This window comes from Burkholderia sp. M6-3 (assembly GCF_050858985.1).
Taxonomy (GTDB): domain Bacteria; phylum Pseudomonadota; class Gammaproteobacteria; order Burkholderiales; family Burkholderiaceae; genus Paraburkholderia; species Paraburkholderia caledonica.
The window spans coordinates 2,466,978-2,523,262 of sequence record NZ_CP110091.1; the positions used below are offsets into that span (position 1 = coordinate 2,466,978).

At 61.3% G+C, this 56,285-nt stretch carries 56 protein-coding genes and 5 pseudogenes (2 of these 61 cut by a window edge); 27 read left to right on the plus strand and 34 right to left on the minus strand.

Annotated elements, in window-relative coordinates; genetic code table 11:
• From OH764_RS28575 to OH764_RS28590, 4 genes are all read right to left on the minus strand, one after another.
• Window positions 1-216 carry the beginning of a hypothetical protein gene (locus tag OH764_RS28575; protein WP_498849447.1) on the minus strand. The gene continues 219 nt to the left of window position 1, outside the view, so the window shows 216 of its 435 coding nt (coding positions 1-216); its start codon is at window positions 214-216; its stop codon lies beyond the left edge, outside the window.
• Window positions 209-1,186, minus strand: coding sequence for a M23 family metallopeptidase (locus OH764_RS28580; protein WP_498849448.1), 978 nt, complete (start codon window positions 1,184-1,186; stop codon window positions 209-211). Before OH764_RS28580 ends, OH764_RS28575 begins: the two co-directional genes overlap by 8 nt.
• Window positions 1,187-1,407: 221 nt before the next feature.
• A complete protein-coding gene (dapA, locus tag OH764_RS28585) occupies window positions 1,408-2,307 on the minus strand; it encodes a 4-hydroxy-tetrahydrodipicolinate synthase family protein (RefSeq protein ID WP_498849449.1) in 900 nt (299 codons plus the stop codon).
• Window positions 2,308-2,803: 496 nt separating this feature from the next.
• Complete coding sequence (locus tag OH764_RS28590; RefSeq protein WP_498849450.1) at window positions 2,804-3,571, minus strand: bestrophin-like domain; 768 nt, start codon at window positions 3,569-3,571, stop codon at window positions 2,804-2,806.
• 478 nt (window positions 3,572-4,049) lie between these two features.
• On the opposite strand from OH764_RS28590, the gene OH764_RS28595 reads away from it, so the two are divergent.
• Together OH764_RS28595 and OH764_RS28600 are read left to right on the plus strand one after the other, a co-directional pair.
• On the plus strand, window positions 4,050-4,466 hold the full coding sequence (locus OH764_RS28595) for a universal stress protein (RefSeq protein WP_498849451.1): 417 nt from the start codon (window positions 4,050-4,052) through the stop codon (window positions 4,464-4,466).
• 26 nt (window positions 4,467-4,492) lie between these two features.
• Window positions 4,493-4,582, plus strand: a pseudogene (locus tag OH764_RS28600) (integrase); the annotation flags it as partial.
• Between the two features lies 1 nt (window position 4,583).
• Here OH764_RS28600 and OH764_RS28605 read toward each other — a convergent pair.
• Together OH764_RS28605 and OH764_RS28610 are read right to left on the minus strand one after the other, a co-directional pair.
• On the minus strand, window positions 4,584-5,348 hold the full coding sequence (locus OH764_RS28605) for a peptidoglycan-binding domain-containing protein (RefSeq protein WP_498849452.1): 765 nt from the start codon (window positions 5,346-5,348) through the stop codon (window positions 4,584-4,586).
• Window positions 5,349-5,432: 84 nt separating this feature from the next.
• Window positions 5,433-5,747, minus strand: coding sequence for a hypothetical protein (locus tag OH764_RS28610; RefSeq protein ID WP_498849453.1), 315 nt, complete (start codon window positions 5,745-5,747; stop codon window positions 5,433-5,435).
• 418 nt (window positions 5,748-6,165) lie between these two features.
• Between OH764_RS28610 and OH764_RS28615 the strand changes: the two genes are divergently transcribed.
• The 3 genes and pseudogenes from OH764_RS28615 to OH764_RS28625 form a co-directional block, all read left to right on the plus strand.
• Window positions 6,166-6,366, plus strand: a complete 201-nt coding sequence (locus tag OH764_RS28615) for a hypothetical protein (protein WP_498849225.1) — start codon at window positions 6,166-6,168, stop codon at window positions 6,364-6,366.
• 119 nt (window positions 6,367-6,485) lie between these two features.
• A complete protein-coding gene (locus OH764_RS28620) occupies window positions 6,486-7,304 on the plus strand; it encodes a dienelactone hydrolase family protein (RefSeq protein WP_498849454.1) in 819 nt (272 codons plus the stop codon).
• A gap of 8 nt (window positions 7,305-7,312) precedes the next feature.
• Window positions 7,313-7,513: pseudogene (locus OH764_RS28625) on the plus strand (3-oxoacyl-ACP reductase); the annotation flags it as partial.
• Window positions 7,514-7,696: 183 nt separating this feature from the next.
• On the opposite strand, the pseudogene OH764_RS28630 reads toward OH764_RS28625, so the two are convergent.
• The 3 genes and pseudogenes from OH764_RS28630 to OH764_RS28640 form a co-directional block, all read right to left on the minus strand.
• Window positions 7,697-7,816: pseudogene (locus OH764_RS28630) on the minus strand (IS5/IS1182 family transposase); the annotation flags it as partial.
• Entirely contained in the window at window positions 7,807-8,439 is a 633-nt protein-coding gene (locus tag OH764_RS28635) for a TetR/AcrR family transcriptional regulator (RefSeq protein WP_498849455.1), read from the minus strand. The pseudogene OH764_RS28630 and the gene OH764_RS28635, both read right to left, overlap by 10 nt.
• A gap of 100 nt (window positions 8,440-8,539) precedes the next feature.
• On the minus strand, window positions 8,540-8,725 hold the full coding sequence (locus tag OH764_RS28640) for a hypothetical protein (RefSeq protein WP_498849456.1): 186 nt from the start codon (window positions 8,723-8,725) through the stop codon (window positions 8,540-8,542).
• On the opposite strand from OH764_RS28640, the gene OH764_RS28645 reads away from it, so the two are divergent.
• The 4 genes and pseudogenes from OH764_RS28645 to OH764_RS28660 all read left to right on the plus strand — a co-directional run bounded on the left by OH764_RS28645 (window position 8,724) and on the right by OH764_RS28660 (window position 12,420).
• A complete protein-coding gene (locus OH764_RS28645) occupies window positions 8,724-9,617 on the plus strand; it encodes an NAD(P)/FAD-dependent oxidoreductase (protein WP_498849457.1) in 894 nt (297 codons plus the stop codon). The genes OH764_RS28640 and OH764_RS28645 overlap by 2 nt on opposite strands.
• Before the next feature lie 96 nt (window positions 9,618-9,713).
• Window positions 9,714-10,577 (plus strand): class I SAM-dependent methyltransferase, encoded by an 864-nt coding sequence (locus tag OH764_RS28650; protein ID WP_498849458.1) that lies wholly within the window; start codon window positions 9,714-9,716, stop codon window positions 10,575-10,577.
• A gap of 27 nt (window positions 10,578-10,604) precedes the next feature.
• A pseudogene (locus tag OH764_RS28655) lies at window positions 10,605-10,811 on the plus strand (bestrophin-like domain); the annotation flags it as partial.
• Between the two features lie 316 nt (window positions 10,812-11,127).
• Window positions 11,128-12,420, plus strand: a complete 1,293-nt coding sequence (locus OH764_RS28660; RefSeq protein WP_498849459.1) for an aspartate carbamoyltransferase — start codon at window positions 11,128-11,130, stop codon at window positions 12,418-12,420.
• A 73-nt stretch (window positions 12,421-12,493) separates the two neighbouring features.
• Here OH764_RS28660 and OH764_RS28665 read toward each other — a convergent pair whose 3' ends face one another.
• The gene (locus OH764_RS28665; RefSeq protein ID WP_498849460.1) at window positions 12,494-13,336 is read right to left on the minus strand and encodes an alpha/beta hydrolase; all 843 of its coding nucleotides are present in this window, start codon (window positions 13,334-13,336) and stop codon (window positions 12,494-12,496) included.
• A 185-nt stretch (window positions 13,337-13,521) separates the two neighbouring features.
• Window positions 13,522-14,298: an NAD(P)H-dependent oxidoreductase gene (locus tag OH764_RS28670; RefSeq protein ID WP_498849461.1), complete on the minus strand. Its 777-nt coding sequence runs from the start codon at window positions 14,296-14,298 to the stop codon at window positions 13,522-13,524.
• 75 nt (window positions 14,299-14,373) lie between these two features.
• Here OH764_RS28670 and OH764_RS28675 point away from each other — a divergent pair, with 75 nt between their 5' ends.
• Window positions 14,374-15,282, plus strand: a complete 909-nt coding sequence (locus OH764_RS28675) for a LysR family transcriptional regulator (RefSeq protein WP_498849462.1) — start codon at window positions 14,374-14,376, stop codon at window positions 15,280-15,282.
• A 40-nt stretch (window positions 15,283-15,322) separates the two neighbouring features.
• On the opposite strand, the gene OH764_RS28680 is transcribed toward OH764_RS28675, so the two are convergent.
• Window positions 15,323-16,198, minus strand: a complete 876-nt coding sequence (locus tag OH764_RS28680) for an aldo/keto reductase family oxidoreductase (protein ID WP_498849463.1) — start codon at window positions 16,196-16,198, stop codon at window positions 15,323-15,325.
• A 102-nt stretch (window positions 16,199-16,300) separates the two neighbouring features.
• Here OH764_RS28680 and OH764_RS28685 point away from each other — a divergent pair, with 102 nt between their 5' ends.
• Together OH764_RS28685 and OH764_RS28690 are read left to right on the plus strand one after the other, a co-directional pair.
• A complete protein-coding gene (locus OH764_RS28685) occupies window positions 16,301-17,197 on the plus strand; it encodes a LysR family transcriptional regulator (protein WP_498849464.1) in 897 nt (298 codons plus the stop codon).
• 104 nt (window positions 17,198-17,301) lie between these two features.
• The gene (locus tag OH764_RS28690; RefSeq protein ID WP_498849465.1) at window positions 17,302-18,531 is read left to right on the plus strand and encodes a sensor histidine kinase; all 1,230 of its coding nucleotides are present in this window, start codon (window positions 17,302-17,304) and stop codon (window positions 18,529-18,531) included.
• Window positions 18,532-18,554: 23 nt separating this feature from the next.
• On the opposite strand, the gene OH764_RS28695 is transcribed toward OH764_RS28690, so the two are convergent.
• The gene (locus tag OH764_RS28695) at window positions 18,555-18,794 is read right to left on the minus strand and encodes a hypothetical protein (RefSeq protein WP_227471194.1); all 240 of its coding nucleotides are present in this window, start codon (window positions 18,792-18,794) and stop codon (window positions 18,555-18,557) included.
• Between the two features lie 201 nt (window positions 18,795-18,995).
• On the minus strand, window positions 18,996-20,063 hold the full coding sequence (locus tag OH764_RS28700) for a hypothetical protein (RefSeq protein WP_498849466.1): 1,068 nt from the start codon (window positions 20,061-20,063) through the stop codon (window positions 18,996-18,998).
• A 515-nt stretch (window positions 20,064-20,578) separates the two neighbouring features.
• On the opposite strand from OH764_RS28700, the gene OH764_RS28705 reads away from it, so the two are divergent.
• A complete protein-coding gene (locus tag OH764_RS28705) occupies window positions 20,579-20,956 on the plus strand; it encodes a DUF2917 domain-containing protein (RefSeq protein WP_498849467.1) in 378 nt (125 codons plus the stop codon).
• 116 nt (window positions 20,957-21,072) lie between these two features.
• Here OH764_RS28705 and OH764_RS28710 read toward each other — a convergent pair whose 3' ends face one another.
• The 9 genes from OH764_RS28710 to OH764_RS28750 all read right to left on the minus strand — a co-directional run bounded on the left by OH764_RS28710 (window position 21,073) and on the right by OH764_RS28750 (window position 30,428).
• Window positions 21,073-21,669: a hypothetical protein gene (locus OH764_RS28710; RefSeq protein WP_498849468.1), complete on the minus strand. Its 597-nt coding sequence runs from the start codon at window positions 21,667-21,669 to the stop codon at window positions 21,073-21,075.
• Between the two features lie 246 nt (window positions 21,670-21,915).
• Entirely contained in the window at window positions 21,916-23,118 is a 1,203-nt protein-coding gene (gene pcaF / locus OH764_RS28715) for a thiolase family protein (RefSeq protein WP_498849469.1), read from the minus strand.
• A 372-nt stretch (window positions 23,119-23,490) separates the two neighbouring features.
• Window positions 23,491-24,471, minus strand: coding sequence for an SDR family oxidoreductase (gene denD / locus OH764_RS28720; protein ID WP_498849470.1), 981 nt, complete (start codon window positions 24,469-24,471; stop codon window positions 23,491-23,493).
• Window positions 24,472-24,500: 29 nt separating this feature from the next.
• A complete protein-coding gene (otnI, locus tag OH764_RS28725) occupies window positions 24,501-25,286 on the minus strand; it encodes a 2-oxo-tetronate isomerase (protein WP_131318216.1) in 786 nt (261 codons plus the stop codon).
• Between the two features lie 77 nt (window positions 25,287-25,363).
• Window positions 25,364-26,698, minus strand: coding sequence for an MFS transporter (locus OH764_RS28730; RefSeq protein WP_498849471.1), 1,335 nt, complete (start codon window positions 26,696-26,698; stop codon window positions 25,364-25,366).
• A 65-nt stretch (window positions 26,699-26,763) separates the two neighbouring features.
• Entirely contained in the window at window positions 26,764-27,426 is a 663-nt protein-coding gene (gene otnC / locus OH764_RS28735; protein ID WP_498849472.1) for a class II aldolase/adducin family protein, read from the minus strand.
• Entirely contained in the window at window positions 27,423-28,733 is a 1,311-nt protein-coding gene (gene otnK, locus OH764_RS28740; protein ID WP_498849473.1) for a four-carbon acid sugar kinase family protein, read from the minus strand. Before otnK ends, otnC begins: the two co-directional genes overlap by 4 nt.
• Window positions 28,734-28,746: 13 nt before the next feature.
• On the minus strand, window positions 28,747-29,637 hold the full coding sequence (gene ltnD / locus OH764_RS28745; RefSeq protein ID WP_114199315.1) for an L-threonate dehydrogenase: 891 nt from the start codon (window positions 29,635-29,637) through the stop codon (window positions 28,747-28,749).
• 86 nt (window positions 29,638-29,723) lie between these two features.
• Entirely contained in the window at window positions 29,724-30,428 is a 705-nt protein-coding gene (locus OH764_RS28750; RefSeq protein WP_498849474.1) for a FadR/GntR family transcriptional regulator, read from the minus strand.
• Window positions 30,429-30,645: 217 nt separating this feature from the next.
• Here OH764_RS28750 and OH764_RS28755 point away from each other — a divergent pair, with 217 nt between their 5' ends.
• Window positions 30,646-31,470, plus strand: a complete 825-nt coding sequence (locus OH764_RS28755) for an IclR family transcriptional regulator (protein WP_498849475.1) — start codon at window positions 30,646-30,648, stop codon at window positions 31,468-31,470.
• Between the two features lie 59 nt (window positions 31,471-31,529).
• Here the strand turns inward: OH764_RS28755 and OH764_RS28760 are convergent, their stop codons facing one another.
• The 6 genes from OH764_RS28760 to manD all read right to left on the minus strand — a co-directional run bounded on the left by OH764_RS28760 (window position 31,530) and on the right by manD (window position 38,153).
• On the minus strand, window positions 31,530-32,720 hold the full coding sequence (locus OH764_RS28760; protein WP_498849476.1) for a M20 aminoacylase family protein: 1,191 nt from the start codon (window positions 32,718-32,720) through the stop codon (window positions 31,530-31,532).
• A gap of 97 nt (window positions 32,721-32,817) precedes the next feature.
• Window positions 32,818-33,369: a ribose 1,5-bisphosphate phosphokinase PhnN gene (gene phnN, locus OH764_RS28765; RefSeq protein WP_498849477.1), complete on the minus strand. Its 552-nt coding sequence runs from the start codon at window positions 33,367-33,369 to the stop codon at window positions 32,818-32,820.
• 80 nt (window positions 33,370-33,449) lie between these two features.
• Window positions 33,450-34,292, minus strand: coding sequence for a GntR family transcriptional regulator (locus OH764_RS28770; protein WP_498849478.1), 843 nt, complete (start codon window positions 34,290-34,292; stop codon window positions 33,450-33,452).
• Window positions 34,293-34,396: 104 nt separating this feature from the next.
• On the minus strand, window positions 34,397-35,689 hold the full coding sequence (locus OH764_RS28775) for an MFS transporter (protein WP_020066545.1): 1,293 nt from the start codon (window positions 35,687-35,689) through the stop codon (window positions 34,397-34,399).
• 104 nt (window positions 35,690-35,793) lie between these two features.
• Window positions 35,794-36,840 (minus strand): L-idonate 5-dehydrogenase, encoded by a 1,047-nt coding sequence (locus tag OH764_RS28780; protein ID WP_498849479.1) that lies wholly within the window; start codon window positions 36,838-36,840, stop codon window positions 35,794-35,796.
• 104 nt (window positions 36,841-36,944) lie between these two features.
• Entirely contained in the window at window positions 36,945-38,153 is a 1,209-nt protein-coding gene (gene manD, locus OH764_RS28785; RefSeq protein WP_498849480.1) for a D-galactonate dehydratase family protein, read from the minus strand.
• A gap of 237 nt (window positions 38,154-38,390) precedes the next feature.
• Here manD and OH764_RS28790 point away from each other — a divergent pair, with 237 nt between their 5' ends.
• Window positions 38,391-39,887 carry a mannitol dehydrogenase family protein gene (locus OH764_RS28790; RefSeq protein WP_498849481.1) on the plus strand — a complete coding sequence of 499 codons (1,497 nt, stop codon included), beginning with the start codon at window positions 38,391-38,393 and terminating at the stop codon, window positions 39,885-39,887.
• A gap of 22 nt (window positions 39,888-39,909) precedes the next feature.
• Here the strand turns inward: OH764_RS28790 and OH764_RS28795 are convergent, their stop codons facing one another.
• Both OH764_RS28795 and OH764_RS28800 read right to left on the minus strand, forming a co-directional pair.
• Window positions 39,910-41,733: a diguanylate cyclase domain-containing protein gene (locus OH764_RS28795; protein ID WP_498849482.1), complete on the minus strand. Its 1,824-nt coding sequence runs from the start codon at window positions 41,731-41,733 to the stop codon at window positions 39,910-39,912.
• Entirely contained in the window at window positions 41,733-42,878 is a 1,146-nt protein-coding gene (locus tag OH764_RS28800) for a type 2 periplasmic-binding domain-containing protein (RefSeq protein ID WP_498849483.1), read from the minus strand. Before OH764_RS28800 ends, OH764_RS28795 begins: the two co-directional genes overlap by 1 nt.
• A 606-nt stretch (window positions 42,879-43,484) precedes the next feature.
• Here OH764_RS28800 and OH764_RS28805 point away from each other — a divergent pair.
• Together OH764_RS28805 and OH764_RS28810 are read left to right on the plus strand one after the other, a co-directional pair.
• The gene (locus OH764_RS28805; protein ID WP_020066551.1) at window positions 43,485-44,267 is read left to right on the plus strand and encodes an ABC transporter substrate-binding protein; all 783 of its coding nucleotides are present in this window, start codon (window positions 43,485-43,487) and stop codon (window positions 44,265-44,267) included.
• A 254-nt stretch (window positions 44,268-44,521) separates the two neighbouring features.
• A complete protein-coding gene (locus OH764_RS28810) occupies window positions 44,522-45,637 on the plus strand; it encodes a succinylglutamate desuccinylase/aspartoacylase family protein (RefSeq protein ID WP_498849484.1) in 1,116 nt (371 codons plus the stop codon).
• A gap of 109 nt (window positions 45,638-45,746) precedes the next feature.
• On the opposite strand, the gene OH764_RS28815 is transcribed toward OH764_RS28810, so the two are convergent.
• Entirely contained in the window at window positions 45,747-46,562 is an 816-nt protein-coding gene (locus OH764_RS28815) for a MetQ/NlpA family ABC transporter substrate-binding protein (protein WP_498849485.1), read from the minus strand.
• A 272-nt stretch (window positions 46,563-46,834) separates the two neighbouring features.
• Here OH764_RS28815 and OH764_RS28820 point away from each other — a divergent pair, with 272 nt between their 5' ends.
• The 5 genes from OH764_RS28820 to arsH all read left to right on the plus strand — a co-directional run bounded on the left by OH764_RS28820 (window position 46,835) and on the right by arsH (window position 51,380).
• Window positions 46,835-47,998, plus strand: coding sequence for a porin (locus OH764_RS28820; RefSeq protein ID WP_498849486.1), 1,164 nt, complete (start codon window positions 46,835-46,837; stop codon window positions 47,996-47,998).
• Window positions 47,999-48,295: 297 nt separating this feature from the next.
• A complete protein-coding gene (locus OH764_RS28825; protein ID WP_410799266.1) occupies window positions 48,296-48,628 on the plus strand; it encodes an ArsR/SmtB family transcription factor in 333 nt (110 codons plus the stop codon).
• A 67-nt stretch (window positions 48,629-48,695) separates the two neighbouring features.
• On the plus strand, window positions 48,696-49,766 hold the full coding sequence (gene arsB / locus OH764_RS28830) for an arsenic resistance protein (protein ID WP_498849487.1): 1,071 nt from the start codon (window positions 48,696-48,698) through the stop codon (window positions 49,764-49,766).
• Window positions 49,767-49,775: 9 nt separating this feature from the next.
• Window positions 49,776-50,603, plus strand: coding sequence for an arsenate reductase (glutaredoxin) (gene arsC, locus OH764_RS28835; protein ID WP_498849488.1), 828 nt, complete (start codon window positions 49,776-49,778; stop codon window positions 50,601-50,603).
• A gap of 12 nt (window positions 50,604-50,615) precedes the next feature.
• Window positions 50,616-51,380 (plus strand): arsenical resistance protein ArsH, encoded by a 765-nt coding sequence (arsH, locus tag OH764_RS28840; protein WP_498849489.1) that lies wholly within the window; start codon window positions 50,616-50,618, stop codon window positions 51,378-51,380.
• Window positions 51,381-51,443: 63 nt separating this feature from the next.
• On the opposite strand, the gene OH764_RS28845 is transcribed toward arsH, so the two are convergent.
• The gene (locus tag OH764_RS28845; protein ID WP_498849490.1) at window positions 51,444-52,232 is read right to left on the minus strand and encodes a COG4705 family protein; all 789 of its coding nucleotides are present in this window, start codon (window positions 52,230-52,232) and stop codon (window positions 51,444-51,446) included.
• A 269-nt stretch (window positions 52,233-52,501) separates the two neighbouring features.
• Between OH764_RS28845 and OH764_RS28850 the strand changes: the two genes are divergently transcribed.
• From OH764_RS28850 to OH764_RS28870, 5 genes and pseudogenes are all read left to right on the plus strand, one after another.
• A protein-coding gene (locus OH764_RS28850; protein WP_498848630.1) for an IS3 family transposase occupies window positions 52,502-53,685 on the plus strand; the annotation gives its coding sequence in 2 pieces (ribosomal slippage) (window positions 52,502-52,766 and window positions 52,766-53,685; 1,185 coding nt in all).
• 538 nt (window positions 53,686-54,223) lie between these two features.
• Window positions 54,224-54,607 carry an NAD(P)-binding domain-containing protein gene (locus OH764_RS28855; RefSeq protein ID WP_498849491.1) on the plus strand — a complete coding sequence of 128 codons (384 nt, stop codon included), beginning with the start codon at window positions 54,224-54,226 and terminating at the stop codon, window positions 54,605-54,607.
• Window positions 54,546-54,680, plus strand: a pseudogene (locus OH764_RS28860) (NAD(P)-binding domain-containing protein); the annotation flags it as partial. The gene OH764_RS28855 and the pseudogene OH764_RS28860, both read left to right, overlap by 62 nt.
• A 108-nt stretch (window positions 54,681-54,788) precedes the next feature.
• Window positions 54,789-55,112 carry an NAD-binding protein gene (locus OH764_RS28865; RefSeq protein WP_498851319.1) on the plus strand — a complete coding sequence of 108 codons (324 nt, stop codon included), beginning with the start codon at window positions 54,789-54,791 and terminating at the stop codon, window positions 55,110-55,112.
• A gap of 257 nt (window positions 55,113-55,369) precedes the next feature.
• Window positions 55,370-55,507 (plus strand): hypothetical protein, encoded by a 138-nt coding sequence (locus tag OH764_RS28870; RefSeq protein ID WP_498849492.1) that lies wholly within the window; start codon window positions 55,370-55,372, stop codon window positions 55,505-55,507.
• Window positions 55,508-55,613: 106 nt separating this feature from the next.
• Here OH764_RS28870 and OH764_RS28875 read toward each other — a convergent pair whose 3' ends face one another.
• On the minus strand, window positions 55,614-56,285 hold the 3' portion of the coding sequence (locus OH764_RS28875; protein ID WP_498849493.1) for an aldo/keto reductase. Its footprint extends 348 nt past the window's final position; only the last 672 of its 1,020 coding nucleotides appear in the window; its start codon lies off the right edge, out of view — the gene reads right to left on this strand; the stop codon is at window positions 55,614-55,616.

The following is a 56,285-nucleotide window of genomic DNA, read 5'->3' on the forward strand; positions in this document are numbered from 1 at the left end:
TGCGCGCTGATCGTCGGAGGCCGGAGGGCATTGCGTAAGCGGCCTACCGCTGCCGCGCGTCTCGCCGATGACCACGCCCGCTCCGCCGGCGAGCGCACTGAGCGCGCAAACCACCGCCCATACGGCGATGCGAAAACGCAGAGAGCGCACCGGCGCAAGCGTGTAAGCGCGACGCGTCAGAGCGTCGGCATGGCGCGAAAGAGTGGGATCAACCATGAGAAGCAGGGGCGAAAAGCGCGAGATAGGCTGCGGGATCGACGGGCGCGCCGTTGACCAGCACTTCGAAGTGCAGATGCGGACCCGTCGAGCGTCCGGTCGATCCGACGTCCGCAATATATTGGCGCGGCAGCACCAGATCGCCGACATGCACGACGATGCGCGAAGCGTGGCCATAGCGCGTCATGAGTCCGTTCCCATGATCTATTTCGACCGCTTTGCCATAGCCGGACTTCTCGCCCGCGAGCACCACGCGGCCGCCCGCCGCCGCCAGTATCGGCACGCCGGTTCTGGCAACCAGGTCGAGACCCGGATGAAAACTCAGCCGATGCGTGAAGGGATCGACGCGGTTGCCGAACGGCGAACCGAAACGCGCACCGTCGGCGGCCATGCGGCCGGGAAACGCAGCATAGGCCATGGCGTGCGCGGCGGTCTGCCGTTCGAGCGCACGCAGCGTGGCGGCCATGCAATCGATCTGCTCGCCGGTGTCTTTTGCATCCGCGCGCGCACCCAGATGCCGCATGACGCTGCCACACCGGCGCGGCGGCAGAGACGGACCGCCCTCGCCTTCGCTATCGGTTGCGTCGCGATCGCCGCCCGAAGCGGGCGATGCAGGAACCGGCGCGCCCTGCGCAACCGGCGCCGAGCGCGGTGTATTCAGACGCGCTTCGAAGTCCCGCAACGCACCGACTTGCGCGCTGAGACGCGCGATGCGCGGCTCGATCTGCGCCATTGACGCATTGAGCTTACCGAGCTGGTCGATCGCATAATCGCGCTCGATGCGGTTCGCGGTTTGCATTCCAGACGCATCGCGCGCGGACCAGCGCACGCCGACTGCGATACCCGCAACCAGAGCAAGAACCGCGGCCGCACTGGCGGCGCCGAGCGCGCGCGTCAACGCAAAACGGCGGGTGACGAGGCCGACGGAACCGCTAGCGAGCCGCGTGCGTGCGCGTAACACCGACGACATCAGCGCTTCCCCCGCCGTGAAATAAGCACAATGCGCGCATGGCGCCGAGCATTCCGCGCTAGCGTCGTATGTGAAGCGGACATGAAACGGACGAACTCAACTGACTGCATTCGGCATCCACCGGGCAGATGCCGGCGGCGGTAATCGATAGAGGGCGCCGATTATCGCCTTGCCGTCGCAAGAAGCATCTCAAATACGCGGTCCGCGGCGGCTCGCTCCGTTCAGGCCGTCTCCAATGCGGCGAGGCGCTCCACCAGGTTTTCGCTCGCGCGCGTCATCGGCAGGCGAAGTTCGTCGCGTATCAGGCCTTGCGACGCGAGCATCGCTTTCACCGGCGCGGGATTCGGTTCCGCGAACAGCGCGTCGATCAGCGGCGCGAGCGCGTGGAAAATGTGACGCGCTTCCTCCAGCGCGCCGGCCGCGAGCGCGCGATACAGCGCGACGAACCGCTCGGGCTGCACATGCGCGGATGCGGCAATCGCTCCGCTGCCGCCAAGGCACATTGTGTTGAACATCTGCATGTCTTCGCCTGCAAGCACTTGCAAACGACCGTCGCGGATCAGCGCGAGCGTGGTGTCGAGCGAACCCGCGCAATCTTTTACCGCCTGAATGCGCGGATGCGCGGCAAGCGTCATCAGTGTGTCCAGTTCGAGCCGCACACCGGTTCGATACGGAATGTCGTAGAGCACGACTGGCTTTTCGCTCGCATCGGCAAGCGCCGTGAAGTGGCCGACGATGCCCGCCTGCGACGGCCTGATGTAATAAGGCGCGGCCATCAGCACGCCGGCAATCGGCAGCGAATTCAACTGCGCGATGCGCTCGCGCATGCTTTGCGTGTTATTGCCGGATACGCCGACGATCACGGGCAATGCCGGCTTGACATCGGTGCTTGCATCGGCGCGCACGCCGCCCGCTTGCGCCGCGTCGAGGATCGTCGCGAGCACGGCGTCCTGCTCTGCAGCGCTGAGCGCAGCCGGCTCTCCGGTCGTGCCTAACGCGACAATCCCGGCTATGCCCACGTCGGCATAGCGGCGCACGAGCGCGCGCAGCGCGGCGTGATCGACCGCGGCGTCGGCGAAAGGCGTGATGAGCGGAACCCAGATACCCGAAAAAATGGACATGTCTTTCCTCTTACGTCGATGAGCGACCGTATCGATTCCGGCAGCGTGCGAAGGAGAAAGACAGGAAGGACCGCTGAAGCGCTTGATCCGCCGTTCCGTCGCATCTGACGGAACAGCTTGCTCCGGTCAGATGAGCGGCTGTTTTTTGGCTTTAACGCTGAACTCACGGCTCAACTGCCCGCCGTTTTGCGAGGCAACCAGCGAACGGCGCGCGCGTGCATTCCCGACGCTTGCGAAAGCGGACCGGGTTGCGGTCGACGAGCAGAGTCGGAGTATTTGGCGAAGGCGCATGAAGCGCAGTGTAACCGCGCCAGCGGCGGATTGGCAAAGCACGTCTTAAAATTGCAGCGAAACGGAACAGGTTGGGCTAAGCCTCTTTGCGGCGTCATTTGTCGCGACAAACCGGTTGTTGTCAGGCGCTCGGACGGTCTGGTATCCGACTTGACGTTGCAGCAAATTGACATGCGTTCGGGTGCAATAGTCCTGTTTTTGGGCATTACGGTTTCGGGAGTGATTGCGCGGTGCTAATGAGGTTTTGCGGCACAATCCGAATGATGCCGTTCCGCGGACTATCGATATCTGCGATCAGCAGAAACGAGAGAGACACTGTCAAAGGCATGATCACGAGGAAGCGGTTTTTGGCGTTTGCATTTTTGACGCCATAGCCTACTAGCAGATTGCTGAACAGGCCAATGACGATCATTAATATCCATGCGGCCACTGGAATTCGGTTCCACCATGCCGCCTGCGTGTAGCCTTGAGTGTTGATCACATCGTTCATGCCCGCGATGGCAAGGGCGCTAAGCGGGCTCGGCTGTTTAACGGCGCCGGCCTTGGCTGCAGTCCACAGTTTGGCCTGCAGGTCCGCAGTCGCGGTATCGATTTGCTGGACACGTTGAAGGTCGCGGGTCTGGTAAAAGTCGACACGCAATGCGAGATACTGCACGAAGAGCGAACGGACAACGGCCGCCTCGCGGTCGGCCAGCAGGTCAGCGCGGACGAACTCAGTTCCGATCGCGTTGGCTTCTTCCTCTTCGAGGTTTTTTCGCTGGTCATAGCGGCCCACTGCCATGGACAGACTAAATCCAATTACCAGCGCGAGGAGAGTCAGCGTTGCGGACTGAACGATCTTGAAGTCGTCACGCGTGTCTTCGTCGATTTGTATCCGCGAGCGCAGAATGCCGCTACCCAGCCGGGCCGCAATCGACATCAGCGCGAAAGAGATAACAAAGAGGACAAGTGGGTGTCTCACCAGCTGCTGCATGGATCGCTCCTTTGGGATATGTAGTTCGCTTTCGAGGAGTTGGCCGTTTACGCCCCGGATGACGAATTCCGCTTCAATGCCAACCCCGTTGCGGCGCCGCCGGCGGCAGCGCGTGAACAGCAGTTCGTGAACCTCGGGAAACGTGGATCGCCAAACCTTCGACCTGGCGCCACGAACGCCTGCCGGTACTGCGAATTTAGGCCGGCCTGATCACATGCGCCAGTCGGCGTAACCCGCCTGGCAGCGCAGCAGTGGCGTCTAGAATATTCCGAAGTACTTACGCCTCTCGCACTGTCAGTTGTTTCAGGAGTATGGCGATCACGAACCGACATGCATTTCCACCTCATCGCCGAAGCCTGGATTTCGTTCACACGACTTTAATGACATTTTTATGCGTGGGACCCGTGGCTTTTCGTTGTCTTGACACTCGACGTGCTGAAATTGACACCAGGCGATGGTGCTGCAATCGAGGTTGACGATGTTAAAACTGCTCATTCCCGTGCTTTGCCAGGCAGGCGCGGTCGAAGCTGCGCGACACGCTGCGTTTCTGTTTGCCGAGAAATGCGTGGCGCAAGTCGAGTTGATCGAGGTGTTGGAAGAAGTCGGGTATGGCCGCACGGTTGCGTTTCAGTCGCCCTCGGCGTTGCGCCGGCGCGAGAAACTATCAATGCGCGACGCCTTGACGCGAACGTGCGCGGTGCTGGACGACGCAGGCGTACCCTATACGTGGAAGCGCATTTTTGGTCCCCCTGAAAAGACGATTGCAACGTATGCCGCAACCAACGGCGCTGACGTTGTGGTCCTCGATGCAAGTGGTCTTGGATTTTTTCGACGATGGGGAATGCTTGCCAGATTGTGGCGCCTGAGCCCCAAACCCATCACGATGCTGCACTGATAGCTGGCTCAAGCCCGCGGATTATTTTGTTGCCGAGTCGGCTGCACGCGTCGACGCGCCAGCACGCTCGCATCGTGCATCGATGGGTCGTGTCAATCGGACTGGACGATGCTGCGATTAAGGAGCCCTGCTCTGCGACGAAGCGTCGACCGGATAGAGTGCGGCCCATGTGGCCTGGTCCAGCATCCCGCTCGTTGGAAGGGCATGATCGGCCTGGAACCGGACGATTGCCGCCGTTGTTCTCTTTCCGATTACACCGTCGATTGGTCCAGGCTTATAGCCCTGTCTGAAAAGTTGAAGCTGTGCCTCGAAGGAATCTCGATGAACCACGGTTTTCGCCATCTCCTGAGCGGAGCTTTGAACTACGTGTCCATTGGATGCGTCAATCTCGAAGTAAAGGCGGCGTGACCTGGATTCCTGATCCAATGTCACGTTGTACGTCTTTGTGCGTTCCGCCCAGTTCGCTGCGTGCAGCGCGAAATCCGATGCTGGGCGCTTGTACATATCGATCGCCGCACCCACGGTCTTGCTGGCAGCTCCGCGCGCGTCGAGCATTTCTACCGGTTTGTCACTCAGGCAAAAAATGGCGAAAGCGGCAAACAGCAGGAGACCGAGCAACATCGTGATGTGCGACGCGTTTGCTCGCCATATCGCCCGGCCCCGGCTCACTACGTCCGTGTCATCCCTTAGATAATTGACGAGAAACGCATGGCAGGTCGCCGCACTCCAAATGGAAAAGGCGAGGCACGCCCACGAGAGCAGCAAAATCCAGAGGTAAATAGAACCGTTAGGCTTGCCCAGGAGATTGCCAGAGAACGTCGCTGTGAGCGCAAAAATCGCGCTAGAAAGCGTCACGATGCCCTTTGAAAACTCGCTGAGCACTGTCCATGGGCTCGGCGGAGGATCGGGTGCGCCTGGCGATGGTGACGGCGAAGGCGATGACATTGGAGCGTTTTAGTGAAGCCGCTATTTCTTGATCACACAAATGAATTGATCAAGATTGGTTGCCAACCAGTGCACAGTATCGAACGCAGTAATCCCTCTATCCGAGTTCATCTGCTTGAGTATCTGGTACAGAAAAAACGGTACGGCCACCTCGTAAGCTTGCGTCAACCTCTCGACGTTTGCTCCTGGTACTTGCCAACCAGGATGCGGATCCTCAGTGATCAGGCTGATTACCTCAGCCATGAGTTCGGCGGCTTGTGGGCTGACTTGAACGCCGGTGTAGCTCGAAAAATCACTGCATGCTTGCTGGACGCTCTGCAATATCGGAGTAATCATGTGACCATTCCCTCCGCAGGCCGGACAACGGAATCACGCGCAGCGAATCATTTGCAAGGAGCTCGCGCGGCTGCGCCCCCATCGCTGAGGGCATCATACGAAAGCATAGGCATTCGACGTCCGACGTATGTGTGGCACCGCACATTTCAGTCCCACGATAGAGAGTAGGTCCCGCTGGGAATATAGACTAGGGGAAATGACCGCTCCACCCTGAAACCCACCCACGGAAACGCAATGACTCGACCGACCGCAACGGGGTCGACACGAGGCATTCAAGGTCGGGGCTTGCTCCGAACACTCCATGCGTTGATTATGCGGACGACCATCCGTCCGATGGCGCATTAGCGCCACGACGGGCTTTGCTGAAAGTCATGCGGGTTGCGCCGATCATCGATTGACGGCAGCCGGAAGCGCCGCAATGACAGGCGTACTGTGTCCAAACGTCGTCGGTGATCTCGCCATCAATGACAAGACCGTAGTCGATAAACAGTTCATCGCCGACGTTGATCGCCGCGAGCGCATGGATGAGTCCAGTGGCTATGGCTCGGCCGTGGCCGATTGTGGCAGACCGATTCGCAGTTTTGTGCCAGGTGACGACGTGTCCACGCACGCCACTTAACCAATAACTTACCCTTTTCGAACGCGCCTGCACTATATTAGTTGCAGCCCGTTAGGCAAGAGTTCGAAGCGCGCAAGCTCTGGTCTTCAGCGCGCACAACTGGCATGAAGGAGTTGTGCATGAATACGCGCGATGTCAGTGTCGATGATCCCTTGGAGGATTTCTCAACTTTGCAGTTTGAATTTGAGGGTGACAGCAAGAAAGTGTATCTGGCGGGTGCAGGACCTGCGGTTATCGTGATGCCGGAAGTGCCGGGCATTAGTCCTCCTGTCGCCCGTTTTGCCCGTTGGGTCAGGGATGCAGGGTTCCGCGTATATATGCCCTCATTGTTCGGCCGCGATGGGGCAGTGGTTGACGCTGACGAGGGGGCAGCGGTGCTGCAACGCCTCTGTATTAGTGCCGAGTTCAGCGCTATGCAATCCGGGCGCTCAAGCAAGGTGACGCACTGGGTACGCGCGTTGGCTAGACACGCGCACGCTGAGTGCGGCGGGCCGGGCGTTGGTGCGGTCGGCATGTGCTTCACGGGAAATTTCGCGTTGACAATGATGCTTGACTCAGCGCTCATCGCGCCCGTGTTGGCGCAGCCGGCCTTGCCGCTCAACGACCCAGGTGGTTTGGAAATTTCGCCTGAAGAATTGAGCCAGGTGCGTTCCAGACTGGATCGGGAAGGCCTGAAAGTAGTTGGGCTGCGCTTCCGTGACGACCCGCTGTGTACTGCTGCCAGGTTTACTGCCTACCAGAATGCATTGGGCGAGCATTTTGAAGGCATCGTGCTGCCGGACGAGGTGGCGAATAAGGATGTCGCGCCATTCGTGGCCAAGTATGTGCCATCGCCTCATAGCGTACTCACGCAGAATTTGATTGACAAAGAGGGAGAGCCGACCCTCAAAGTCCGCGATCAGGTGCTTGAGTTTTTGAAACAGCGTCTTCAGGCGTGACCCCATATGTGGGCAATGCGCACAGTGCGCTTGCCGAGCATATGGCGCGCGGGATTTCGCAGGCCAACGGGGATATGGCCGCGGAACCGCTGATCGACGCAGAGATCGTCGGTCGCTCGGTGGCGTATATGGCGAACTTGCCTCTTGACGCGAATGCGCTTTTTCACACCGCGATGGCGACGAAAATGCCGTTTGTCGGGAGGGGATGACGCATCACCTCAAGTGATTTCGGATGTAGACGCAATCACGATCGGGAGGTCGGGACGACCGATGGGTCGATGGGTCAGTTCTCGCTGCACTCGGATGAGTACCTGCGGCCATGAAGTGTCATTCGTGCTTCGTGCGATTCTGACATTCAGACGACGGCCTGTCCGGGCGGGCGGCTTTTGCGCTCATGCAATGGTCTCGTCCATCAGTCGTCCACGCATCATCCATAGGTTGCTCAGGGCGAACAGCGTATGCGATTGCTGCGTGTTCTTCATCAGTCCGCGATAGCGCACCTTTAGATGCGAGCGTGCGCGGCGATGAACAAGGCGACGGCCGACCGGCAATAGGACTCGATTTCGTTGTCGTCAATTGCCCTCGCCTCATCGAAGCGTGCGATAAGCAGCAGATCGCATCCTTTGAAGAGCGCGCCAAACAAGCGGGCGGACCGGTGAGCATCGGGTACGTTCAGAATCGCTTTCGCGTGCAACTGACGCAGCACGACCTCGATTTGGGCGATGACATGGGCGGGCCCGGCTTCGTAATGGAGCTTGCTTAACGACTTCTGATTCGTCTTGTCGGCCAAAACCATGGCTTCGACACTGCGGACGTCCGGACTCAATAGCGTGCGAAGCAGCGATGATCCCACCGCCATGAGCTGATCTTCAGCCGAACCGTCGATGCCTTCGGTAAGGGTCTGCGGTGCAAACTGCTGGCAGTGGGCCGCCATGGCCGCGCTGAACAGCGCCTCCTTGTTCTCGAAGTGCCGATAGATGCTGAGCTTGGATATCTTCGCCCGCTGCGCGACTTTGTCCATGGTCGTCGCTTGAAACCCCAATTCCACAAAGAGTTCGCAGGCGGCGTCGACTATCGTTTGGCGAAGCGCCTCGTTGGCGGGCCGGCCGCGCCGGCCCTGGCTGTTTTCGGTCACGGCAATTCCAGTACTTGACAGTATTCAAATTCCCGCACTACGATACCACGCAGTATCTTAAATGTGCAAGCCAAGGGAAGGTTTCACCCGGTTGTCCAAATCAGGTTTCCCCGGGCCGCCCGGCGATATCGAATGCGCCATTGTCCAACCGGTCAACACAGTGATGGGCGACTTTCTCGCCGATGCCGAAGCCCTGCCCGCCGGCCGTCTCGAGCGCGTATCGCCGGACGATATTGCACACCACGCCCAGCCCACCCTCCATCCACAACACGGAGCCCATCACCATGGATGACGTCATCATCATCGGCGGCAGCTTCGCCGGCCTCGCCGCCGCCCTGCAGCTCGGCCGTGCCCGCCGCAAGGTCATCGTTCTCGATACTGGCCGGCCGCGCAACCCCTTTGCCGGCCACTCGCATGGTCTGCTCGGCCACGATCACAAGCCGCCGCTGGACATCCTGGTCGAGGCGCGGCAGCAACTGGCGCGCTATCCAACGATCAGCCTCGTCAATGCCCGGGCCGAGAGCGTGTCTGGCGCCATCGACGATTTCTGCGTCGTTACTGACGATCACGAAAGCCTGAAAGCGCGCCGCCTGATCCTGAGCTATGGCGTCGCCGACCAGATGCCTGATGTTCCGGGCTTTGCCGAAAGCTGGGGTACGTCCATCGTGCCCTGCCCCTATTGCGACGGCTTTGAAGTCGCCGGCCAGCATTGGGGCCTCGTCTGGTCCGGCCCGCAGTCGCACCAGTCTGCCCGGCTGTTCCGCGATTGGACGGACAAGTTGACCGTCTTCGCCGATGGTCATGACATTGCGCCCGATATCCAGGCCGATCTGGCGCGCCGCAACATACCTGTCGTCGATGGCCGGATCGCCGAGATCGCCCATCACAACGGCCATATCACCACCGTCAATCTCGATATCCGCCGCAATGTCGCGGTCGACATCCTGTTCGCCCAGCCGCGCAACAAGCCGTCCGCGAGCCTGCATGAATCGCTGGGCCTCGCCACCGTCGATACGCCCACCGGCATCGTCCTCAAGGTCGACGAGCGCCGCCAAACCAGCATGCCCGGCATTTACGCCGCCGGCGACCTCGCCACGCCCTTCTTGCCCTCGGTCACCCAGGCATCATCGCAGGGCGCAATGGCTGGCATCTTCGCCCAGCAGTCAATGGTGGTTTGAGAGCACAGATTCCCTTCTCCTTTTGCGTCGTCGCCTTCGAAAAGGTTGGCGTAGATCGGCGCGGTGAAGGACGTATCGTCGAGTCAAGGAGATGACATGGCAAAGCAAAGTGCCGAGCAGGTGGGTGACTGGAATGGTCAAAGCGGGGAGCGCTGGGTCGCCAACCAGGCCCGGCTCGACGCTCTGGTGGCGGTGTTCGGCCAGGCCGCGATAGAAGCCGCCGCGCCCGCGACGGGTGAGCGCGTGCTGGACATCGGCTGCGGCGCGGGCGCGTCGAGTCTGGCTCTGGCCACCCGCGTCGGCGCGGGGGGCCAAGTACTGGGCGTGGACATATCCGAACCGCTGATCGACCGAGCGCGCGCGCTTGCGCGACACGATACGCCGGCCCTGTTTCAGGTGGCTGACGCCAGCAGCGCAGAGCTGCCCGAGGGCGCGTTCGACATCCTGTTCTCGCGTTTCGGGGTGATGTTCTTCGACGATCCGACAGCAGCGTTCGCCCACATGCGACGCGCGCTCCGGCCGGGCGGGCGGGTCGCTTTCGTCTGTTGGCGCGGCGCGGCCGAGAACGATTGGATGCGCCTGCCGGTGGGCGCGCTCAAGGGCATCGTCCCGCCGAGTGCGCTGCCCGATCCCGAAGCGCCCGGCCCGTTTTCGTTCGGTGACCGGGAGCGCGTGGCACGCATCCTAACGGCGGCTGGTTTCACCGAAATCGTTATCTCGCCCTTCGACGCGGCCGTCCCGTTCGGCGAGGGCGAAACGCGGGACGCTGCGATCGACGACGCAGTAAGGATGACGCTTGAGGTCGGCCCGCTGTCGCGTGCGCTCGCTGGTCAGCCCGACGACATCCGCGCCCGTGCCTCCGCCGCAATTCGTGCCGCCTTCGCGAGCCTCCCCGGCGAGGGGGCGGTGATGATCAACGGCGCGGCGTGGGTCGTCATGGCGCGAAATCCGGCAAGCTGACAGGGATTAAGAGGGGAGACGAGCCTCCTCATGATCCTCATTGCGATGTTTGGACGTGTTGTCCAAGGGTATGGCACAAAAGGCACGCTGCGGAGAGGCCTGCTTATCGCGATCCTGCCGGTGACCGTTGCACTTTCTCTGGCGCTCATCTCCGAGATTGACAGCCCGGGAGGCAGCATCATTCATGTAGAGCAACAGAATCTGTCGCGACTGCCTCAGTCCTTGCAGAAGTAACATGAATCATCCAGACGATGACGCCTGGTGACTCCTTCTTGTTCGTCACCGGCCGCTCATTCAACGCGGTGTCGACATCGGCATAGGGTCGTGAAGAGCCGGTCGCCCACCCAACGGTCACGCCATAGCGGCTGGCGTTGCTCGCTGTCGCTGCCAATTCCCGGTAGTCCGCGCACTTCCACCCCTTGCTGGCTAACGAACCGCGCGCTAGTCCAACCAATCCCGCTTACCGACAAAATGGCTTGACTTCTACGACAAGCGAACTAATATACGCACCGCGTATATCCGACGCAGCCATTTTCCGACAGGTGCCTTCATGAGCGTCCCGCAACAAGCCTTTCTCCGCGACGCCATGCGCCGCCTGAACATGACCCGCGAGACCTTCGCGGGCCGCATCGGCGTCTCCCGCCGGGCGCTCGATACGTGGTTGTTGCCCGACGACTCGCAGGAATCGCGGGCAATGCCGGAGATCGTCGAGCGGTTCGTGTCGGAAATCGTCGTGCACGGCGAGCCGGGCGAAAGATATACGCAAAGCGTAGACTCGCAGTCGCTCGCGAGCCAGATGCTGTGGGAAGGCAAGCCACAGTTGCTGTCGGTCGACCAGTTCTCGCGCGACTCGGTGGAGGCGTTGTTTCGCGTCGCGGACATCATGCAACCCATCGCACGGCGCCGCAAAATCTCGCGCGTGCTCGAAGGCGCGGTCCTCGGCAATCTTTTCTTCGAGGCAAGTACGCGCACTCGCGTGAGTTTCGGCGCGGCATTCTGCCGGCTCGGCGGTTCGGTGTGCGACACCACCGGCTTCACGTTTTCTTCCATGGCAAAGGGCGAGTCGATCTACGACACGAGCCGCGTGATGAGCGGCTACGTCGACGCACTCGTGATCCGTCATCCCGAGCAAGGCTCGGTGGCCGAATTTGCGCGCGCGACCAATGTGCCCGTGATCAACGGTGGCGACGGCCCCGGCGAACATCCGAGCCAGGCGTTGCTCGACCTTTACACCATTCAGCGCGAGTTTTCGCGGCTCGGCAAGATCGTCGACGGGGCGCATATCGCGCTCGTCGGCGACCTCAAATACGGGCGCACCGTGCATTCGCTGGTCAAGCTGCTGGCTCTATATCGCGGCATCAAGTTCACGCTGATTTCGCCGCCCATGCTGGAAATGCCAGGCTACATCATCGAGCAGATTTCGCGTAACGGGCATGTGATCGAGCAGACTCACGACCTGCCGACCGGACTGCGCGGCGCCGACGTGGTGTACGCCACGCGCATTCAAAAAGAGCGCTTCACCGACGAATCGTTCGAAGGCTACACGCCCGACTTCCAGATCAATCAGGCGTTGGTGGACAGCGTGTGTGGCAGCGATACGCTCATCATGCACCCGCTCCCGCGCGACAGCCGGCCGGGCGCGAACGATCTGAGCGTCGATCTCAATCACGACTCGCGGCTCGCCATTTTCCGGCAAACCGATAACGGCATTCCAGTGCGGATGGCGATCTTTGCGGCGCTGCTCGGCGTCGAAAAACTGGTGCAACATTCCATGCGCGACGCTGCATGGCGTCCGCCCGCATACCTCGGCCCCGATGATGCAGTGTTTCACGGCATCGATTGAAGCAACCCGCAGATTAGTTCGGGTACCGAATCAAAATCGAATCCAAGCAAACACGCGGCATGAAGCATGCGCGTCAGGCTACCGCGCTGCCGCCGTTGCGCCTGAAGGTAGTTGCAAAGAACTGCACCTGATACTGCACCGCGTTGGCCCAGTACTTCCACGTATGGCCGCCCGGCCGCTCCGCATAATGATGCGGCACGCCCAGTTCGATGAGCCGCGCATGCAGCATCCGGTTCGACTGCACGAGTGAATCGTTCATTCCGCAGTCGATCATCAGCGCAATGTGCGCGCTCGCAAAGCTGTGCGCATGCTCGACGATAGGCTCATCGTTCCAGAAGTCCGCGTGCCTCGCAGGATCGCCGAACACCTGGTCGATGCCCGGTTCGTCCTCGCAACCGCGCGGATCGACCGCGCCGCTCATGCTTCCCGCCGCCCCGAATTCATCTGGCCGATCCAGCGCAATGTGAAGCGCGCCGAACCCGCCCATGCTCAAGCCGGTGATCGCGCGCCCTTCTTTCGTTGCAATGGTGCGGAAATGCATGTCGATGTACGCCACGACCTCAGTGCCGACGTAAGTCGTGTAACGGCTGCGCGAGTCGACCGGACTGTCGATATACCAGCTTTCGCGGCCGCCATCGGGCATCACGAGTATCACGTGGTAACGGTCGGCGAGTTTGCCGATGGGCGAATTGGCGGTCCAGTCGGTGTAGTCGCCGCCCGAGCCGTGCAGCAGATAGACGACCGGAAAGCGGTCAGCCGCGTTGCCGCGCGCATAGCTGTCGGGCAGTACGACTGTCGCTGCCAGCGACTTGTGCATGGCCGCGCTCGGAATCGTCACGACATGGGACTGAAAGGCCCATGCCGGAGCGGCGACAAGCATCATCACGATCAGCCAGCAAAGACGCGCCTTACTCATGTTGTCGCTCTCCCTTTCTATGTGTCCGGGAACCCAGCGGGCGTACCAACGACGCAAGCCATACGGGGCGGCAATATCCAGCGACGACTCTAGCAACGGCGACTTACAGCCAAATTTCAGTCAACCCTAAGATTGGTATCACGCGATGCGCAGCGCATGCTTTCGAACATGCGCGCGCAATGCAACTATTTGACGTGGACACCGAAGCCCTCGCGACCGGGTGCAATGTCGTCCTTCAACGTAAGCTCCGGAATCCGATAATCGCCGCCGTTCTGCGCGCGGAAGGGTATCGGCGCCGTGTTCCAGAGATTGTCGAGGCGCTCGCCGAGCGCGTTGCGCACTTCGACATATTTCTCTTCGTCGATGCGGCTCGTGCGATGGACCACGAACGGCGGCAGCACATCGAAGCCGGGGTAATACAGTACGCCGTGCTGGATCGGGAACAACACGTCGTCGATCGGACCGTTGATGCCGCGCGGACTATAGTGCGATTCCCATCCGCCCGTCGTGACTACGAGCATGGCGCGTTTCCCGGCGAAGTTTCCCTCGCCGTAGCGGTCGCCCCAGCGCGCGTCCGAGTGCTCGCCGACGCCGTATGCCAAGCCGTACGCGTAGACCCGCTCTACCCAGCCCTTCATGATCGCGGGCATTGAAAACCACCACAGCGGAAATTGCAGAATCACCGCGTCCGCCCATTTGAGCTTTGCCTGCTCCGCTGCGATGTCCGCGCTTTGCAGTCCATTTTCGAACGCGTATTTCGACGCGCGTGAAGGATCGAAGCGATCGCCAGTTGCGTGAGCGAGGCTATCGCCTGCATCCAGCGTCGCCTTCCAGTTCATCGCATACAGATCGGAAACCTGGACCGCGTGCCCCGCATCGCGCAGGCGCTCGACGGAAAATTCCTTCAGCGATCCATTCAACGACCGTGGCTCTGGATGAGCATAAACAATGAGAACGTTCATTTGCGCTTGCCTCTTTCATCTCTGGAAGAACACACGATAGGCGTCGCCGCGGTATATTAGAAATGAATTGCTGATATGACAGGTATTACCTTGAATAATCTCCGCAAACTGGACCTGAACCTTCTCGTTACGCTCGACGTTTTGCTGGCTGAGCTGAACGTGACGCGCGCGGCTGAGCGGCTGAATTTTTCGCAACCTTCCGTGAGCGTGCATCTGGCCAAGCTTCGCGATCTGCTGGGCGATCCCTTGCTGCTGCCCGGTCCGCGCGGCATGCGTGCGACGGCCCGTGCCGAAGCGCTGCGCGAGCCGTTGCGGCAAGCGCTCGAGGCACTCGAGCAAGCCGTGGCGCCGGCGCGTCCGTTCGACCCGGCGCAGGCTGCGCACACGTGGCGCGTTGCCGCGACGGACTATGCGGAATCGACCATCATCTTGCCGGCGTTGCCGGGCCTGCGCGCGGCGGCGCCCGGCACACGGCTCGCCATAGTCGAAGCGGCGCCGCCCCGCATCGCAAGGCAGGCCGAACAGGGCGAGATCGACCTCGGCTTTCACACGAGCGAAGGAGCGCCTGCAGGCTTACGAGGAAGAGTGCTGTTCGCCGAGCGCTACGTGCTTGCCGGCCGCGCCGGTCACCCGCGCCTGAAACGGCGGCCGACACTCGCGCAATTCTCGAAGTTCGAGCACGTAATCGTGTCGCCCGACGGCGGCGGATTCGCCGGCGCGACCGACGAAGCCCTCGCCAAAGCCGGCCTCTCGCGCAGAGTCGTGCTCTCGGTACCGCACTTTCTCTTCATGATTTCCGCGCTTGCCAACACTGACCTCGTGGCGATGGTGCCCGAGCGGCTAGTCCGCGACAACGCCGCACTATGCGTGGTCCAGCCGCCCGTCGAGGTGCCGGGCTACGAAATGGCGATGCTGTGGCACGAACGGTCGCATCGGGACCCGGCTCACCAGTGGTTGCGAGCGCATATCGCGGATTCCGTTTGAAGGGCCGTGGCGTTAACACGTGGCATTAACACAGTGGCGCTTAACCGTTGGCGCGGCCAATCGCATCCAGTTTCGCGAGGATTTCGTCGTTCAACTCGATCTGCGCGGCGTGCAGATTTTCGCGCAAATGCCCGACGGACGACGTGCCCGGAATCAGCAGGATATTGGGCGCGCGCTGCAGCAGCCATGCGAGCGCCACTTGCATCGGCGTCGCGCCGATCGTTGCCGCGATATCGGTCAGCGCAGACGACTGAATCGGCGTAAAGCCGCCCAAAGGAAAGAACGGTACATAAGCAATGCCCTTGGCCGCCAGTTCGTCGATCAGCGCGTCGTCGGCGCGGTGCACCAGGTTGTAGTGGTTCTGCACGCAGACGATCTTTACGATGCGCTGGGCTTCGGCAATCTGCGTCGGGGTCGCGTTGCTCAGGCCGATATGGCGGATCAGTCCGCGCTGTTGAAGTGCGGCGAGCGCGGTGATCTGCTTTTCGACCGATCCTTCGCTCGGCGCGTGCACGTCGCCCATCATCCGCATATTCACCACTTCGAGCGCGTCGAGCCCGAGGTTGCGCAGATTGTCGTGTACGCCGCGCTCGAGATCCTCGGGCTCCTGCGCCGCCAGCCAACCGCCGTCGCCGTCCCGTACCGCGCCGAGCTTCGTGACGATCACGAGATCGTCGGCATACGGATGCAGCGCCTCGCGAATCAGCTGGTTGGTGATATGCGGGCCGTAAAAATCGCTGGTGTCGATGTGATTGACGCCGCTAGCCACCGCTTCACGCAGCACGGCGATCGCGGCGTCGCGGTCTTTCGGCGGCCCGAACACGCCGGGTCCGGCGAGCTGCATCGCGCCATAGCCCATGCGCCGCACCTCGCGGCCGCCGAGCAAAAATGTCTTTGTCATATCGAGGTTTGTCATGGTGCTCTCCTGTCTTTGTAGGTGAGCCCAGTATGGCGGGGATTGCACCGTTTAATAAAGCGGGCTAACGTGCACGGGTTGTTCAATTTGGTGAACAGTGACATGGAACTAAACGACCTGACCGCTTTCATTTCAGTCGCGCGCGCGGGCGGCTTTCGCGACGCTGCGCGCACGAGCGGCGTTTCCGCGTCGAGCTTGAGCATCGCCGTGCGCCGCCTCGAAACGAAGCTCGGTCTGCGCCTGTTGAACCGTACGACCCGCAGTGTCGCGCCCACCGAAGCCGGCCTGCGTCTGCTCGAAAAACTGACGCCGCTCTTCAGCGAAATGGAAGCGGCGCTCGACGTGCTCAACGTGTTTCGTGACCGGCCGAGCGGCACGCTCAAACTGAACGTGCCGGCGAGCGCGGCGCGCATGGGATTGCCCGGTGTGATAGCGCCGTTTCTAAAGGCCTATCCGGACATACGGGTGGAAGTGGTCGTCGAAGACGGCTTTGTCGACGTGCTTTCCATTGGCTGCGACGCGGGCATCCGTTACGACGAGCGGCTCGACCAGGACATGATCGCCGTGCCGATCGGCCCGCGCGTGGAACGCGTCGCCACCGCCGCCGCGCCGGAGTATTTGGAGTCCCGCGGACGCCCGCAGCATCCGCGCGACCTCCTTACGCATGCTTGCCTGCGCGTCCAGTTTGCCGGCGGCGCGACGCCGACGTGGATCTTCGAGCGCGAAGGCGAAGTGGTGCAACTGAATCCGTCGGGACCGTTGCTCGTGCGTCCCGGCGCGGCGCTCGACCTCGTGATCAGCGCGGCGCTCGCGGGTGTGGGCGTGATCCACCTGTTCGAAGACATGCTGAAGCCGCACCTCGACAGCGGCGCATTGCAGCCTGTTCTCGAACCTTGGTGGCAAAGCTTCTCGGGACCCTTTCTCTACTATCCCGGACACCGTCACGTGCCCGCGCCCTTACGTGCGTTCGTCGATTTTTTGAAGGACCGCAACGGTTGAGTGGACAGAGCCGCAAATTCGACGCCGCGCGTGCGATTTGCTGTGATAATGGGCTGCCGCCACCGGAGCGCACGCACATTCTCGAACCACAGATCCACCGCACCATGAAGAACGACACACGCGTTAGCCCCCTGCGCAACTTCGCCGAATTCGTTCGCGCCGAGCGGGTTCGTTTGACCGAGCAATGGATGAACGCAGTTTTTGGCGACGTCGATCTGGTGGAAGCCGATAAGCTCACGTATCAGCAACTCGCCGATCATCTTCCCGAAATTCTCGACGGCCTGTGCGCGGCGCTGGAGGTCGACGATCTGGAACACGTCGAAACGGAGATCGAACGCGACGCGCGCAAGCACGGCATAGTGCGCTGGCGTCAAGGCTACCGGATCGAAGAACTGGTGCGCGAACTGGACCTGTTCCACCTGGTTCTCGCCGATGTACTCGACGAGTACGCCACGCGCGACAACGGATTCACCCGCCGCCACGAAAAGCGCGCGCGCCGCCTGATTGCAGAAGCGCTGAGCATGGTCACGCTCACGTCGATCAAGGAAGTGGTCAGCGAACGCGACCGCAAGATCGACGAATACACCGGTCGGCTGGAGCGCGCCAATCACGAATTGACGCTGAAACAGCGGCTCGTCAGCGAGTTGTACGAGTCACGTATGCACATCACGCGCAGTGTCGTGCACGATTTGCGCAACTTCCTGAATTCGTTCTCAATGGCGTTGCAACTGATCGCTCGCGTGCCCGCCAAGGCCGATACCGCATTGCAGCTAGCAAACCGGCAGGCGGCGGACATGAAGGCGCTTGTCGAGCAGATGGTCGAGTACTCGGTCATCCTCGGCGACGGTACGCCGCTCACGCTCGAACAGGTCGATTTGCATGAACTCTACGAGGAGCTCGTGGCGTCGTCGCGGCCGTCCATCGAAGAGAAGGGGCTGACGCTGCGCGCGGCGTTCGATCCGGCGCTGCCCGCTGTCACGTCGAACCGGCTGAAGCTCAAGCAGATTGCCGTCAACCTGCTTTCCAACGCGACCAAGTACACCAAATCGGGGCAGGTCGAGTTGTACTTCCTGACGGCCGGTCCGCAGCATTGGTCAATCCGCGTGTCGGACACCGGCGTGGGCATCGCGCCCGCCGACGCCGACCGGGTGTTTGCAGAATTCGAACGCGCCGCCGGCGAGGAAATTCCCGGCACCGGGTTGGGTCTCGCCATCGTCAAGGAACTGTGCCGCGTGCTCGACGGGCACATCGACTTCGCGTCACGCGAAGGCGTGGGCACCACCTTCACGATCCGTTTTCCGTTGACGCTCGCGGAACCGGAAGAACAGGCGTAACAGCAGACGCGGCAGACTGCCGACTAACGGGTCGCTGCGCTGCTGGTCATGCGCGGGCATGCGCTCATTGCGCCATCGCCATTGTTCAGACCGTGCATGACAACCTCGGAAGATGTCCCGTCGCGGCGCGCGAGTTCCGCGAGATCGAGCAAGGCGGCGTAGCGCGCGGGGCAATCGGCAGACGGAACCAGTTCAGGAAGTTCGCGCGGCAACTCCGGATTTGCCATGAACCTCTGGACGGCGATCACCAGTGCGGTCGCCACGATGATCGTCGCCCATACGCTTGCTTTGCGAACCGTGGATGCATCCGAGGCCCGCAACCACCGCCGGCGTGACGCGGCAACACGTTGCTCGTCCGCCTTCGCGCTGCCCGGCCGCATCCCTCGTATGACTTTGAAGCGGCTAGGCCGACTGGCTCGGCTGGCTAGAGTGAAACGCATTCTTAATGACATGGCGTTCGCTCTTCACGCCCAGTGCGCCGGTACATACACATTGCCGACCCAATGGCCCGGCACCCAGACTGCCGGACGCGGCGCGGGCGCAAGATAAACGCGGCGCGGCGCCACGTAGACCACCGGCGGCGGCGCATAGACCACTGGCGGAGCGACATAAGCAACGGGCTTCGGCGCGATCACGACAGTCGGCGGGGGCGGCGGCGGTGCATAAACCACGGGCGGCGGCGCCACTACGACAGCGGGCGCGGGCGGCGGCGGCGCGACGTAGACAACCGGCTTGGGTGCAACAACGACTGTCGGCGGCGGATACACCACCGGTTTAGGCGCGACGACGACGGTCGTGCCGCCCGTCGCCACAACGCCCGTGCTCACCACGGTTCCACCCGAACTCACCGTATTGCCGTGCGTGCCGGTCACGCTGGTGGACGTCGTCACTACGCCGGGCGCTACGCGCGTCGCCGTGCCGGAATGCGCGACCGTGTTTCCATCCGATCCCGTGACCGTTCCCGAACGCGAGCATGAAGAACCGGCGCAGTTGGTCGACGCCGAGTGATCGACCGTATCGCCGTTGGAGCGCGTCACCGATCCCGACGACGAGTACTGCCCTGCGCCCGTCTTCGTTACTTCGCCGGAGGTGGTCGCCGTCTTGCCATCCGGTCCGGTGAGCGCGCCCGTATGCGAACACGTGCCGCCCGCGCAACTGGTGTCGCCAGAGTGCTGCACCGAGTTTCCGTAGCGGCCCGTCGCAGTGCCCGAATTCGAAAACTGACCGGGCGAATTGCGAGTGACCGTGCCGGTGTTGGTCGCGGCACCGCCATAAGGTCCGACGACGCCGCCAGCATGCGAACAGCTGCCGCCGCCACACGAGCCATAGTGGCCTTCGTTATAGACGCCGCGCGAGGTGTAAGCAGTTCCGTGCTGCGACCACGCGAATGCCGACGCACTGCCCAGTGCGAGCATTGCCGTCGTCGCGGTCAGCGCGAGCTTGCGCAGTGTGCGGCGAGCGGAAGGCGGAAATGAATTGACGGCCGCAGATGAAGCGCCGCTGACCGGGACTGCGAACGAATGAGTTTTCACGGGTATGTCCTTCGTGGAATCTGGCCACGTCGTGCGACTGCTGCTGTGCGCTGTGTGGCGATGAACGGACTATAGGAGGACGCGCCGTGACAGTCAGCAGTGAAGATATGTCACGCTGTTTCATCGTGAAAGAAGCCCTCTGGTCAAGGCTTCAAGAGCACTTTGCAAACGCGGTGACATACGCCGACATACTTTGCATCAGCGAAAACCCATCGTGCCGCACGCCTATCCGGGCGACCAGGCGACGAGGCGCTGCAATGTGGCTACGGGAAATAGCGGCCGATTTCCGTTGACAACGCATGCGGCAAAACGGCACACTCAATTCATGTTGACGCACATCTCCATCGCCGTAGCGATTAATCACCCGAAGCGAGCCATCATCGGCTGGCCTATGGGAGCATGTTTGCGTTAGCAGTCTGAATCTGCAAAGCAAGACCCCAAGGCCCCGCCGGTAACGGAAGGGGCCTTTTGTTTTGTGGGCACCTCTGTCGGCCGGCTCCAAAACGGAGAGCAAGATGGATCAGGCAAGCCCGCAGTGCATGGAAGACGACGCACATCGTTATGCGTATTACCAGGACGAGCGTCTACCGAAGGTGGTCGTGCATTTCCCGGTCGCGGCAGGCGCGACATTGACATGGCGTGTCGAGGCGGACAGCACGCTTGCGGTAAAGGGTGCGCGCCTCTGGCTGACCCGTATCAGTTCTCCGTACGATCACTGGATCGCGCCGGGTCAAACGTTCAGCCTGCAGCGCGGCGAACGCATATGGCTCAGCGCTGACGGCGAACGAACAGCGCATGTTTCGCTGACCTCCGCACTGCCCGCAAAAGGGATTCTCGCGCGTTGGCTCGGCCGGCTCGCCGGTTTGAGCCTGGGGCCGCCGAGCCCGCGCTGACATGCGTTGTCAGGCTCAGCGCATGTCGCGTGAACTCGTTGCATGCGCAGCGCGAGCCTGAAAAAGCAACGGCGCGACGGCCGGCAAGGCCATCGCGCGGCGCAACGACATACGCTTCATTGAAGCGTGCTTTGCGCCGCGCCTTGCGGCGTAACTTGCACAGCCGCGGCGGAAACGAACACCGCGTGAATGGTGTCGCCCACCTTCACGTCTGCAAGGTCGACTTGCGGACCGACTTCGAGCGTTTGGGTCTGATACGCGCCGCGCAGCGTGACAAGGCGCCGCTTGCGGTCGATTTTTTGCACGGTGGCGAGCACTTCGACCTGACGCGCCGATTCGAAGCCGCCCGACGCAGGTGTATAGACCTGCGTATCGACACGTTCACGAATGCCCTTGCCTTTGCCCGTCACCCGCTCGGCCTTGACCAGCAGCGCGTTTTTATACAGCGCATCCACGTGGTCGCCCACCTTCAATTTTTCGAAACCGGCGACTTGCTGGCCCACGAGCACGATCACAACGTTGCCGTTCGCGCCCTGCAGCGTGAGCGAGCGGGTGCCGGGATCGATGCCCACGATGGTGGCCTTCATATGCACCGGCTGCACGGCACTGACAACACCTTGCGCGGCGCTTGCCAACGGCTCTTGCGCCCACACCGGCTGAGCCGCGGCGAGCACCGCTGCGGTCAATGCTGCTCCTATCGTCGCTGCATTCATTTACGCTCTCCTTGATAATCGCCCCGGCCATAGTTGCCCATTTCGCATAATGCCGAATGCGAAATATTCAGGACGCTTGACTAAAGATGTAGCGCAACGATTGTACATGCCTTACAGGAAGCTTCAATCGCGAGCCGGTACGACGCTTGCCAACGTCCGACGCAAAAAGAAACAGCCTCTTCGCGGTAGCGAAGAGGCTGTTTGGTAACGCGAAGCGCCACATACGCACACACGCGCACTAGACCATCACACGCGTTCGATTGCGATCGCGATGCCCTGCCCCACGCCGATACACATCGTGCACAGTGCAAAGCGTCCCTGCGTGCGTTGCAGCTGGTACATCGCGGTGGTCACGAGGCGCGCGCCGCTCATGCCGAGCGGATGACCCAACGCGATTGCGCCGCCGTTCGGATTCACGCGTGCGTCGTCGTCGGCCACGCCGAGCGTGCGCAGCACCGCAATACCTTGAGAAGCAAACGCCTCGTTCAACTCGATCAGGTCGAACTGATCGATGGTCATGTTCAGGCGCGCCATCAATTTTTGCGCGGCAGGCGCCGGGCCCATGCCCATTACGCGCGGCGCAACACCCGCCGTCGCGACGCCGAGCACGCGGGCTCGCGGCGTGAGGCCGAACCGCTTTGCCGTCTCTTCGTTGGCCAGCAGCAGCGCCGCTGCGCCGTCGTTCACGCCCGATGCGTTACCTGCCGTCACGGTGCCGTCCGGACGCACGACGCCCTTCAGTTTCGCGAGCGCTTCGAGGCTCGTCTCACGCGGATGCTCGTCTTGCGACACCGTGATCGGATCACGCTTCTTCTGCGCGATCGTCACGCCGACGATTTCCTGCGCGAGCGTGCCGTCCTTCTGCGCGCGCGCGGCTTTCTGCTGACTGCGAAGTGCGAACGCGTCCTGATCGGCGCGGCTGATGTTGTAGTCGGTCGCGACGTTTTCGCCGGTCTCCGGCATCGAGTCGACGCCGTACATCTGCTTCATCAACGGATTGACGAAACGCCAGCCAATGGTCGTGTCGTAGATGTCTGCCTGGCGCGAAAACGCGCTCGTTGCCTTGCCCATGACAAACGGTGCGCGGCTCATGCTCTCGACGCCGCCCGCCACCATCAACGCGGCCTCGCCGGACTTGATTGCGCGCGCGGCGATGCCGACCGCGTCCATGCCCGAGCCGCACAGACGGTTCACAGTCGAGCCCGGCACGTCTTTAGGCAGCCCTGCGAGCAGCAGCGACATGCGCGCCACGTTGCGGTTGTCTTCGCCGGCCTGATTCGCGCAGCCGTAGATCACGTCGTCGATGACGCTCCAGTCGACGTTCTTGTTGCGCTCCATCAGCGCCTTCAGCGGCACGGCGCCCAGATCGTCCGCGCGAACCGACGACAGCGAGCCCGCATAGCGGCCGATGGGGGTGCGAATCGCGTCGCACAGGAATGCTTCGGTCATGTGATGTCTCCAGTGATGTGCTGCGCGCGCCGCGCCGTCAGCATGAATGCGTGGCGCGGGCGGATGCGTCGAGCATCGGCCGGGCGGCTGCCGGGCAGCCGTCGCGTGAATTCAGCTTAGCGCAGGATGGTGAACGATGTGTTCGAGTCGCCGGCCGTTTTGTTCTTTATGCGAACATACGGTCATATATCGAACAACAAGCTTCGATAATAGGCGCGTGGCGGAAACGCTGTCAAGCGCGCACCGCCCTTCATCAGGGAATACGTGAGAGGCGTCGGCCGCGCCGAGCAAGCGTCTGACAATTGACGCGCCCGCGCTGCCGCCGCGCTGCGGGCCGCAACGCGTGGCCTGGCGGGCGTTTTGGTTGATCTTCTAATGGACCTTCACACCCTCGTCTGCGATATAGGCGCGGATCACGTCGGCAAAGGTTTGCTCGCCGCGCAGGCCGAGTTGTTCGGCGCGCGATGTGTCCCATCGTCCCGGCCAGCTGCCGACGATTTTTTCGATGCGCGCGTCCGGTTGCCAGACGATCCGCTTCGCGACCTCGTCGCCAGCCACTTCGCGCAGCGCCGCCACCATCTCGTCGACACTCACTGAAATGCCTGGCAGATTCAGCACGCGTTGGTTGCCCAGCGCGGCGGAATCGAGTTCGAGCCCGGCGATCAGGCACTCGATCGCTTTGCGCGGCGACAGCAGCCACAGCCGCGTGGAGCCGTTGACGGGGCACACAGCCTGTTCGCCGTTCAACGGCTCGCGGATTATGCCGCTCGCAAATGACGACGCCGCCGCATTCGGCTTGCCGGGCCGCACGCTGATCGTGGGGAGCCGCAGCACGCGCCCGTCGACGAAACCGCGCCGCGAATAGTCGTTGAGCAGCAACTCGGCAATCGCCTTTTGCGCGCCGTACGAGGATTGGGGATTCAGCGCAGTATCGTTCTGCACGATGTCGGGCAAGTCACCGCCGTACACCGCGACCGAGCTGGTGAACACCACGCGCGGCCGATGTCCGCGTTCGCGGCAAACGTCGAGTAACAGGCGCGACGCGTCGAGATTGATGCGCATGCCGAGATCGAAGTCGGCTTCCGCCTGACCGCTCACGATCGCGGCAAGGTGAAAGATCGCCGCGGTGTTGCTGTCGATTGCACGCTCGAGCACGCTGCGCTCGGCGATATCGCCCACTTCGGTGCGCACGCGGCTGTCGCCGAAATCGTTCGCTTGCACGACGTCGAGCAAGACGAGTTCGGTGATGGCTTGCGGCGCGCCTTGCGCGTCGTTCAACGAACCGCGCGAGAGCAGTTCGCGCGCAAGGCGTTGGCCGAGAAATCCCGCGCCGCCGGTTATCAGTACTTTCATGATTGGCTAATGTCCTCGTTATATCTTGATCAAGCGGCGTTCAGATATGGTTTGAGCCAGCCGAGCCCCGCGGAAGTCGCGGCGCGCGGCCGGTATTCGCAGCCGATGTAGCCGTCGTAGCCGAGTGAGTCGATGACATCGAAGAGATACGGATAGTTGATCTCGCCCGTATCCGGCTCGTGCCGTTCGGGTACGCCTGCAACCTGAATGTGACCGATGCCCGCCTGATCGCGCTTGAGCTTCACCGCGAGATCGCCTTCCACGATCTGACAGTGGTAACAGTCGAACTGCACCTTGAGATTCGGCTCGCCGACTTCCGCGCAGATTGCTTGCGCCTCGTCCTGCCGGTTCAGGAAAAAGCCCGGCATGTCGCGTGTATTGATCGGTTCGATCACAATCATGATGCCCTCGGCTTGCGCGGCCTTCGCGGCATAGGCGAGGTTTTGCAGATACACCTCGCGATGCCGCTCGCGCGGCTGATCTGCGCCGATCAGGCCCGCCATCACATGCAGCTTGCGATTGCCGATCACACGCGCGTATTCGAGAGCCGTTTCGATGCTGCGGCGGAACTCGTCTTCACGTCCGGGCAGCGTTGCGATGCCGCGCTCGCCGCTCGCCCAGTCGCCCGGCGGCGCGTTGAAGAGGGCTTGTGTGAGACCGTTGGCGTCGAGCCGCGCCTTGATTTCCGCGGCGCGAAAATCGTACGGAAACAGAAACTCGACCGCTTTGAAACCGTCTTTCGCGGCAGCAGCGAAACGGTCCAGAAAAGCGTGCTCGTTGTACATCATCGACAGATTGGCGGCGAAGCGAGGCATGGCGGCAACTCCTTTGAAGCTGTGTTCAGCGCGCGGCAACCGAAGCTGTGCAGCAACGTATGAGCCGCGCGGCGCTTTTAGCGATTGACCAGTTTGGCCGGCGTGAGCCACGTGGCAATCGCGCCGATCACCAGCATGCCGGCCAGCACATACATGCCGGTCTGCGTGCTATGCGTGAGATCCTTCAGATAGCCGATCATGTAGGGACTCGCAAAACCTGCAAGATTACCGATCGAATTGATGATCGCGATGCCGGCCGCCGCGGTCGCGCCCGACATGAACGCCGTCGGCAGCGACCAGAAGAGCGGCGCGCAAGTCAGCACGCCGGCAGCGGCGAGCGACAGAAACGCGATGGACACCACCGTGTTGCTCGCGAACGAAGCCGCGACCGTGAAGCCCACGGCGCCGAACAACGCCGGCACGATCAGATGCCAGCGGCGCTCACGGCGCTTGTCGGCGCTGTGTCCCATCAGATTCATCACGACGATCGCACAGACAAACGGAATCGCGCTCAGCAGACCGATGTTGAACGCGCCGCTCACACCCGTGGATTTGACTAGCGTCGGCATCCAGAACGTCAGGCCGTATTGCCCGGTGACGAACGCGAAGTAGATCAGCGACATCCACCATGTGCGCGGATCGCGGAACACCGCGCGCAGCGAATGAGCGTTTGCTTTTTCCTTCGGCTGCGATGCGGCGATTTCATCGGTCAACAGGCGCTTTTCGCTTTCGCTCAGCCACTTTGCGCTCGCAATTCCGTTGTCGAGATACAGGATCGTGGCAATACCGATCGCCACCGCCGGAATCGCTTCGATCAGGAACATCCATTGCCAGCCCTGGAGACCCGAGCTGTGATGGAACGCCTGCATGATCCAGCCGGACAGCGGATTGCCGAAGATGCCCGACACCGGAATCGCCGACATGAACACCGCAATGATCTTTGCACGACGATGCGACGGAAACCAGTAAGTCAGATACAGGATCACGCCCGGATAAAAACCTGCTTCGGCGAGACCAAGCAGAAAGCGCAGGATGTAGAACTGGGTCGGCGTCTTTACGAACACGAATAGCGCTGACATCACGCCCCAGGTAATCATGATCCGTGCGATCCAGATGCGCGCGCCGAGCTTGTGCATCAGAATGTTGCTCGGCAATTCAAACAGGAAGTAGCCGATAAAGAACACGCCTGCACCAAGGCCGAACACCGTTTCGCTGAACGCGAGGTCTTGCGACATTTGCAGCTTTGCAAAGCCGACGTTCACGCGATCCAGATACGCGACCACGTAGCAGAGCATCAGAAATGGCACGATGCGCCAGAACACTTTCTTGTATGTACGCTCGACTTCCGCGGCGCCGGGTTGACCCGCGGGCGCCGCGAACGGCTGGCTGGATACGGCCTGATACGAACTCATGCAATGTCTCCTGGGATGGGTATATAACGCGTCGCCTTGGGCGATCTGATTGATGTGAGCGGTTGTTACCAGCGCGCGCCGAATGCGCTGCGCAGTTCTTCGAGCGACGCTTCGTCGAGTGGCGCCGGTCGAGGGTTTGTCATGAGCCACAAACGCGCGGTCTCTTCGAGTTCTTCAAGTGCATACGACGCATGCGCGACGGAACGTTCCCAGACCACAGGGCCGAGGCGCTCGAGCAGCACCGCGCGAACGCTATCGGCGAGCGCGGCGATCTGCGCAGCCACTTGCGGATCGCCGGGCCGGCGGTAGCGAATCAGCGGCACGTGGCCCACTTTCATCACGTAGTACGGCGTGATCGCCGGCAGTACGTCGGCCTCGCTCCACACGCCCGCCAGTGTCAGTGCGACCAGATGGGTCGAATGCGTGTGGACGATGCCGCGCGTTTCGCCATTGCGCGCATAGATGCCGCGATGCAGCGCGAGGGTTTTCGACGGTTTGCCGCCCGACACCGCATTGCCGTCGAGGTCGACCTTGGCGATGTCGGCTGGATCGAGTCGACCGAGGCACGCATCGGTCGGCGTGATCAGCCAGCCGTCATCGAGCCGCGCGCTGATGTTGCCTGCGCTGCCGACCGTATAGCCTCGTTGATAAAGACTCGCGCCAGTCACGCATATTTCCTCGCGTACGCGCGCTTCGTTCGTGGCGTGGACTGCGGGAGCGTTGCTCATTGCGCGGCTCCGTTCAGATGACGCAGCGCTTTTTCGAAGAAATCGGTCGTGCCGAAGTTGCCGGATTTCAGTGCCAGCGCGAGCGGTTGCGTGCCCACGGTTGCAGTCGCCGGAACGCCGGGATCGATCTGCGCGCCGATGCGCAACGTGCGAACGTTCAGCGCCTGCACGACCGCGCCCGAGGTCTCGCCGCCCGCCACGATGAACTTGCGCACGCCGCGTTCATGCAGGCCGCGCGCAATCGCCGCCAACGTCGATTCGACCAGCTGTCCTGCCCGATCCACGCCGAGTTCGCGTTGCACCGCTTTCACTTCGTCGGGCGTGGCGGTCGCGTAAATGAGCATGGGCTCGGCTTTGTCGAGATATGTTTGCGCGAAGGCCAGCGCCTGTTCGACAACCGCTTCGCCGCGCGCAGCCGCGAGCGGGTCGATGCGAAACGCAGGCCGTGTATCGCGCCAGGCGGCGACTTGCGCATTGGTCGCTTTCGACGCGCTGCCGGCGAGCACCGCCGACAACCCTTCGACGTGCGGCAGTTGCGCGGCATCAGCTTGCGAATCGAGCAGGCCCGCGCGACGGAAGTTAGCCGGCAAGCCCAACGCAATACGCGAGCCTCCTGTGATCAATGTCAGATCGGCGCAGGCTTCGCCAAGCACGTGGAAGTCGGCGTCGGAGACCGCGTCGGCGATCGCCATGCGCACGCCCTGGTTACGCAATGCGTCGAACGATTCGCGCACGGCCGATACGCCTTGGGCCACCGCGTCGTAACGCACGAGCCCGACTTTCGATTGCGTCTGACGTTGCAGCACGCGCACGAGGTTGGCGTCGCGCATCGGCGTGAGCGGATGGTTCTCCATGCCCGACTCGTTGAGCAACGTATCGCCGACAAAGAGATGACCGCGAAAAATGGTGCGGCCGTTCTCCGGGAACGCAGGACAGGCAATCGTGAAAGCGCTGGCAGAACCTTGCGCGGATAGCGCGTTCAGCAACGCATCCGTCACCGGCCCGATGTTGCCTGCGTCAGTCGAGTCGAAGGTCGAGCAATATTTGAAAACGAACTGGCGGCAGCCTTGGGCGCGCAGCCAGTCGAGGGCTGCAAGCGATTGCGCGACTGCGTCGGCTGCGGGGATCGTGCGCGACTTCAGCGCGACCACGAGCGCGTCGGCTTCGATTGTTTCTTCCTTCTCCGGCACGCCGATGGTTTGCACCGTGCGCATGCCGCCGCGCACCAGCATGTTGGCGAGGTCGGTTGCGCCGGTGAAATCGTCGGCGATACAGCCGAGCAGCGCGCGTTGTGTCGTAGCGGTCATGACGCGCTCCTGTTCACTTTGCCGCCGGCACGTCGATGCCGGGGAAAATCTTGATGACCGCGGAGTCGTCCTCGCCGCCGTGACCCGCTGTGGACGCCATCATGAACATCTGATGCGCCGCCGCCGATAGTGGCAGCGGAAATTTCGAACGGCGCGCGGTATCGAGCACGAGGCCGAGATCCTTGACGAAAATATCGACGGCCGACAGCGGCGTGTAATCGCCGTTGAGTATGTGCGGCACGCGATTCTCGAACATCCACGAATTGCCAGCGCTATGCGTGATCACGTCGTATAGCGCGTCTGGATCCACGCCTTCGCGCAAGCCGAGCGCCATCGCCTCCGCGGCCACGGCGATATGCACGCCGGCCAGCAACTGGTTGATGATCTTGACCTTCGATCCCGCGCCATGCGCGGAGCCAAGGCGATAAACCTTGCCCGCCATCGCGGCGAGCACGTCCTCACAGGCCGCGTAAGCAGCGGCGGGGCCGGACGTCATCATCGTCATCTCGCCCGACGCGGCGCGCGCCGCGCCGCCCGAGACCGGCGCATCGAGCATCTGCAAACCTGCTGCCTCGATGCGCTTGCCAAGTTCGATTGCGAAGTCGGGCGCGACCGTCGCGCTCGCGATCACGACGCCGCCCGGCTTCATCGCCGCGACCGCGCCCTGCTCGCCGAACAACACCGCCTCGGTTTGCGCGGCGTTCACGACCAGCGTGATGACTACGTCACATTGCGCACCGAGTTCGGCTGGCGACGCGCAACCCACGCCGCCTTCTTTCACGAACGCCTGCAGGACTTCGCTGCGCAGATCGCACGCGTGGACCCGCAAGCCCGCACGCAGCAACGAGCGCGCGACGCCCAAACCCATTGCACCGAGACCGATGACACCGACATTTCTGGACATGCTGCACCTCTATGGAATCTGTTACGCGCTTGTGGGAATTGCACCGCGTGCGCCGACTTCGCAACACTCGCCGGCGTATCTCGGCATCAGCGAATGCCCGCTTCCGCGAGCCGCCTTGCCGCGTTGTACATGTGCGTTTGCGCCGCGTTGCGCGCGGCCATGGGATCGCCGGCACGAATTGCGGCTGCAATGGCCGCATGCTCTTCGCGCACCTGACGCGAGAAGTCTTCGCGCAGTGCCTCGTTGCGGCGCGTGACAACCGTGCCGGCTTTGAGATACTGGTTCAGGAACGTCAGCGTCTTGAGGAAATACGGATTGCCGGTTGCTCCCGCAATCGCGCGATGAAACGCGACGTCTTCGGTCACGCCGTCCTCGCCTTCCGCGACGGCTTCGTCGATCTTCGCGAGAGCCGCGTCGATGGACATCATGTCGGCGTCGGTGCGACGCATCGCCGCCTCGGATGCGACTTCCGCTTCGATCGCCCGCCGCAACGCAAGGATCTGTACGACCGACCCCGGCTCGACCGCTTCGGCGTAGTCGATACGCAGCGGCCGGATCGCGCCGTGCGCCGCGATGAAGACGCCGCTGCCCTGGCGCGGCTCGACCACACCTTCGTTCTTCAGCCGCGAAATCGCCTCGCGGATCACCGTGCGGCTCACCCCGAATTGCTGCGCGAGCACGGCCTCGGTGGGCAGCTTGCCGCCGCGCGCGAAGGTGCCCTTGTCGATCTGCTTGAGAAGCTGCTGCGCGACGGTGTCGCTCAATGCGCGGGCTGGAATCTTGTCGAACATCGAAGCTCTCAATTGTCATGTCATCGGGTCATCATACAAATTTTTCATGCTGGTTACATCCACGCAAACCCTGGGTTTTTTGTCGGAAGTCCCGTGAAGTTGGCGAAACAGAAGGCTTAAGCTATCGTCACGCCTTTGCGCACCGTCGCGACGATCGAGTCACCGCGGACGGTATCCAAGCCTTACGAACGCACGTTTCGCACACATTTCCAGGTCCATGAGCAAAGCCCCGCCGCCGTCCTCCGACGTTTCCGCCAGCGCCGAACCGGCCCCGGACAAACCGGGCGACTCGTACGTGCAGTCGTTCGCGCGCGGCCTCGCGGTGATTCGCGCATTCGACGCGACGCGCCCCGAGCAGACGCTTACCGACGTTGCCGCTGCCACGGGTCTCACGCGCGCGGGCGCGCGGCGCATCCTGCTGACATTGCAGACGCTCGGCTACGTCGAAGCCGAGGGCCGTCTGTTTCGCCTGACGCCGAAAATTCTCGACCTCGGGTTCGCGTACCTGACGTCGATGCCGTTCTGGAATCTGGCTGAGCCAGTCATGGAAGAACTGTCCGCACAGGTGCACGAAAGCTGCTCGGCGGCCGTGCTCGATCGCACGGAGATCGTCTACGTGTTGCGCGTGCCGACTCACAAGATCATGACGATCAACCTGTCGATCGGTAGCCGCTTGCCGGCGTATTGCACGTCGATGGGCCGCGTACTGCTCTCCGCACTCGACGACGAGACGCTCGAAACCACGCTGAATTCGTCGCCGCTCTACGCTCACACGCCGCGCACGGTAACGGACAAAGAAGAACTGAAGAAACTGATCGCGCAGGTGCGCCGGCAAGGATGGGCGATTGTCGATCAGGAACTGGAAGGCGGTTTGATTTCGCTGTCGGCGCCTATCCGCAATCGTCAGGGACGCGTGATCGCGGCAATGAATATCAGCGGCAACGCGCAACGCAATTCGGCCAGACAGATGGTCAAGGCGTTTCTCGAGCCGCTGCAGCAGGCTGCGCAAACCGTATCGGAGATGGTGGCAAGGCGCGGTTGAATCAGCGGCAGTTTTGCCACCGCTGTTCGAATGTTCACGCCCCGCGCCCGCAACTGTGGTCAGCGGCTGAGGTACCGCTCCACCAGCCGCGTCCAGAATGCCGCACCAACCGGCAGGTTCTGGTCGTTGAAGTCGTAATGCGGGTTGTGCACCATGCAGCCGTCCTCGCCCACTCCGTTGCCGATGCGTAGAAACGTGCCCGGCCGCTTCTGCAGCATGAATGCGAAGTCCTCGCTACCCATCAGTATGTCGGTCTGCGCAACGACCTTGTCGTTGCCTACCAGTTCGCGCGCCACTTCTACCGCGAAATCTGTTTCGTCGTCCGAATTAACGACGACCGGATAACCTTCGATATATTCGACGACGGCCTTACCACCATAACTCGCGGCCTGCGTTTGCGCGAGTTCGGTAATGCGTTTTTTGAGCAGCGCACGCACGTCAGGGCTGAACGAACGCACGCTCAGTTCGAGTGTCGCGGTGCTCGCGATCACGTTGTTTGCTGTACCCGCATGCATCGAGCCGACTGTCACGACCGCAGGCTGCGACGGATCGACATTACGCGCAACGACGGTCTGCAACGCCATGACGATGCTTGCCGCCACCACCACTGGATCGACCGTAAGATGCGGGCGCGCCGCGTGGCCGCCCACGCCCTCTATCGTGATGATCGCCTTGTCGCCCGCCGACATGAACGGCCCCTTGCGGAACAGCAGCACGCCCGGCTCCGCGCCCGGATGATTATGCAGGCCGAACACGGCGTCGCACGGAAAGCGCTCGAACAAACCGTCTTCGATCATTTTCTTCGCGCCGCTGTCGATGCCGCTTTCTTCGGCCGGCTGAAAGTACAAGTGCACCGAACCCGAGAAATTGCGCGTGGCGGCGAGACGTTGCGCGGCACCGAGCAGGATCGTCGTGTGGCCGTCGTGGCCGCATGCATGCATCTTGCCGTGCGCGCCGCTCGCATAAGGCAGCCCGGTTTGCTCGATGATCGGCAGCGCGTCCATGTCGGCGCGAATGCCGATGCTGCGCTTTCCGTCGCCTACTTTGAGCGTGCCGACCACACCGGTTTGACCGACACCGCGCGTGACCTGCCAGCCCCATTCCTCGAGCTTCCCGGCGACGAGCGCGCCGGTTTGCAACTCCTCGTAGGCAAGTTCGGGATGGTGATGAATGTGATGGCGAATTTCGCGCAGGCTTTCGGCGGCAGGGATCAGATCGGCTACTTCGGTGTAACGCGCGCTTTCGCTCATTTGCAAGAGACTCCGTGAAGTGAAGCTGTATGAAAGCGGATGCCAAGGCGACAGTAAGACTGCCGCCTGCTTACCGCTGATGCAGCGAAGGCGAGAACTATAGCCCGGGTTTGGCATGGAGAAATGCGATCAGCGCATGGCCCGCCTCTTCCAGTTCGCCTGAATTGTCGATTGATTTGCAGCGAACGTCGTCGGGCAAAGAAAAAGGCGCGTGCCGTGCGAGCCGCGCGGCTACTTGCTCCGCCGATTCGCGCGCCCGCGCGCCGAGACGCGCTTCGAGAATATGCGGCGCAGCGTCCACATGCACGACTTCGGTACGAGGATAGCGTGCAAGCGCATGATGCAGGTACTGGCGCGAGCCATTCACGACTACCGTGCAACCGCGCGCGAGCCATGCGTCGAGTTCGATACCCACGCCATAGCGCAGCGAATGACTGGACCATTCGAGCGCGAAGAGCCCCAGCAACGAACGAGCGGCGAATTCCTCGACGCTTAGCGCGATATGTTCTTCGCCGTTGCCGCTTGGCCGCGTAATGTAACGATGCGCAAAGAGAATCGGCTCGCCCGCAAGGCGCTTGCGAGCGAAACCCAGCAACGCGTCTTTGCCCGCGCCGGACGGCCCCATCACATAGACCAGGCGACCTGTCATTGGCCCCTCACCTCGTGGCATTGAAACGGCACACTTTGCCATAACGCGACACTTTGCGGGACCCGCTCAGCGCGACGTTTTCACGTGGACAGCGGCACGCGCTCCGGTTCGTCGGTCTCGAACCAGGCGGGATTACGCGCGGCGATGGGACCGAGCGACACGAGGATTTCACGCAAGTGGCTGCGCATGGCGTCTTCGGCGGCGATGGGATCGTGAGCGCGCAAGCCGGCCAGGATCCTGGCGTGCTGCTTGATCAGCAGATCGAGGGGCGACACGTCCGGCAAACTCAAGTAGCGCACGCGATCCATTTGCGCCTTGATGTCCTGAATGGTCTCCCAAGCGGCAGTACAGTCTATCGCCTGCGAAATCGCGTAGTGGAATGCCTCGTCGAGCGCGAGGAACGCGGCCGTGTCATTCGATTTCGCCGCGAGCTTCTGCTCACGCAGATTGTCGGCGAGCGCCTGCAATTGCTCGTCGGTAATCGACACTGCTGCTTTACGCACTACCGCGGTCTCGATCGCTTCGCGAATAAAGCGCCCTTCGCGCACCTGGCGCGGAGAGATGCGCTTCACGAAGGTGCCGCGTTGCGGCAAGACCTGCAACACGCCCGCTTCGACCAGTTTGATGAATGCCTCGCGCACCGGTTGGCGCGACACCTGGAACATGTCCGACACTTCCTTCTCCGAGAGCGGCGTGCCGGGCACCATCTGGCCGACAAAAATGGCCTGTCGCAATGCGCGGAAGATCTGCTTGCCGATGGGCTCGTGCGAATCGAACGATACGTTCTCGGTCAGATCGGGCAGTGGGACATGCACGCCCGCCTGCGCTCCCGCACGACGCCGCGCACGGGGTTCAGCGAGCGTGGCGCTCCCGGCGTTCGCTGCAATGGGCGGCTTGCTGGCGGAGAGATTCCTGGTCGACATTTTGCAAACTACGAAAGAGCATCGAGTGGATAGCTGCCTCGGCGCATCGGTGCGTAGCCGTTACTAAATGCACGCTGATGCACGCTGCGAAGCTGTGCACCATACTACCATGCACGTTCGACCGCCAGCGTGCTTGCGCGCGGCTCGCGAATCCACACGAGGGAGCACACCGCGCCGAGTACCGCGATCCCTCCCGCCAGCACGAAGGCGCTGCCATACGCGCCGTGAGTCGCCTGAACGATGAAGCCGGTGACAGCCGGCCCGATCACGCCCGCAAGATTGGCCAGCAGATGCACGAAGCCGCCGACGCCGCCCACGTGTTCGCGCGGCACCGTGTCCTGAATGACGGCCCAATAAACGGCGCCCGTCACATACAGGAAGAAGATCGACACCGACATCAGCGCAACCGCGCTTTCCGTGCTGGCGACGCGACCCGCCAGTGCAACGCACACCGCCGCCGCGCCAAGACATGTCCCTAGTACGATCTTGCGCGACAGCAACGGCTTGCCCGTCAAACGCAGAATCAGGTCGGAGATAAAGCCGCCGGCCGCGAGTCCGATGCTGCCGAGCACCCATGGAATCACCGTGGCGATGCTCATGTCATGCAGACTCAGGTGGTGCGCCTCGGTCAGATAGGTCGGGAACCACGAGAGAAAGAAAAACAGCACGTAGTTGTACGAGAAGAATGCAAAGGCAGTTGCGAGAATAATCGGCTTGCGCAGAAAGTGGCCGAGGCCTAGCTTGGAGCCGTCGGCGGAATGCGCGAGCGCGTGTTCATCGGCCTGGCCTGCGAGAATCAATTGCATCTCATCGCTTGTGACGCGCGAATTCTGTTGCGGATGCTCGGTCGTGGTCGCGGCCCAAAAGACGAGCCATAGCAGCCCAAGCAACATGATCGCGACGAACGCCCAACGCCAGCCGAACTGAACCGCCATGAAACCCACCACCGGGCCCGCCAGCGCACCGCCGAGCGGCGTCCCGGAACTGATCACGCCGATCGCGCTCGCCACTTCCTTGCGAGGAAACCAGTTGTTGACCATCTTGCTGTTCGACGAGCTGAACGGCCCCTCGCCCATACCGAACAGCACACGCAACACGATCAGCGAACCGATGCCGGTCGCGAGCGCCGTGGCGCCGCAGAACAAAGACCAGACGCCCATCGCAGTGCCGAACACGCGTTTCGCGCCGACCTTGTCCGACAGCACGCCGCCAACGAAATTGAACAACGCATAGCCCACGAAGAAACTGCTGAACACAACGCCCATTTGCGCGTGCGAAAAGTTCAGGTCCTTCTGGATGAGCGGCGCGGCGATAGATAGTGCCGAGCGGTCGAGATAATTGATGACGCCCGCCAGAAAGAGCAGTGCGACAACAAACCAGCGTTGACTCTTTATCATGCGATGTCTCCTTCATTGCGCCTCTTGACGGGCGTTGGAACGGCTTGTGAATGTGTTGCGCCCATCGAGGAACGTGTTTGCAACGCGCCTGCGGGCGTGCGGGTTCAGTCGAAATTCAGATGCACCTTCATGGACTGCGAGCGGTCCAGAGCGACCTCGAATGCCTGGTTTGCATCGCTCATTGCGAATGCGTGTGTCATTAGCGGCCGCAGGTCGACCTTGCCCGATGCGATTTCATCGGCGGCAATCGCATATTCGCCGGTGAAACGAAACGAACCTTGATAGCGAAGCTCCTTCGACATCACAAGATTGGCCGCAACCGGCGACTGTCCCGCAGGCAAATTGCCGACCTGGATTACCGTGCCGCCTGCACGCGCTGACCGCAAAGCCGTTTCGAGTCCCGCGGGACTGCCGGACGCTTCGATCACCACATCGAACGTGCCGCGCTGTGCGGACCATTGCTCGACCGTCGCGCTGTCGGCGGCATTGACCGTTTGGTCCGCGCCCAGTTGAGCGGCAACCTGCAAAGCCCGGCTCGACAGATCGACGGCGACGACCCGATGTGCGCCTGCACGCCGCGCCACCGAAAGCAGGATGCAGCCGATCGGGCCGCAGCCGATCAACAGCACGCTTGCGCCGACGAGCGAGCCTGCCCGTTTCACCGCGTGCAGCGCGACGGCGAGCGGCTCGGCCATCGACGCCTGCGCGAAGTCGACGCTGTCCGCGACTGGAATGCACTGGCGCGCCGCCACGACAATGTACTGGCGGAACATGCCTTGCGTGTGAGGAAACGTGGACGCGCTGCCCATGAAGCGCATGTTCAGACAATGGTTAGGCATCCCTACCGTACAGTACTTGCATGTTCCGCATGCGAGCCCTGGGTTCACGGCGACGCGCTGACCCGGCACGAGGCGCGCATCGGCGCTCACGCCTTCACCCAGCGAATCGATTTCGCCCGCGACTTCGTGCCCGAGCACGAACGGCTCGCGCACCGCGAAATCGCCGCTCTTGCCCTTGAAGTAATACGAGAGATCGGAACCGCAAATACCGCCGGCGCGCACGCGCACTCGCACCTGACCGGGGCCCGGCTCCGGCGGATCGACCTCGTCGATGCGAATCAGTTTGGGTTCGTGAAGCACGGCTGCAAGCATGGTGGACTCCGGTGTGACAGATGCGCGAATTCGATTAATTCAATCAAGCGCGGTAAAAAGCGGGGTAAATCAGACCTGAGCGGCGGCGCCGCATCACTCGTTGGTCACCAGTTCCATAACGTGCCGTCCTCGAGACGTGCAACGGGCAAATAAGCCGGGTCGTAGGGGAAACGCGCAGCGGCGGCTTCGTCGATGTCCACACCATGACCCGGTGCATCGCCGGGATGCATCATGCCGTGGTCGAAGCGCCATGCATGAGGGAACACTTCGAGCGCCTCTTCGGGGAAGCCCATATATTCCTGCACGCCGAAGTTCGGCACCCACAGGTCGAAATGCAGCGCCGCACCCATGCAGACCGGCGAGAGATCCGACGGCCCATGACAGCCCGTGCGCACCTGGTAAAGCGAAGCAAAATCAGCAATCCGCCGAAGATGCGTAATGCCGCCCGCGTGCGTCAACGTCGCGCGGATATAGTCGATCAGTTGCTCCTCGATCAACTGCTTGGAGTCCCAGATACTGTTGAACACTTCGCCGACCGCAATGGGCGTGACCGTATGCTCACGTATCAGCCGGAAGCCAGCTTGATTCTCGGCGGGCGTGGGGTCTTCCATCCAGAACAGACGATACGGCTCAACCGATTTACCGAGGCGCGCCGCCTCGATCGGCGTCAGGCGATGGTGTACGTCGTGCAGCAGATGCGTGTCGAAACCGAACTTGTCGCGCACCGCTTCGAAGAGTTTCGGCACGAAGTCAAGGTACTTTTCCGACGACCAGCTTTGCTCTTCAACGGCGCCCTTCGTGGCCGGCTCGTACATGCCGCTGCCTTTCGATACGCCATATACCGAGCGCATGTTCGGCACGCCGCATTGGATGCGAATCGCCTGATAGCCGGCCTCGATGTGCTCGGCGTAACGGTCGAGCGCTTCTGGAATGTCGCGACCCGTGGCGTGTCCGTACACCATCACGCCTTCGCGCGACGCTCCGCCGAGCAGCTTGTACAGCGGCATTCCGGTGACCTTGCCGAGGATGTCCCATAACGCCATGTCGACTGCGGCGATGGCCGTCATCGTGACTGGACCGCGGCGCCAGTACGCGCCTTTGTACAGATACTGCCAGGTGTCTTCGATACGGCCCGGGTCGCGACCGATCAGTAGCGGACAAACGTGATCTTTCAGATACGAGGCAACCGCCAGTTCGCGACCGTTGAGCGTGGCGTCGCCGATACCGTGCACACCTTCATCGGTGACGATCTTGAGCGTGACGAAGTTGCGGCCGGGGCACGTGACGATCACATCGGCGCGAACGATTTTCATGTTTCCTTCCTTGCTTCATCAGGTCTGGCGTGGCACCGAACGCGAGCTTGACGCTGAATTCATGGCGGCGGTGTCATGGCGCTTTCAACGAAGCATGCGACTGCATATCCGGCTTCAGCCTACCCGCCTCGAATCGTTTGAACGATGCTACCATACAAGTATATCGAAACGTCAAATCGGGGTTTTCCCGCTGATTGACGGCGTTTCAAGCCTGTCACGTCATCCGGACTTCACACCATGAGCACGCCAGCTACATTGCCTCGCCTTACCCGTCATGCGTTGCCCGCCCTGAGTCAGCATGTGTTGTCACCGGCGCATACTGCGTGGCGCGAGCCGTCCATCGGCATCGTGCATCTCGGCATCGGCAATTTTCATCGCGCGCATCAGGCGCTTTATACGGAAGAAGCGATGCTCGCCGAAGGCGGCGACTGGGGCATCTGCGGCGTTACGCTGCAAGGCGACGTGGCGAAGCGCGACGCCCTGATGGAGCAGCAAGGCGTGTACAGCATTGTCGAACGTGGACCCGAGGGCGCGAAGGTGACCGTTGTGCGAGCATTGCGCGAGGTGCTCGCAATGCCGCATGATCACGACGCATTGTTCGCGCGGCTTGCTGATCCGTCCGTGCGGATCGTTTCGTTGACGGTCACGGAAAAAGGCTACTGCCGCAATGCGAAGACCGGCGACGTCGCGCTCGACAATCCCGCCGTCGTGCACGACCTATCGCATCCGCACGCACCGCGCAGCGTGCCTGGCATTCTGGTTGCCGCGTTGCGCCAGCGCCGCGATGCGGCGCAAGAACCCTTCACCGTGTTGTCGTGCGACAACCTTGCGCACAACGGCGCCGCTCTGGGCCAGGTGGTGTGTTCTTTCGCTCGCGAGTTCGATCCGGCACTCGCTGACTGGATCGAAGCGGAAGTTGCGTTCCCGTCGACCATGGTCGACCGCATCGTGCCGGCCACGACCAACTCCGAGCATGCCACCGTGGCGGCGGCGCTCGGCTATCGGGACGCCGCGCCCGTGCCTTGCGAGCCGTTCCGGCAATGGGTGATCGAAGATCGTTTTCCGGCGGGACGTCCGGCATGGCATACGGTGGGCGCACGACTCGTCGACGACGTCACGCCGTTCGAGCTGGCGAAGCTGCGCATGCTCAACGGCACGCATTCCACCCTCGCCTACCTGTCGATGCTTGGCGGCTTCGCCACGATCGACGATGCGATCGCCGACCCCGCCATGCGCAATCTCACCCACACGATGATGACCGAAGAAATCGCGCCGACGCTGAACATGCCAGCGTCGTTCGATGTCGCCAACTATCGCGATGCACTGCTCGCGCGCTATGCGAACCCGGCGCTCAAGCACCGCTGCGCGCAGATTGCGATGGACGGCAGTCAGAAGATTCCGCCGCGCCTCCTTGGCACCATCGCCGCAAGAATCGACGCGGGGCAGCCGTTCACGCGCCTCGCACTAGCGGTCGCGGGATGGATGACGTTTTTGCGCGGTTATGCAGACAACGGTTCGCGCTACGACATCAGCGACCCGCTCGCCGAAAACTTCAAGGCGCTCGCGGTATCGGCGAATGGCGATCCTCAGGCGCTGATGGATGCGCTGCTTTGCGTGCGCGAAGTATTCACCGCGGAGTTGGCCGCGCAGCCCGCGTTCAGAGCGGCGCTGCTTCATGCGTTGCAGTTGCTGCAAGACAATGGCGCACGTGCAGCGGTGGCGGCGTCGCAATAACGCGCCGCATTTCGTATCTCAGTCAGGCCGTGGGCTCGGCCTCATGCCCCTCGGTTGCGCTTTCGCCGGCTTGCACGTGCACGGCGTCGGTCCGATCCGCCTGTTGGCGCCGGCGTGCCTCGAGCACGTCGCGATAACGCAGATATGCGCAACGTCCCCCCGATTTCGCCGCGTACATCGCGGCGTCAGCGTTCAGCAGCAGCTCCTCCGCCGTGCCGCTGTCGTCGGGGAACTGGCTGATGCCGATGCTCGCGCCCACCGTCATGCCCTGGCCGTCCATCACGATCTCTTCGTTGAGCGTGGTCATGATTCGCGAGGCGATGCCCGGCGCTGCTTCTGCCGAGCGCGGCCCCTCGATCAGCACGATGAATTCGTCGCCGCCGAGACGCGCAACGACATCCGCGGAATGCAGCACTTGCTTGAGCCGCAGCGCCACCGCAACAAGCACCTTATCGCCGACCGAATGGCCGAACTGGTCGTTGATCTGCTTGAAGCGGTCGAGGTCCACGAACAACACCGCGAGTCCTTCGCGGCGGCGCGTCGCATCGTCGATCGCACGCTCGAGCTTCTCCATGAACAGCATGCGGTTCGGCAGTCCGGTGAGCACGTCGTGCGTGGCGAGATGCACGAGCTCGCGCTGCTTTACATGCAGCGCGTCCATCTGCGATCTGATCTCGCGGCGCAAACGATCGAAACAACGCGCGAGTATGCCGATCTCGTCCGTGCGTTTAACGGGCAATGTCTCCATGGCGTGTTCGGCGAAAAGATGCGTGGCCGCATACGCGAGGATATGCAACGGCTTGGTTAGCGCACGCGCAAAAAGAATCGCGAGAAGCAGTGCGAGCCCGCTAAAGATCAACACCATGCGAATGATGCTGCCGCCGAGCAGTTGCGCGCCCGACAACACGTCTTCGAGCGGTTTGCCAAGCCCGATCACAATGAAGCGATTGCCCTCGGATGCGCCGAACGGCCTGCGCACGAAAGCGAGTACTTGCCCCTCCGCCTGACGCGGTCGCGCGAGGCCGTTCACGAGTACTTCGCTTTCCTTCTGTTCGAAAAGCGGCTTGGTGACGGCAAAGCTATCCTGCATCAGCACGCGGCGGCCGCTATCGAAGCCGAACGTTTTGGACGCGTCGGGATGAACGAGAAAGTCGCCCCATTCGTTGGCGAGATAGACCTGATAATCGCTTGGCAAATCGCTCTGCAGGCGCTTGAGCAGATAGGCGAGATCGATATCGATCACGACGACGCCGATCACCGAGCCTTGCGCATTAGCGACGGGTGTGCCGACCCGCAATGTCGGCTTGCCCTGCGCCGCGTGCGTGCCGTATTCATGATTGACGGCAATCGGCGACGTGTAAATGCGTCCGGGCGAAAATGTGAGCGGTTCGAACACATACGGGAACTGCGCTTTCTCCTGCAGATCGCCGCCGTCCACGCGCATCAGTCCGTCGGCGTCGCGGTCAAAGCGAATGATTTCGAGGCCGTGATGCGCGCGGCTGATAAGCCGGATCTGCAGGTATTCGGCGTGATGGATCATAAAGCTCGAATACACCTGCGCAAGCCGTTCGCGGGGCACGCTCGCCGCAGATCCGTCGCCGGTCGCCAGGACCTCGACCGACGAAGGCAAGCTCGCGAGCACGAGTGCGTCGGCGCCCACGTCGTCGATGGATGCGGAAAAGCGCTGACCCAGCAACTCTGTGGACGTCAGCAAGCTGTGGCCCGCTTCCTTCACCAGCATTGCGCGGTTCGCGTGATACGCGTAATAACCGGTCGCGCCGGATGCCAGCACGCCAATGCAGGCGAGCAGAACAGACAGCTTGAATGTAAGTCCGGGGCGGATCATCAGAAGCGCTCCGAGCGGTCACCGGAGACGATTCTGGCCCACAGGTCCTCGCGCCGTTGAATGTCCTCGACCGGACCGATCCACACGATGCGAGCGTAATCGCTATGCGCAGCCGGATCGGTCAATGTGTTCGCGAGTCCTTGCCGCTGCGTTAGTAACCGGCTCACGTCCGGTTCGAGCATGTAATTGATCCATGCCAGCGCGAGCGCCGGATCTGCAGCTGCACGCGTCATCGACCAGCAATCGAGCCAGGCCAGCACACCTTCATCGGGAATCACGTAGCCCACGTCAGCGCCGGCGCGGCGAAGTAATTCCAGTTGCTGCGTGCCGTAGTTGCCGAACATCAGCGCAACGTTATGCTGGATGAAAAAGGCGGTCGCCTCTTCAGGCAGCGTGTAATAGGTCAGCAGGTTGCGGCGCAGATCGACGAGCTTGTGAGCAATCGCGCGCATCTGCGTGGCGTTCAGATTGAACGGGTCGGGATAACCCAGCGCGAGCGCCGTGAACGAGAAATTGTGCTGCGCACTATTGAAGTCGAGCACCTTGCCGCGGTATCGCGGGTTCCACAGTTCGCGCATCGAGCGCGGCGCGACTGCAACCTGCTTGCGGTCGTAAATGAGGCCCATCGACGAATAGGTAAACGGAATCGCATAGACCTTGCCGTCCGACATGATTCCTTCAATCGCCGAGCGCGCCTGAAAACGCGGCAGTTGTCTTGCGGTATTGGGCAGACTTTGCAGATCCAGCGGCGCCAACAGATTGGCGCGGGTATAGCGCTGGATTTCCGCGGTGTTCGCCGCGAGCACGTCGAAGCGCGGCGCGTTTCTGGCATGCAACTGGGCCCATAACGCTTCGTCGGAATCCACGAGCGTCACTTCCACTTTCACGTCGTAACGCAACTCGAAGTTCCTCACGACGTCGGCATCGGCGTAACCGGGCCAAGCAAGCACATGCAAGACTTTTTTCGCGACCTCGGCCGACGCGTTCGACAGCAGCCCGAAACTGAGAAACACGCCCACAACGACCCGCAAGAAAACCGCGCACCCGTTACGCGCTAATGGCGCACGCGACGACGCAAGCGCAATTTGCCGCTGACCGTGCTGCGTAAAACAGCGCACTCCATCTGCCGTCGAAATCATGTGCATATGCAACACCGTTTTGCAGAAGGCAGTTCCCACGAGCAGAAGCCCGCGTAAATGACTCGCGAATCAATACTGGAGACGTTTCCTCTGACCAGAACTGCTCTGTGCGCTGCGTGGAAGCACGAGGAGCAACGATGATAGCGCCAAGCAATATGTTTTTGGTTTCATTACCGCGTCAATGCCTGGAAATAACTGACCCTCGGCGGGACACGACGGGCATTCATCACGTGATAACGGCAGGCGCTTAACGTTCTTTAATTAATTCGACGAATTAAATGGACACATGATTGCTAAATCTTTTTAACGATTCGCATTACGACCGGGTTACTACGTTATTACGACATGCGCCGCGACAATCGGCCATTCGATGCCGCTCGCATCGTCGCGCCATTACGCGCGCCTCCGGGCAGGTGTACTGCCAAGGGATCGCTTATGCGCCATCCGGTATTTCACTAACTACCCAACATTTTTGAACTGATAAGCTTGGCGCGCGCTGCTGGCCGCCCCGGCCGGCAGCTTCAACCCAGGCCCGGTCGTGAGTCGCGCCGGGTTTCCCGCAGCGGCACAACCGCGTGCGGGAGTATTTGAACTACACCGAGGAGTAAAACAGTGAAAAAACTGCTAGCGGCTTTGACGGTTGCTCTGCTTGCCACCGTCTCGATTGGCGCACACGCTAAAGATTGGTCCACCATCCGTTTTGGCGTCGATGCCAGCTACCCCCCGTTCGAGTCCAAAGGCTCCGACGGCAAGCTCGTTGGCTTCGACATCGACCTCGGCAATGAAATCTGCGCGCGCCTGAAGGCCAAATGCGTGTGGGTCGAAAACGACTTCGACGGCATGATTCCGGCCCTGAAGGCGAAGAAGTTCGACGGCGTGCTGTCGTCGATGTCCATGACGCCGCAACGCGCCGAACAGGTCGCTTTCTCGTCGAAGCTGTTCAATACGCCGACGCGCCTCGTCGCAAAGAAGGGTTCGGGCATCCTGCCGACGGCTGAATCGCTGAAGGGCAAGACGGTCGGCGTCGAACAGGGCACGATCCAGGAAACCTACGCGAAGACCTACTGGGAGCCGAAGGGTGCGAAGGTCGTGCCGTATCAGAACCAGGATCAGGTATATGCCGACTTGCTGTCGGGACGTCTGGACGCAGCGCTGCAAGATGCGGTGCAAGCTGAAATCGGCTTCCTGAAGACGCCGCGCGGCGCTGGCTTCGACTTCGTCGGCAAGAACCTCGACGATCCGAAGATTCTCGGCAACGGCGCGGGCATCGGCATGCGCAAGGAAGATACGGACCTGAAGGCGAAGGTCGACAAGGCGATCGCCGACATCATCAAGGACGGCACGTACAAGAAGCTCGAGAAGAAGTACTTCGACTTCGACGTGTACGGCAGCTAATTACGCCGGCTTATGTCAGCCAGGGCCGCCACGCGCGTCTAGCGGCGCGCTGAACGGCTCGCAGAAACGGGCCCCGCCATGCGCGGGGCCCGTTTCGTTTTTGAAGCCGGCACGACCACGCACCACGCCGTATCGGCTAAGATCGTGCGATCGATATGGCGCCGGGCTGTTGTGCAAGACTGGCGTCATCCAGGCTTTTCCCCTCAAATCAACGAGATAGCGGCGCGCCGCACTTTCCCGCGAATTCGACAACCATGCAAACCCAATCCCATCCGCTGATTGCTCCGACGCTCGGTACCGCCCGCGACCTGACCAGTTTCCATTACGGTCCCGGCGGCGGACAGAAGATCTACATCCAGTCGTCGCTGCATGCCGACGAATTGCCGGGCATGCTCGTCTCGTGGGAACTTCGTCGCAAGTTTGCCGCACTCGAAGCGGCCGGCAAGTTGCGCGGCGAAGTGGTCATCGTGCCGGTGGCCAATCCCATCGGCCTGAACCAGCACTTTCTCGGTCACCTGACCGGACGCTTCGAAACCAACACCGCGCAGAACTTCAACCGCAATTTCCACGATCTGTCGGCACTCGTCGCGCCGGTGATCGAAGGGCGCCTCACGGATAACGTCGACGCCAATCGCATGGCGATCCGCACCGCGATGCGCGAGGCGCTCGACGCGCAAACGCCGGCCACCGAACTCGAATCGCAACGTCTCGCGCTGCAAAAACTTTCGTACGACGCCGACGTCGTGCTCGATCTGCATTGCGACTGGGAAGCCGCCATGCACCTGTACACGAACCCCGACCTGTGGCCCGACGTCGAGCCGCTTGCGCGTTATCTCGACGCAAAGGCGTCGCTGCTTGCGCTCAATTCGGTGGGCAACCCGTTCGACGAGATTCACAGCTTCTGCTGGTCAGATTTGCGCGGGCGTTTCGGAGAGCGTTTTCCGATTCCAAATGGCTCGATTTCGGTCACGATCGAATTGCGCGGGCAGCGAGAAGTGTCTTACGAGTATGCGGAGCGCGACGCGCAGGCGATCGTCGAATATCTGACCTCGCGTGGCGTGATCGAAGGCACGGCCGCGCCGCTGCCGCCGCTCGAGTTCGCCGCCACGCCGCTCGCAGGCGCCGAGCCGATTGTCGCGCCGATCAGCGGCGTGCTGGTGTATCGCTGCGAAGTGGGCACCTGGGTCGACGTGGGCCATGAAATCGCGGACATCGTCGATCCGTTGACTGACCGCGTCGTTACGCTCAAAAGCAACGTTGCCGGCGTGCTTTATGCGCGGCATCTGACGCGTTTCGCCACGGCCGGCCTCGAATTCGCGCGCATTGCCGGCGCGACCGCGTTTCGAAGCGGCTCGCTGTTGAGCAACTGATTCGCGGCTTGACGCTAAAACGAGGGCGCCGTGCAGGCGCCCTCGCTGGTTATTGTTGCTGCTCCTGTTCTAGCCGCTGCCGGCGAGCCTCGCGACACTGAAAAGCCCTTTAAAACGCGGGGATGATCGCGCCTTTGAACTGCGTGTCGATGTACTTGCGCACTTCATCGGACTCGTAAGCCGCGACCAGTTTCTTCACCCAAGGCTGATTGCGGTCCTTCTCGCGCACCGCGATGAGGTTTGCGTAAGGCCCCTTGAGGTCTTCGATCGCAATCGCGTCTTTGGTGGGCTGCAAGCCCGCCTTCACTGCATAGTCGGTATTGATCGACGCCGCGTCGAGGTCATCAAGCGCGCGCGGCAATTGCGCGGCATCCAGTTCCACGAGCCGGATTTTCTTATGATTCTCAGCCACGTCGAGCGGAGTCGCATTGACGCCGTTTGTCCCGACGCCCGGCTTCAGCTTGATGACACCGTACTTCTGGAGCAGGAGCAACGCGCGGTTGCCATTGGACGGATCGTTCTGAATTCCCACCTTCGCCCCTTCGGGCAAGTCCTTCAGCGACTTGAACTTCTTCGAATAAAAGCCCATTGGCGATACATACGTCAGGCCGACATTCGCGATCTTGTAGCCGCGCTGTTTGATCTGGCTATCGAGAAACGGCTGGTGTTGGAAACCGTTAGCGTCGAGATCTCCGGCGTCTAGTGCTGCATTCGGCTGCACGTAGTCGTTGAACTCGATCACTTTGATGTTGAGCCCCTCGCGCGCCGCCACTTTCGTCACGACCGACCAGATCTGTGCATCGGGTCCGCTCATCGTGCCGACCTTAAGCTGCGGGCCGTCCGCATGCGCAAACGTTGTCGTGAGCGAGAGAGCGGCGACACTGGCCAGCGCGAGCAGATTTCTGATGATATTGCGGCGTTGCATGCGTTTCCCCATAAGCGGTTTGATTGACAGGCGCGCATCGTCGCATGCAGCGGCGGCCGCCTGAAACCAATCGTTTTTCACACGCTTATATGAGCGGGTCCGAAGAAGCTTATGCGCGAGATCGCCATTGACTGTCGCTTGCGCGCGACAGATTTCAAAATCAATCCGCCTGTCACATCCCTTACTCAGCGTTCCCTTAAATTTCAGCCCGTCGCACGACCTTGCCAAAGAGCAGCGCATTGCGATCGCTTAATTCTTAATCGGAGAACGTTTTGAACAAAAAACTATTGGCCGCCGCTACCCTCGCAGTCTTCGCCAGCGCCGCACACGCACAAAGCAGCGTCACCCTGTATGGCGTGATCGATGCCGGCATCAGCTATGTGAACAACTCGAAGACCGCCACCGGTCACGACAATCTCTTCAAGTACGACGACGGCGTCGCGCAAGGCAGCCGTTGGGGCCTGCGCGGCACCGAAGATCTGGGTGGCGGCCTGAAGGCGCTTTTCGTGCTGGAAAACGGCTTCAACAGCGGTAACGGCACGCTCGGCCAGGGCGGCGCGTTGTTCGGCCGTCAGGCGTATGTCGGTCTGTCGCAGAACAATGTCGGCTCGCTGACGTTCGGCCGCCAGTACTCGTTCTCGACCGACTATCTCGGCGGCAGCTACTCGACCGGCGGTCAAACGGTCGCGGGCAACTACGCTTACCACATCAACGACGTCGACCAGTTGACGTCGAGCCGTATCAACAACTCGGTCAAGTTCAGCAGCGCGAATTTCTCGGGCCTGACCTTCGGCGCGATGTATGGCTTCTCGAATCAGGCTGGCGCATTCGCCGGCGCGCCCGCGACGGGCACGGCCGCAGCACCGGTCGCGGGTTCGTCACGCGCTTACAGCTTCGGCCTGAACTACGCTAACGGTCCGTTCGGCGTGGGCGCGGCATACACGGATATCCGCTACCCGAGCCAGGCAACGCCGGCATTCTCGACGACCATCGCGAACGTGACGACGGGCAACATCCGCGATCTGCGCACCTTCGGCGTGGGCGGCCGCTACACGATCGCCGCAGCGACGCTGTGGGCGTTGTACACGAACACGCGCCTCGAGACGGTCACGGGCGGCGCGACGACTTTCGCCGCGTATGAAGCGGGCGCGAAGTACGCGTTCACGCCGGCACTGACGGCAGGCGCGGGCTACACGTACATGCACCTGAGCAACGCGAATCGCGGCCACTGGAACCAGGTCGACCTGAGCGTCGACTATGCGTTGAGCAAGCGTACCGACGTGTACGCACTCGGCATCTATCAGATCGCAGCGGGCCGCAACGGCACGCAGGATCTGCAGGCGCAGATCGGTTCGAGCACGAGCTACTTCAACACGTCAGGCACGGGTGCGGACAACCAGTTGGCATTCCGCGTGGGCGTGCGTCACAAGTTCTAAAGCGCAATCGCGCCGGCGCAGACGTTAGCGCCTCGCCGGCGCTATGTGTCGAAACGCCGCTGCTTTCGAACCACCCCGCAAGTTGTAGCGGGGTCGATTGCCGGCGTTGCAGCAGGACATTACGCAACCGCGCAGTTATTCCTCTCAGTAAGACGCCGGCGCCGCTGGCGTCTTACTGCTTTCGCTTCCCCTACTTCGCAGTACAAGCCAACCAATATCGATTCGTTCAGCGACGTCCGCAAGGCCATCATTTCAAGAATACTTGAATTATCGAATCGACAGCCTTATCATGCTGCGATGGACTCCAACCTCGTCGTACGCGCGCTCGGCGCGCTGGCTCATGAATCGCGACTCGCCATTTTCCGGGCGCTGGTTGTAGCAGGTCCCGAGGGCATGGCTGCCGGGGACATCGCGCAGCAGGTCGGACTGTCACCGTCGAGCCTGTCATTCCATCTGAAGGACCTTTCGCACGCCGGGCTGGTTACAGGTCAGCAGGAAGGGCGCTTTATCTATTACTCGGCCAACTTCGACGCGATGAGCGGACTCGTCGGTTTTCTCACAGAGAACTGTTGTGCGGGTGCGGGCTGTGGAGTTGGAGTCGCGCCGCAGTGTAAAGGAGCGGCGACATGAACGTTGCCGGGTTTGCCATCTTGCAGCGCATTTCAGCAGCCGCCACTATTCCATTACGGATTCACCCATGAGCAGTCTTGAGCAAACGGCACGTCAATCACAGGCGCCTCGTATCGGTTTCTTCGAGCGGTATCTGACGGTGTGGGTCGCGCTTTGCATCGTTACAGGCATCGCGCTCGGGCATTGGCTACCGCTGGTGTTTCAGGCAATTGCCCGCATGGAAGTGGCGCACGTCAACATTCCGGTCGGCGTGCTGATCTGGGTCATGATCGTGCCGATGCTCATCAAGATCGACTTCGGTGCGATGGCGCAGGTGAAGGAGCACTGGCGCGGCATCGGTGTCACGCTGTTCGTCAACTGGCTTGTGAAACCGTTGTCGATGGCGCTGCTCGGCTGGATCTTCGTGCGCCATGTCTTTGCCGCATGGTTGCCGTCGGACCAACTGGACAGCTACATCGCAGGGCTTATCCTGCTCGCCGCTGCGCCGTGTACGGCGATGGTGTTTGTCTGGTCGCAGCTTTGCAAGGGCGACCCGTACTTCACGCTATCGCAGGTTGCACTAAACGACGCCATCATGATCGTCGCTTTTGCGCCTATCGTTGCACTGCTGCTCGGCCTGTCCGCGATTGCAGTCCCTTGGGACACGCTTATCGCTTCAGTGGGGCTTTACATCATCATTCCTGTTGTCATTGCGCAGGTCGTCCGTCGCCAGCTGCTTCGGTATGGCGAAGCACGCTTTCAACGCATGGTCGCCCGACTAGGCCCCTATTCGATCTGCGCGCTGCTAGCAACGCTCGTGCTGCTATTCGCGTTCCAAGGGCAGGCCATTGTGAGTGAGCCGCTGGTGATCGCGATGCTGGCCGTACCGATCCTGATCCAGGTGTTCCTGAACTCCGGCCTCGCCTATCTGCTCAACCGCAGGCTCGGTGTCGCGCACTGTGTGGCCGGTCCATCGAGCCTGATCGGTGCAAGCAACTTCTTCGAACTGGCAGTGGCAACCGCCATCAGCGTGTTTGGATTCCAGTCGGGCGCGGCACTCGCCACCGTAGTCGGTGTACTCATCGAAGTGCCCGTCATGCTGCTGGTCGTCGGCGTCGTGAACCGGACGCAACATTGGTATGAAACCCGAACATATTGAGGACAAACGATGCGCGTGACCATCTATCACAACCCCGACTGCGGTACGTCGCGCAACGTGCTCGCGCTGCTGCGCGAAGCCGGTGAAAACCCGCTCGTGATCGAGTACCTGCAAAATCCGCCTGATCGCACAACGCTCGAACGACTGATAGCAGACAGCGGAATGGCGGTCCGGGACATGCTGCGCAAGAAGGGCACGCCATATAAGGAACTCGGACTCGACGATCCGGCAGTGAGCGACGCCCAACTGATCGACGCAATGCTCGCCCATCCGATACTGATCAACCGGCCGATAGTCGTGACGCCGCGAGGCACACGCTTGTGCCGCCCCTCCGATGCAGCGGCCGGCCTCCTTGCAAGCGTGCCTGAACGCGAAATTCTAAAGGAGGAAGGTGCGCCTTTTATCGTGGCCCGGCGCATCGCAGGTAACAACGCTGAGTTTGTGCAGGCACTGCGCGATGCGAAGCTTCCCATCAACGATCTGAGCGAGTCTGGCCGCTCGTTCTTCACCTTCTCGACGCTGGCAGGTGTCCATCTTGGTTATGGCGGCTTCGAGCAATACGGACGCGATGTACTGATCCGGTCGCTTGTCGTGGCGGCCGAGCAGCGGGGCAAAGGCATCGGCCGTAACGTGCTCGCTGTTCTGTTGCGCGAAGCTTTCGATGCGGGCGCCCGCACCGGGTGGCTGCTCACAACGAATGAATCGGCGTTCTTCGAGAAGTCCGGCTTCAAGCGGGTCAGCCGCGACGCGGCCCCGGCATCGATCCTCGCCACACGTCAGGCCACCGACTTGTGTCCGTCGAGCGCCGTCCTGCTTTCGCGTGCCATCACCCTTTAAGCGCCATAGCCAATGCCGACCGATCTACCGAACATCAGCCCTCTTCATCTCGACATACCCGATCTTACGAAGCTCGAACCGCGGGCGGTATCGCAACACCCGCCACGCATTCTTCTTCTATACGGCTCACTCAGGCCAACGTCGTACAGCAGATTGCTGACGCTGGAAGCAGAGCGGATTCTTCAGCAGTTCGGCGCAGAGACAAAGGTGTTCGATCCGCACGGTCTGCCGCTTGCCGATAGCGTCCCGCCGGACCATCCGAAGGTCGCGGAACTGCGCGCGCTATCGATATGGTCCGAGGGTCAGGTGTGGTGCAGCCCGGAGCGTCACGGCGCGCTCACAGGCGTTTTCAAGAATCAGATCGACTGGTTGCCGCTCGATTCCGGCAGCATCCGTCCCACGCAAGGGCGCACGCTGGCAGTCATGCAAGTGTCCGGCGGCTCGCAGTCGTTCAATGCCGTCAACGCGCTGCGCGTACTGGGCCGCTGGATGCGCATGGTGACGATCCCGAACCAGAGTTCGGTCGCCAAGGCATATCAGGAGTTCGACGAGAACGGACGGATGAAGCCGTCCTCGTACTACGATCGGGTGGTCGACGTCATGGAAGAACTCTTCAAGTTCACTCTGCTCGTACGCGACCGTTCCGATTACCTGACCGACCGCTACAGCGAGCGCAAGGAGCGGGCACCGGCAAACGTGACGGCGCTCGCGAGTGCCGCCATGAGTCACGAACAGAATGCTCAAATAGCCGACACGGACGAAAGCGAGGTTGAGTAACGCTCGCGGCCTTTGGGGTGAATGGCCATAGCGCGTCCCAGTTCTCCCCGCATCGACGCATCGTTAAACAGCAGGTGCGCGTCTTGCGGAGCGTTGCGGCAAAAGCACGATACAGGCGACGATAAACACAAGCAGAATGCCCGACGCGTATAACCGGCTGATGTGCAACCCGCCCTCCGCAACCGGCTTGTCGAGCAAATCCCCAAGCGTCGCGCCGAGGGGACGCGTCAGAATGAACGCTGCCCAGAAAAGCGCCGTGCGAGACACGCGCGACCAGAAATACAGGGCAGCGACCACGAGCAAGCCCGCGCCGAAGATCATTGCTCCGTATTCGTAACCCACACCGAGTCCGCCGCGATCTTCGCCCGCGACCCAGTCTCCGAGCGCAGTGCCGAGCGTTTGTGAGAACAGGATGGTGACCCAGTAAAACCATTCCGCTTTAGCCGTGACGATACTTTCCACTGACACCGTGCCTTGCGAGCGATACCAGGCCGCGAGACTCGCCGCTAGCAATGCGACGACTAACGCGACGCCTCCGGGATAACCGATGCCGAGCGATCTATCCGCGAAGTCGGCCATTGTCGTGCCAAGCGTCGTGGTTGCGATGATGGTCGCCCAATAAAGGAACGGATGGAAGTCGCGCGCCTTGATCTGCGCGGAAACGAGCGCGACGAAGAATACGAGGAAGATCGCCGAACCAATCAGGTAACCGAGTTTCAGCGACATCGACACCCAGTCTCCGCCCGTTTCACCCAGTGTGGTGGCCGCGACCTTGATTACCCAGAAGCCCAACGTCACTTGCGGCACTTTGCTAACGGCCTCGTCTGCAAAGTTCATGGCGCTGTCTTTCATCAGTCACTCCTATTTTCGTAGCTGCATAAGCACGCCAATTTAAACGCCAGAGGTTAACGCTTGCTTAAGCGTGTGTCCCTGCACAATAGCTCAAAAAATTGAGCAATAGACTCCGAAACGCCGTTGAATGGCCATGCAATAGACCCCGAAAAATGAAAGCTGTCTTTAATATTTCACGCACCCATTCCCTTCCGCGCGGGGCGGACTGAGCTTGCCCCCGAAAAACGAATCCCTTGCTGAACAGGTAAACTCAAGCAAGGAGAAGAACGATGACAAGCAAGGCAAAGCGAGCACAGTACACGCTCGAGTTCAAGCTGGAAGCGGTACGGTTGGTGAAAGCCGGGCAAAGCATGGCAGCAGTGGCGGCGACACTGGGTGTGGTTGAACAGACACTGTACAACTGGGTGAAGGCTGACCGGGAAGGCAAGCTCGCGGGAGCAGGCACGAAGCCCGTGAGCCCGGAACAGATGGAGCTGGCGCGGCTGCGTGCGGAGGTAGCGCGCCTGAAGATGGAGCGAGATATATTAAAAAAGTGCGCAGCGTACTTCGCGAAGGAATCGATGTGAAGTACGCCTTCATCGAGCACAATCGACGCTACTGGCCAGTCTCGGTGCTATGCGAAGTGCTGGAAGTCAGTCCCAGCGGATATCATCAGCGCCGGCAACGCACCGCGCAGGACAAGCCGCACCGAAGCCGCGTAAGCAACGATGCACTGCTCGCGCAAGTCAAGGCAATTCACACGCAGGTTAAAGGCGAATACGGCTGGCCCCGCATGTGGAGGGAGTTGCTCACACAAGGCGTGCGCGTGGGTAAAGAACGGGTTCGCAAACTGATGGCGCAGCATGGCATTCGAGCTCGCCACAAGCGCAAGTACATCGCGACGACAAACTCTAACCACGATTTGCCGGTGGCGCCGAATCTGTTGGAGCGCAACTTCACCGCTAACGCACCGAACCAGGTCTGGACGACCGACATCACGTACCTGGCGACAGCCGAAGGCTGGGTCTACCTCGCGGTTATCATCGACCTGTTCAGCAGGCAGGTGGTGGGCTGGTCGATGCAGCCACACATGAAAGCTGAACTAGTCACGGACGCATTGCGAATGGCGTGGTTCCGGCGTCGCCCTGACGCCGGCGTAATCGTGCATAGCGACAGGGGCAGCCAATATTGCAGCGGCCTGTTTCAGGACACATTGAAGGCCTACGGCATGCGTTCGTCGATGAGCCGACGTGGAAATTGTTGGGATAATTCGCCGACGGAAAGTCTATGGGGTTCGCTGAAGGTAGCACGCATGCACGGACGACACTTCGCCACTCGGCGAGCAGTAATGGATGAGGTGATTGACTGGCTGGGCTTTTACAATGCGCGTCGGTTACATTCAACGCTCGATTACGTCAGCCCCATGACGTTCGAAAAGAACTGGTTCGCAGCTCAGCGAGGCGAAGCCGCATAATTCCCCCCAGCTATGGGATTCGTCAAACGAGGGCAAGGTCAGACCGTGAGTGTTCAGCGTTGCGGTAGAGTGACGTATGTTCATGGGGCTGCAAGCGGGCCCAGTTGTCGGACCGGCAGGGAGCGCACATCGCCTCAAGCTCGGTGTAGCGCCGTGGCCGTAGACGGGTCACATCGGAAACGACCCTTCGTGTGTGAAGAGTGTCAAACGTTACTGCCCGTTCGGCATCCGGCTAGTTCAACTTGCTTGGGCTGAGGCGTTCGACCCCGCCGCATCAGGAGAGGATAACGATGCATGCATGCGATTTCGAATGACTTTCTTCTCTCGACGCATTACCTGATTCTCATGTTCAACTGATCCATACCGCTTGAGGAATCGGTCGCATATTCATAACTGCCGCGTAATGAGTACCTTCGAAATATTGATTTGCAAATAGCTACCACGCGACTCTAATCTTCACGGAAACGAAAAATTGACGCGCTCGCTCGGTATCCGTTTCTACGGGAGAGCAGAGCGACCATGAATCAGGACGGTGAATATGAAACAATTGGATGAGCTTCGCGTTGGCTTCTGCGGAACGAGAAAAATGGGCATGCCGATGATGCAACGCCTCATCAACACTGGTCGGCACGTGGCTATCTGGAATCGCTCAACGGAAAAAACGCAGGCACTGGCGCGGAATTTCGCCGGGCATTGCTTTGCCTGTAAAACACCGGCCGAAATCGCCGCGCATGCTGATATTGTGCTGTTGTGTCTGGCAGACGGCCGAGCCGTCGAAGACGTCGTATTCGGTCCGAACGGACTCGCCGAAGGTGCGGGCTCCACGTCCCTCACGGTCGTTGACCACTCAACCATTACGCCTGCGCAAACCCGCTCGCTTTCTACGCGTTGGCGTAGAACCACGGGGGGGAGCATGGGTTGACGCCCCAGTATCTGGCGGCACTGCAGGGGCCTGCGCAGGCACACTGGCGATTTTTGCTGGAGGGGATGCGTCGACTATTGAAGATGTATCGCCAGTGCTCGCTGCGTATGGAGCCAACATCACTCATATGGGCGAATCGGGCGCAGGACAGGCAACGAAGCTTGCCAATCAGACTATCGTCATGACCTCCATCGCTGCAATAGCCGAGGCGACGCTTCTCGCGCAGCATACAGGCGTAGATGCCGCTCGATTGCCCGCGGCACTCGCGGGCGGATGGGCCGACTCAGTTCTCTTGCAGACACTTCAACCGCGCATGGTCGTGGCGCCTGAGCAGCCCACAGGTTCAATCCGCACGATGTTGAAAGACCTTGATGCCGTGGAGCAGCTCGCGCGTGAAAGCTGTGTGCGACTGCCCATTGCAGCGCGCGTGAGGGAATGGCTCACACGCGCGGTCGATGAAGGATTTGGAGACTCCGATATTTCGCAAATCGTGAATTGCAACTGACCTGATCACCACGTGAATTCGACTATCGTGCTTTTCCACGACTATTTATCTGAAGTTCAGGCGGCCTCGAAGGTGGAATTTCCCTCGACCAACCTGATATTCAGGAAGGCTTCTGTGTCTTTGTTTGATCCATCCGCTCTTGATGAGTGGAGCGTGAACACGGCTTCCTGGCTAGCTTATAGAGGCGTCTCAGCGCTTGACGAGGCGCGCCGGCGCGGGCCCTCGTCTGTCCGGGCATTTTCGATTGACTGTGCATCGTGCTGAACTACGTGACCCCGGCAAGCGAGATCGAAACGCTTGTGTCGCTGATCGTCGCTGCGGTCGTCATCGTGTCGGTCACGATGAGCACGCAGCTGCGCGTTCGCAAGGAAGGTCTGCAGAAGTCGTTTTCGTAGCGATGATCTTTCACACTCATCGCACCGAGGATTAGCTGCCGCACACGGCCACGGGCATTCCCAATTCAACCACCTCGCGCAGCCAAGATTCCCGACGCCCTGCCGATCATCCGCAGACGCGGTCCCGGTCATGGAAGCGTTGCATCCAGTAGGGGAACGGCACCGGCGGTTCAGAGACTTTATCGAGGCGCGCGCACTGTTCGGAGGTTAGTGCGAGATTCTGCGCATCGAGGTTAGCTGCAAGCTGCTCGCACGTGCGGGCTCCGACGATGACAGAAGTGATCTGCTCGCGCGCAAGCAACCAGCCTAATGTGACCTGAGCTGGAGTGGCCGCCAGTTCGCCGGCAACTTCACGCAATACCGCGAGGATCGGCTCGGCCTTGACTGTGTCGACCGGAGGAAAGTCGAGCTTCGTACGCCGCCCGACAGCTTCGCCGTTGCGTGAGTACTTGCCGCTTAGGTAGCCACCCGCGAGCGGACTCCAGACCAGAAGGCCCATCCTGTTTGTCGCTGCAACTGGCATGATTTCGTGTTCGATATCGCGGCTCGTCAGCGAGTAGTGCACCTGATTGCTCGCGACATGAGCGCGATCGGTGCGGGATGCTATGCCGACGGCTCGCTCCAGATCGGCTGCACTGAAATTGCACACGCCAATATGGCGGACCTTGCCTTGGGTGACGAGGTCGTCGAGCACACGAAGGGTCTCGTCGAGCGGAACGAGCGCATCGCGGTCATGCAACTGGAACAGGTCGATGTGATCGCGGCCGAGTCTCTTCAG

Coding starts and splice junctions, on each gene's coding strand:
- OH764_RS28755 (WP_498849475.1), top strand. CDS start 30,646: ATGAGCAAAGCCCCGCCGCCGTCCTCCGACGTTTCCGCCAGCGCCGAA.
- OH764_RS28640 (WP_498849456.1), bottom strand. CDS start 8,725: ATGGTGATGGGCTCCGTGTTGTGGATGGAGGGTGGGCTGGGCGTGGTG.
- OH764_RS28865 (WP_498851319.1), top strand. CDS start 54,789: ATGACCTCCATCGCTGCAATAGCCGAGGCGACGCTTCTCGCGCAGCAT.
- arsB (WP_498849487.1), top strand. CDS start 48,696: ATGAGCAGTCTTGAGCAAACGGCACGTCAATCACAGGCGCCTCGTATC.
- OH764_RS28660 (WP_498849459.1), top strand. CDS start 11,128: ATGAGCGTCCCGCAACAAGCCTTTCTCCGCGACGCCATGCGCCGCCTG.
- OH764_RS28825 (WP_410799266.1), top strand. CDS start 48,296: ATGGACTCCAACCTCGTCGTACGCGCGCTCGGCGCGCTGGCTCATGAA.
- OH764_RS28770 (WP_498849478.1), bottom strand. CDS start 34,292: ATGTCGACCAGGAATCTCTCCGCCAGCAAGCCGCCCATTGCAGCGAAC.
- otnK (WP_498849473.1), bottom strand. CDS start 28,733: ATGACCGCTACGACACAACGCGCGCTGCTCGGCTGTATCGCCGACGAT.
- OH764_RS28730 (WP_498849471.1), bottom strand. CDS start 26,698: ATGAGTTCGTATCAGGCCGTATCCAGCCAGCCGTTCGCGGCGCCCGCG.
- OH764_RS28590 (WP_498849450.1), bottom strand. CDS start 3,571: ATGCAGCAGCTGGTGAGACACCCACTTGTCCTCTTTGTTATCTCTTTC.
- OH764_RS28855 (WP_498849491.1), top strand. CDS start 54,224: ATGAAACAATTGGATGAGCTTCGCGTTGGCTTCTGCGGAACGAGAAAA.
- OH764_RS28800 (WP_498849483.1), bottom strand. CDS start 42,878: ATGCACATGATTTCGACGGCAGATGGAGTGCGCTGTTTTACGCAGCAC.
- otnI (WP_131318216.1), bottom strand. CDS start 25,286: ATGCCTCGCTTCGCCGCCAATCTGTCGATGATGTACAACGAGCACGCT.
- OH764_RS28680 (WP_498849463.1), bottom strand. CDS start 16,198: ATGACAAACCTCGATATGACAAAGACATTTTTGCTCGGCGGCCGCGAG.
- OH764_RS28670 (WP_498849461.1), bottom strand. CDS start 14,298: ATGAACGTTCTCATTGTTTATGCTCATCCAGAGCCACGGTCGTTGAAT.
- OH764_RS28690 (WP_498849465.1), top strand. CDS start 17,302: ATGAAGAACGACACACGCGTTAGCCCCCTGCGCAACTTCGCCGAATTC.
- manD (WP_498849480.1), bottom strand. CDS start 38,153: ATGAAAATCGTTCGCGCCGATGTGATCGTCACGTGCCCCGGCCGCAAC.
- OH764_RS28760 (WP_498849476.1), bottom strand. CDS start 32,720: ATGAGCGAAAGCGCGCGTTACACCGAAGTAGCCGATCTGATCCCTGCC.
- OH764_RS28775 (WP_020066545.1), bottom strand. CDS start 35,689: ATGATAAAGAGTCAACGCTGGTTTGTTGTCGCACTGCTCTTTCTGGCG.
- OH764_RS28610 (WP_498849453.1), bottom strand. CDS start 5,747: ATGATTACTCCGATATTGCAGAGCGTCCAGCAAGCATGCAGTGATTTT.
- OH764_RS28710 (WP_498849468.1), bottom strand. CDS start 21,669: ATGAATGCAGCGACGATAGGAGCAGCATTGACCGCAGCGGTGCTCGCC.
- OH764_RS28595 (WP_498849451.1), top strand. CDS start 4,050: ATGTTAAAACTGCTCATTCCCGTGCTTTGCCAGGCAGGCGCGGTCGAA.
- OH764_RS28615 (WP_498849225.1), top strand. CDS start 6,166: ATGACAGGCGTACTGTGTCCAAACGTCGTCGGTGATCTCGCCATCAAT.
- pcaF (WP_498849469.1), bottom strand. CDS start 23,118: ATGACCGAAGCATTCCTGTGCGACGCGATTCGCACCCCCATCGGCCGC.
- OH764_RS28705 (WP_498849467.1), top strand. CDS start 20,579: ATGGATCAGGCAAGCCCGCAGTGCATGGAAGACGACGCACATCGTTAT.
- OH764_RS28665 (WP_498849460.1), bottom strand. CDS start 13,336: ATGAGTAAGGCGCGTCTTTGCTGGCTGATCGTGATGATGCTTGTCGCC.
- OH764_RS28780 (WP_498849479.1), bottom strand. CDS start 36,840: ATGCTTGCAGCCGTGCTTCACGAACCCAAACTGATTCGCATCGACGAG.
- OH764_RS28810 (WP_498849484.1), top strand. CDS start 44,522: ATGCAAACCCAATCCCATCCGCTGATTGCTCCGACGCTCGGTACCGCC.
- dapA (WP_498849449.1), bottom strand. CDS start 2,307: ATGTCCATTTTTTCGGGTATCTGGGTTCCGCTCATCACGCCTTTCGCC.
- phnN (WP_498849477.1), bottom strand. CDS start 33,369: ATGACAGGTCGCCTGGTCTATGTGATGGGGCCGTCCGGCGCGGGCAAA.
- OH764_RS28790 (WP_498849481.1), top strand. CDS start 38,391: ATGAGCACGCCAGCTACATTGCCTCGCCTTACCCGTCATGCGTTGCCC.
- denD (WP_498849470.1), bottom strand. CDS start 24,471: ATGAAAGTACTGATAACCGGCGGCGCGGGATTTCTCGGCCAACGCCTT.
- OH764_RS28645 (WP_498849457.1), top strand. CDS start 8,724: ATGGATGACGTCATCATCATCGGCGGCAGCTTCGCCGGCCTCGCCGCC.
- OH764_RS28650 (WP_498849458.1), top strand. CDS start 9,714: ATGGCAAAGCAAAGTGCCGAGCAGGTGGGTGACTGGAATGGTCAAAGC.
- OH764_RS28685 (WP_498849464.1), top strand. CDS start 16,301: ATGGAACTAAACGACCTGACCGCTTTCATTTCAGTCGCGCGCGCGGGC.
- OH764_RS28620 (WP_498849454.1), top strand. CDS start 6,486: ATGAATACGCGCGATGTCAGTGTCGATGATCCCTTGGAGGATTTCTCA.
- arsH (WP_498849489.1), top strand. CDS start 50,616: ATGCCGACCGATCTACCGAACATCAGCCCTCTTCATCTCGACATACCC.
- otnC (WP_498849472.1), bottom strand. CDS start 27,426: ATGAGCAACGCTCCCGCAGTCCACGCCACGAACGAAGCGCGCGTACGC.
- OH764_RS28675 (WP_498849462.1), top strand. CDS start 14,374: ATGACAGGTATTACCTTGAATAATCTCCGCAAACTGGACCTGAACCTT.
- OH764_RS28845 (WP_498849490.1), bottom strand. CDS start 52,232: ATGAAAGACAGCGCCATGAACTTTGCAGACGAGGCCGTTAGCAAAGTG.
- arsC (WP_498849488.1), top strand. CDS start 49,776: ATGCGCGTGACCATCTATCACAACCCCGACTGCGGTACGTCGCGCAAC.
- OH764_RS28795 (WP_498849482.1), bottom strand. CDS start 41,733: ATGATCCGCCCCGGACTTACATTCAAGCTGTCTGTTCTGCTCGCCTGC.
- OH764_RS28580 (WP_498849448.1), bottom strand. CDS start 1,186: ATGTCGTCGGTGTTACGCGCACGCACGCGGCTCGCTAGCGGTTCCGTC.
- OH764_RS28750 (WP_498849474.1), bottom strand. CDS start 30,428: ATGTTCGACAAGATTCCAGCCCGCGCATTGAGCGACACCGTCGCGCAG.
- OH764_RS28815 (WP_498849485.1), bottom strand. CDS start 46,562: ATGCAACGCCGCAATATCATCAGAAATCTGCTCGCGCTGGCCAGTGTC.
- ltnD (WP_114199315.1), bottom strand. CDS start 29,637: ATGTCCAGAAATGTCGGTGTCATCGGTCTCGGTGCAATGGGTTTGGGC.